35 protein-coding genes and 1 pseudogene (1 of these 36 cut by a window edge) are annotated in these 40,978 nt (G+C 70.9%); 15 read left to right on the top strand and 21 right to left on the bottom strand.

What is annotated here, in order from left to right:
• Positions 1-437: pseudogene (locus AB0L53_RS44270) on the bottom strand (hypothetical protein); the annotation flags it as partial.
• Positions 438-574: 137 nt separating this feature from the next.
• On the opposite strand from AB0L53_RS44270, the gene AB0L53_RS44265 reads away from it, so the two are divergent.
• The 5 genes from AB0L53_RS44265 to AB0L53_RS44245 are packed head-to-tail and all read left to right on the top strand — an operon-like array spanning position 575 to position 4,212.
• The gene (locus AB0L53_RS44265; RefSeq protein ID WP_364008110.1) at positions 575-2,497 is read left to right on the top strand and encodes a beta-galactosidase; all 1,923 of its coding nucleotides are present in this window, start codon (positions 575-577) and stop codon (positions 2,495-2,497) included.
• Positions 2,494-2,829: an SDR family NAD(P)-dependent oxidoreductase gene (locus tag AB0L53_RS44260; protein WP_364008108.1), complete on the top strand. Its 336-nt coding sequence runs from the start codon at positions 2,494-2,496 to the stop codon at positions 2,827-2,829. The genes AB0L53_RS44265 and AB0L53_RS44260 overlap by 4 nt, the downstream gene beginning before the upstream one ends.
• Positions 2,787-2,921 carry an SDR family oxidoreductase gene (locus tag AB0L53_RS44255; RefSeq protein WP_364008106.1) on the top strand — a complete coding sequence of 45 codons (135 nt, stop codon included), beginning with the start codon at positions 2,787-2,789 and terminating at the stop codon, positions 2,919-2,921. The genes AB0L53_RS44260 and AB0L53_RS44255 overlap by 43 nt, the downstream gene beginning before the upstream one ends.
• The gene (locus AB0L53_RS44250; RefSeq protein ID WP_364008104.1) at positions 2,921-3,610 is read left to right on the top strand and encodes a FadR/GntR family transcriptional regulator; all 690 of its coding nucleotides are present in this window, start codon (positions 2,921-2,923) and stop codon (positions 3,608-3,610) included. The genes AB0L53_RS44255 and AB0L53_RS44250 overlap by 1 nt, the downstream gene beginning before the upstream one ends.
• Positions 3,607-4,212 carry an enolase C-terminal domain-like protein gene (locus AB0L53_RS44245; RefSeq protein ID WP_364008101.1) on the top strand — a complete coding sequence of 202 codons (606 nt, stop codon included), beginning with the start codon at positions 3,607-3,609 and terminating at the stop codon, positions 4,210-4,212. Before AB0L53_RS44250 ends, AB0L53_RS44245 begins: the two co-directional genes overlap by 4 nt.
• 62 nt (positions 4,213-4,274) lie before the next feature.
• Here AB0L53_RS44245 and AB0L53_RS44240 read toward each other — a convergent pair whose 3' ends face one another.
• A complete protein-coding gene (locus tag AB0L53_RS44240) occupies positions 4,275-6,323 on the bottom strand; it encodes a SufS family cysteine desulfurase (RefSeq protein WP_364008098.1) in 2,049 nt (682 codons plus the stop codon).
• 196 nt (positions 6,324-6,519) lie between these two features.
• On the opposite strand from AB0L53_RS44240, the gene AB0L53_RS44235 reads away from it, so the two are divergent.
• On the top strand, positions 6,520-7,653 hold the full coding sequence (locus AB0L53_RS44235; protein WP_364008095.1) for a helix-turn-helix transcriptional regulator: 1,134 nt from the start codon (positions 6,520-6,522) through the stop codon (positions 7,651-7,653).
• Positions 7,654-7,758: 105 nt separating this feature from the next.
• Positions 7,759-8,430 (top strand): alpha/beta hydrolase family protein, encoded by a 672-nt coding sequence (locus AB0L53_RS44230; protein ID WP_364008092.1) that lies wholly within the window; start codon positions 7,759-7,761, stop codon positions 8,428-8,430.
• 101 nt (positions 8,431-8,531) lie between these two features.
• On the opposite strand, the gene AB0L53_RS44225 is transcribed toward AB0L53_RS44230, so the two are convergent.
• Both AB0L53_RS44225 and AB0L53_RS44220 read right to left on the bottom strand, forming a co-directional pair.
• Positions 8,532-13,502 (bottom strand): hypothetical protein, encoded by a 4,971-nt coding sequence (locus tag AB0L53_RS44225; RefSeq protein ID WP_364008089.1) that lies wholly within the window; start codon positions 13,500-13,502, stop codon positions 8,532-8,534.
• A gap of 89 nt (positions 13,503-13,591) precedes the next feature.
• Complete coding sequence (locus tag AB0L53_RS44220; protein WP_364008086.1) at positions 13,592-14,743, bottom strand: AI-2E family transporter; 1,152 nt, start codon at positions 14,741-14,743, stop codon at positions 13,592-13,594.
• 210 nt (positions 14,744-14,953) lie between these two features.
• Between AB0L53_RS44220 and AB0L53_RS44215 the strand changes: the two genes are divergently transcribed.
• Positions 14,954-15,784, top strand: coding sequence for a YihY/virulence factor BrkB family protein (locus AB0L53_RS44215; RefSeq protein WP_364008083.1), 831 nt, complete (start codon positions 14,954-14,956; stop codon positions 15,782-15,784).
• 105 nt (positions 15,785-15,889) lie between these two features.
• Positions 15,890-16,066 carry a hypothetical protein gene (locus tag AB0L53_RS44210; protein ID WP_357652507.1) on the top strand — a complete coding sequence of 59 codons (177 nt, stop codon included), beginning with the start codon at positions 15,890-15,892 and terminating at the stop codon, positions 16,064-16,066.
• An 8-nt stretch (positions 16,067-16,074) separates the two neighbouring features.
• Here the strand turns inward: AB0L53_RS44210 and AB0L53_RS44205 are convergent, their stop codons facing one another.
• Together AB0L53_RS44205 and AB0L53_RS44200 are read right to left on the bottom strand one after the other, a co-directional pair.
• The gene (locus AB0L53_RS44205) at positions 16,075-16,734 is read right to left on the bottom strand and encodes a response regulator transcription factor (protein ID WP_358439262.1); all 660 of its coding nucleotides are present in this window, start codon (positions 16,732-16,734) and stop codon (positions 16,075-16,077) included.
• A complete protein-coding gene (locus tag AB0L53_RS44200; RefSeq protein WP_364008080.1) occupies positions 16,722-17,996 on the bottom strand; it encodes a sensor domain-containing protein in 1,275 nt (424 codons plus the stop codon). The genes AB0L53_RS44205 and AB0L53_RS44200 overlap by 13 nt, the downstream gene beginning before the upstream one ends.
• A gap of 199 nt (positions 17,997-18,195) precedes the next feature.
• Here AB0L53_RS44200 and AB0L53_RS44195 point away from each other — a divergent pair, with 199 nt between their 5' ends.
• Positions 18,196-18,423, top strand: coding sequence for a hypothetical protein (locus AB0L53_RS44195; RefSeq protein WP_364008077.1), 228 nt, complete (start codon positions 18,196-18,198; stop codon positions 18,421-18,423).
• Between the two features lie 5 nt (positions 18,424-18,428).
• Here AB0L53_RS44195 and AB0L53_RS44190 read toward each other — a convergent pair whose 3' ends face one another.
• Entirely contained in the window at positions 18,429-19,472 is a 1,044-nt protein-coding gene (locus AB0L53_RS44190) for a sigma-70 family RNA polymerase sigma factor (protein WP_364008074.1), read from the bottom strand.
• A gap of 73 nt (positions 19,473-19,545) precedes the next feature.
• Between AB0L53_RS44190 and AB0L53_RS44185 the strand changes: the two genes are divergently transcribed.
• Positions 19,546-20,352, top strand: a complete 807-nt coding sequence (locus tag AB0L53_RS44185) for an alpha/beta hydrolase (protein ID WP_364008072.1) — start codon at positions 19,546-19,548, stop codon at positions 20,350-20,352.
• 8 nt (positions 20,353-20,360) lie between these two features.
• Here the strand turns inward: AB0L53_RS44185 and AB0L53_RS44180 are convergent, their stop codons facing one another.
• From AB0L53_RS44180 to AB0L53_RS44135, 10 genes are all read right to left on the bottom strand, one after another.
• Complete coding sequence (locus tag AB0L53_RS44180) at positions 20,361-20,981, bottom strand: YoaK family protein (RefSeq protein WP_364008069.1); 621 nt, start codon at positions 20,979-20,981, stop codon at positions 20,361-20,363.
• 54 nt (positions 20,982-21,035) lie between these two features.
• Positions 21,036-22,553: a ricin-type beta-trefoil lectin domain protein gene (locus AB0L53_RS44175; RefSeq protein ID WP_364008066.1), complete on the bottom strand. Its 1,518-nt coding sequence runs from the start codon at positions 22,551-22,553 to the stop codon at positions 21,036-21,038.
• Between the two features lie 106 nt (positions 22,554-22,659).
• Positions 22,660-23,454 (bottom strand): maleylpyruvate isomerase family mycothiol-dependent enzyme, encoded by a 795-nt coding sequence (locus tag AB0L53_RS44170; RefSeq protein WP_364008063.1) that lies wholly within the window; start codon positions 23,452-23,454, stop codon positions 22,660-22,662.
• 150 nt (positions 23,455-23,604) lie between these two features.
• The gene (locus tag AB0L53_RS44165) at positions 23,605-24,186 is read right to left on the bottom strand and encodes a carboxymuconolactone decarboxylase family protein (RefSeq protein WP_364008060.1); all 582 of its coding nucleotides are present in this window, start codon (positions 24,184-24,186) and stop codon (positions 23,605-23,607) included.
• A 93-nt stretch (positions 24,187-24,279) separates the two neighbouring features.
• Complete coding sequence (locus AB0L53_RS44160; protein ID WP_364008057.1) at positions 24,280-25,296, bottom strand: oligopeptide/dipeptide ABC transporter ATP-binding protein; 1,017 nt, start codon at positions 25,294-25,296, stop codon at positions 24,280-24,282.
• On the bottom strand, positions 25,289-26,293 hold the full coding sequence (locus AB0L53_RS44155; RefSeq protein WP_364008054.1) for an ABC transporter ATP-binding protein: 1,005 nt from the start codon (positions 26,291-26,293) through the stop codon (positions 25,289-25,291). The genes AB0L53_RS44160 and AB0L53_RS44155 overlap by 8 nt, the downstream gene beginning before the upstream one ends.
• Positions 26,290-27,219 (bottom strand): ABC transporter permease, encoded by a 930-nt coding sequence (locus AB0L53_RS44150; protein WP_364008051.1) that lies wholly within the window; start codon positions 27,217-27,219, stop codon positions 26,290-26,292. Before AB0L53_RS44150 ends, AB0L53_RS44155 begins: the two co-directional genes overlap by 4 nt.
• A complete protein-coding gene (locus AB0L53_RS44145) occupies positions 27,216-28,142 on the bottom strand; it encodes an ABC transporter permease (protein ID WP_364008048.1) in 927 nt (308 codons plus the stop codon). The genes AB0L53_RS44150 and AB0L53_RS44145 overlap by 4 nt, the downstream gene beginning before the upstream one ends.
• 11 nt (positions 28,143-28,153) lie before the next feature.
• Positions 28,154-29,716, bottom strand: a complete 1,563-nt coding sequence (locus AB0L53_RS44140; protein WP_364008045.1) for an ABC transporter substrate-binding protein — start codon at positions 29,714-29,716, stop codon at positions 28,154-28,156.
• A gap of 45 nt (positions 29,717-29,761) precedes the next feature.
• The gene (locus tag AB0L53_RS44135; protein ID WP_364008042.1) at positions 29,762-30,694 is read right to left on the bottom strand and encodes a 5-dehydro-4-deoxyglucarate dehydratase; all 933 of its coding nucleotides are present in this window, start codon (positions 30,692-30,694) and stop codon (positions 29,762-29,764) included.
• A 93-nt stretch (positions 30,695-30,787) separates the two neighbouring features.
• Between AB0L53_RS44135 and AB0L53_RS44130 the strand changes: the two genes are divergently transcribed.
• Positions 30,788-31,573 carry an IclR family transcriptional regulator gene (locus tag AB0L53_RS44130; protein ID WP_364008039.1) on the top strand — a complete coding sequence of 262 codons (786 nt, stop codon included), beginning with the start codon at positions 30,788-30,790 and terminating at the stop codon, positions 31,571-31,573.
• A gap of 8 nt (positions 31,574-31,581) precedes the next feature.
• Here the strand turns inward: AB0L53_RS44130 and AB0L53_RS44125 are convergent, their stop codons facing one another.
• Positions 31,582-33,669 (bottom strand): beta-galactosidase, encoded by a 2,088-nt coding sequence (locus AB0L53_RS44125; protein WP_364008036.1) that lies wholly within the window; start codon positions 33,667-33,669, stop codon positions 31,582-31,584.
• A 163-nt stretch (positions 33,670-33,832) separates the two neighbouring features.
• Entirely contained in the window at positions 33,833-34,822 is a 990-nt protein-coding gene (locus AB0L53_RS44120; RefSeq protein WP_364008033.1) for a LacI family DNA-binding transcriptional regulator, read from the bottom strand.
• 410 nt (positions 34,823-35,232) lie between these two features.
• Between AB0L53_RS44120 and AB0L53_RS44115 the strand changes: the two genes are divergently transcribed.
• Genes AB0L53_RS44115 through AB0L53_RS44105 form a run of 3 tightly spaced genes read left to right on the top strand, consistent with a single transcriptional unit; the run spans position 35,233 to position 38,513 of the window.
• The gene (locus AB0L53_RS44115; protein WP_364008030.1) at positions 35,233-36,165 is read left to right on the top strand and encodes a sugar ABC transporter permease; all 933 of its coding nucleotides are present in this window, start codon (positions 35,233-35,235) and stop codon (positions 36,163-36,165) included.
• A complete protein-coding gene (locus tag AB0L53_RS44110; RefSeq protein ID WP_364008027.1) occupies positions 36,162-37,082 on the top strand; it encodes a carbohydrate ABC transporter permease in 921 nt (306 codons plus the stop codon). Before AB0L53_RS44115 ends, AB0L53_RS44110 begins: the two co-directional genes overlap by 4 nt.
• Positions 37,083-37,136: 54 nt before the next feature.
• The gene (locus tag AB0L53_RS44105) at positions 37,137-38,513 is read left to right on the top strand and encodes a sugar ABC transporter substrate-binding protein (RefSeq protein WP_364008024.1); all 1,377 of its coding nucleotides are present in this window, start codon (positions 37,137-37,139) and stop codon (positions 38,511-38,513) included.
• A gap of 120 nt (positions 38,514-38,633) precedes the next feature.
• On the opposite strand, the gene AB0L53_RS44100 is transcribed toward AB0L53_RS44105, so the two are convergent.
• Together AB0L53_RS44100 and AB0L53_RS44095 are read right to left on the bottom strand one after the other, a co-directional pair.
• Positions 38,634-40,259, bottom strand: a complete 1,626-nt coding sequence (locus AB0L53_RS44100) for a hypothetical protein (RefSeq protein ID WP_364008021.1) — start codon at positions 40,257-40,259, stop codon at positions 38,634-38,636.
• Positions 40,256-40,978 carry the 3' portion of an ABC transporter ATP-binding protein gene (locus AB0L53_RS44095; RefSeq protein WP_364008019.1) on the bottom strand. 171 nt of this gene lie beyond the right edge of the window, so only the last 723 of its 894 coding nucleotides appear in the window; the start codon falls outside the window, past its right edge; it ends in the stop codon at positions 40,256-40,258. The genes AB0L53_RS44100 and AB0L53_RS44095 overlap by 4 nt, the downstream gene beginning before the upstream one ends.

The following is a 40,978-nucleotide window of genomic DNA, read 5'->3' as shown; positions in this document are numbered from 1 at the left end:
AGGTCATCTGGTCGGCCGGTGTAGGGGACGGTGACGCGGCCGGTGGGGGTCCACAGCGACACGGTGCGGGCGTCCCGGTTGAAGCTCATCAGCCGTGCGTCGTAGGGGATGGCTCCGTGCGGGCGGAAGATGTGGGCGCGTTTCTTGGTGGCGCGCCGGTTGGCGTAGGCGCCGGCGACCTGGGCGATCGCGCGCACGGCAGCTTGGGCGCCCAGCCCGGCCACCTGCCCGCGCACCTCGTAGTAGGCCAGCCGGTGCAGCTCCACCACAGCGAAAGTGCGGTGCTGCCAGGCAAGGCGGGAGACGACGGTGGCCGCCTGGTTGCACACCTGCACCGCTGCGGCCAGCGCGTCGGCCTGGGCCGGGGTGGGCGTGAGCCGCAGTTGCACGACGGTGGGCAGGCCGTTGCGTTTGGTGGCGGAGCGGCGGATCGCCATCGGGCACCTCCTGTCACAGTGGCCTCACCCACCGCACATATTACCGAACGTGACCGAGACTTTCCATACTGTTTTCGAAAGGAGGGGTGGCGCTTCCTCCCGGCTCTGAAGGACCGGGTCTCCGCGCCACCATTCAGATGAAGCACGACCGAGTACATTTCGGCGCCGACTACAACCCCGAGCAGTGGTCGCCGGAGGTCTGGCGCGAGGACATCCGCCTCATGCGCGAGGCCGGGGTCACCATCGTCACGCTCGGCGTCTTCTCCTGGGGCCTCGTGGAGCCCGAGCCGGGGGTCTACGACTTCGGCTGGCTGGACGAGGTCATGGACCTGCTCGGCGACGCGGGCATCGAGGTCAGCCTGGCCACGGGCACCGCGTCACCGCCGGCGTGGCTGTCGCGCCGGCACCCCGAGACGCTGCCGGTCACCCGCGACGGCGTGCGCCTGTCGCCGGGCTCGCGCCAGCACTACTGCCCCAGCTCGCCCGTCTACCGCGAGGCGGCCGTGGGGCTGGCCGTCCAGCTGGCCAAGAGGTACGGCGGGCATCCCGCGCTGGCCATCTGGCACGTCGGCAACGAGTACGGCTGCCACATCCAGGAGTGCTACTGCGACGTCTCCGCCGAAGACTTCCGCACCTGGCTGCGCGAGCGTTACGGTGACCTCGACGCGCTGAACGCCGCCTGGTCCACCACGTTCTGGAGCCAGCGGGTCGCCGACTGGGCCGACGTGCTGCCGCCCCGCGCGACCCCGACCCTGCGCAACCCGGCGCAGGATCTCGACTACCGCCGCTTCAGCTCCGACGCGCTGCTGGCCTGCTACCGGGCCGAGCGGGCGGTGCTCCAGCAGCTGACCCCGGATGTGCCGATCACCACGAACATCATGGGCATGTGGGAGCCGGTCGCCGACTACGCCTCCTGGGCGGCCGACTTCGACGTGGTGGCGCTCGACATCTACCCCGAGCCGAAGGACCCCGGCGCGCACATCGACGCGGCCTTCTTCCACGACCAGATGCGCTCGCTGGGCGGCGGCCGGCCCTACCTGATGATGGAGACCGCGACCAGCGCGATCAGCTACCGCCCGCCGAACCGGCCGAAGCACGACGGACTGAACCGGCTGTGGAGCCACCAGGCGGTGGCGCGCGGCGCCGACGCGGTCATGTACTTCCAGTGGCGGGCCTCGGCGGGTGGCGCGGAGAAGTTCCACTCCGCGATCGTCTCCCACGGCGGCGCGGACAACCGGATCTTCCGCGAGGTGGCCGGGCTGGGCGCCGAGCTGGCGGCGCTGTCCGACGTCGCGGGCGCGCGGGTGCGCGCCGACGTGGCGATCGTGCACGACTACGCCAACTGGTGGGCGCTGGAGCTGGACGCCAGGCCGGGCGAGCTGAAGGTCCCCGAGCGGGTACGTGCTCACTACGCGCCGCTCTGGCGGGAGAACGTCACGGTGGACGTGGTGCCGCCCGAGGCGGATCTGTCGGCGTACAAGCTGGTCGTGGTGCCGAACCTCTACCTGTGCACCGACACGGCGGCCACGAACCTGCGCGGTTATGTGGAGGGCGGTGGGCACCTGCTGATGTCGTTCTTCAGCGGGATCGTCGACGAGTGCGACCGCGTCCGGCTGGGCGGCTACCCCGGCGCCTTCCGGGAGCTGCTCGGGCTGCGGGTGGAGGAGTTCTGGCCGCTCAGTGAAGGTGAGAGTGTGGGCCTGACCTCCGGCGGGAGCGCGGACCTGTGGGCCGACCACGTCGTGCCGGAAGGCGCCGAGGTCCTGGCCGCCTACACCGGCGGCCCGCTGGCCGGGGCGCCGGCCGTCACCCGGCACGCCTTCGGCCTGGGCGCCGCCACCTACCTCGGCACGCGCCCCGACGAGACGGCCATGCGCGAGCTCGTCCGCGACGCCCTGCGGCTGGCGGAGGTCGAGCCTGTCCTCCAGGGGGTGCCCGACGGGGTGGAGGCCGTACGGCGTGGGGAGCACCTGTTCCTGCTCAACCACGGCGACCGGCCCGTGAGTGTGGCCGGGGTGGAGCTGGCTCCCCATGATGTCGTCGTACTGGCAGGGTCATGAGCGGGCGCTTCGCAGGCAGGACGGCCGTCGTGACCGGTGGCGCGTCGGGGATCGGCGCCGCGACGGCGGCGCGGCTGACCGCTGAGGGCGCGTCCGTCCTGGTCGTCGACGTCGTCGCGGAACCGCCGCGGACATGCGCCGGTTACCTGCGCGGCGACGTGGCCGAGGAGGAGACCTGGGACCGGGTCGCCGAGTGGGGCCCGATCGACGTGATCGTGAGCAACGCGGCCGCCGCCGAGGTGGCGCCCGCGCACCTGACCCGGGCCGGGCGGACAGTGTCAAGGCCACCGTGCTCGACCGGTTCGGCACGCCCGAGGAGGTGGCCGCGGTGATCGCCTTCCTGGCCTCGCCGGAAGCCTCGTTCGTCACAGGAGCGTGCGTGGTCGTGGACGGCGGCTGGAGCATCGTGAAGGACTCGGCGTGATGGCGGCCTACAGCGGGCGCGGGCTCCACGGGCAGACGGTCGAGGCCATCGCCTCAATGATCTTCGGCGGGGAGTTCAGGGCGGGCGACAGCCTCGACGTCAACGCCCTGCAGGAACGGCTCGGCGTCAGTTCGACGGCGCTGCGCGAGGCGATGAAGGTCCTCACCGCCAAGGGGCTCATCGCGGCCAAGCCCAAGCTCGGCACCTATGTACGCCCGCGCGCCGACTGGAATCTGCTCGACGGCGACGTGATCCGGTGGAAGTTCGCCGGGCGCCCCGACCCGGGGTTCCTGCGCGACCTGCACGAGCTGCGCTCGATCGTCGAGCCTCAGGTCGCCCGGCTGGCCGCGCTGCGCCGTACCCCCGAACAGCTCGACGCGCTGCGGAAGGCGCTGGACGCGATGGCGTCCGCCGCCGACCCCGTCGCGGCCGACCTGGACTTCCACCGGGCGCTGCTCGCGGCGGGCGACAACGAACTGCTCATCCGCATGGAGGTCGTCATGGGCGCGGGCCTGGCCGGGCGCGACCGGCTCGTCCACGGCTCCAGCGGCAGCGACGACCCCGTGCCCAGCCATTTGGCGGTGCTGACGGCCATCGAGAGACAGGACGGCGAGGCCGCGGAGGCGGCGATGCGGGACCTACTCGACAGGTCGCCAGGTCGGCCCTCGGCCCCGGCCGCGACTTCGTGATCGACCTGCACGGCCGCGCCACGACCGCCAACGCCAGACGCGTCCTCGCCGCCGTCGCCGACCTGCAGCCGTTGTTCGTGGAGGAGCCGCTGGCCCCCGACCACCTGCACCGGCTCCGCGACCTGACCGCCGCGACGGACGTGCCGATCGCGCTCGGGGAGCGCCTCTACTCCCGCACCGACTTCCTGCCGCCGCTGACCTCCGGCCTGGCCGTGGCCCAGCCCGACCTGTCCCACGCGGGCGGCATCTCGGAGGTCAGGCGGATCGCCGCGCTCGCCGAGACGTTCGACGTGCAACTCGCCCCGCACTGCCCGCTCGGCCCGATCGCGCTGGCCGCCAGCCTGCAGATCGGCTTCGCCACGCCCAACTTCCTCATCCAGGAGCAGAGCGTGGGCATCTACCACAACAGCGGCGCCGAACTCCTCGACTACGTCCTCGACCCCGCCCCGTTCACCTTCACCGACGGCCACGCCCACCGCACCACGCTGCCCGGCCTGGGGGTGACCATCGACGAGCAGGCGGTACGGCAGGCCGCCCGCCACCCGCACGCCTGGCGCAACCCGGTCTGGCGGCACGACGACGGCTCGATGGCGGAATGGTGAGGCTGCGTGTGTCGCGACCCTGCCCGGCGCCGGGGACATCCGCCGGGCTGGGTCGCTGACGATCAGGCTTGGGCGGTCACCACGTTCGCTGAAGTCTCCGCGTGCACGCCGTGCCCGTCCGTACAGTGGGCCAGGTTCGCGCGGACGGTGGCGTGGAGGTCCCGGCGATGGACGGAGATGTGCGGGCCGACCGCCGAGAAGTCGAAGAGGCAGCACAGGGCGTCCGGTCCGCCGGGGATGGTGACCGGCACCGTCCACTCGCGCAGTTCGACCCGGCCGAAGCCCGCCTCCTCCACCAGGGCGGCGACCTCCTCCCCGCCCAGCGACCACGGCTCCTCGAACAACGCGGCCGGTCCGGGACCGAGCACGGCGCCGACCGCGTCGTGCAGGGCGCGGAAGAGCGGGTTGCGCCGGAGCGGTGACCAGGTGGCGATGGCGATCCGCGCGCCGGGGCGGGCGGCCCTGCGCATCTCGGCCACCGCGGCGCGCCGGTCCGGGACGAATTGGAGCGCCTGCTGCACGGTGATCAGGTCGAACGCCTCGTCCGACACGTGCAAGGGGGCCGCGCCGCACTCGACGTACTGGATCGGGGCCCCGCTGACGGGCGGCTCCTCCCGCGCGAGCGCGAGCATGGCCGGGCTCGGGTCGGTGCCGACCACGGCCCCGCCGTCGCCCACGGCCGCCGCCATGACGCGGGCCACCGTGCCCGGCCCGGTGCCGATGTCGAGCGCCCTGGCTCCCTGAGCGGGAGCCAGCTCCTCGACCAGCCGGTACGCCCAGGGCCGGAAGATCGCCGGCACCAGGACCTCCTGGTAGGGGCGGACCTGGCGGGTGTCGGCGGCCTCGTACACCGCGTGCGGGGTCTGTTCGCCCCGCCGGGAGCCGCGCGCCTGTTCCAGAGTCGTGGCCAGGACGTCGACCTCGTCGGGCGAGTTGTACAGGTAGAAGGAGGCGCGGATGGCCGCCGGGATGCCGAAACGGCTGCACGCGAGCTGGGCGCAGTGGTGACCCGAACGTACCGCGATCCCCGCCTCGTCCAAGGCCGTGCGCACCTGCTGGAGTGGCATGCCGTCCACCACGAAGGAGAGCAGCGGCAGTCTGTCGCTGGTGTCCGCGGGGCCGATGAACCGGATGCCCGGCACCTCGCCGAGCCGGTCCAGCGCGTACTCGATCAGCGCCTGGTCGTGGGCGGCGACCGCGTCCATCCCGATCTCCGAGAGGAAGTCGCACGCGGCCCCCAGGCCGACCGCCTGCGCCACCGGCGGCGTCCCGGCCTCGAACTTGAGCGGCGGCGCGGCGTAGTGCATGGCGTCCACGCTGACCGTCTCGATCATCTCGCCGCCGCCGAGGAAGGGCGGCAGCGCCGCCAGCAGCTCGTGCCGGCCCCACAGCACGCCGATCCCGGTGGGCCCGCACATCTTGTGCCCGGAGAACGTCACGAAGTCGGCCCCAAGCGCGGCGACGTCCACCCCGAGATGCGGAACCGACTGCGCCGCGTCCACGACCAGCAGGGCGCCGACCTCGGCCGCGCGGGCCGCGATCGGCGCGATGGGGTTCACGGTGCCCAGGATGTTCGAGGCGTGCACGACGGCCACGACCTTGGTCCGCTCCGTGACCAGCTCGGCCAGGCGGGACAGGTCCAGCCGGCCGTCGTCCGTGATGCCCAGATAACTGACCTTCGCCCCCACACGTTCGGCTAGCAGCCGCCAGGGGATGAGGTTGGAGTGGTGCTCCATCTCGGTCAGGACGATCTCGTCGCCGGGACCGACCCGGAGCCGCCCGTCGCCCCACATCAGCGTGTTGGCCAGGAGATTGGTGGCCTCGGTGGCGTTCTTGGTGAAGACGATCTCCTCGGCGCGGGGCGCGTTGACGAAGGCCGCGACCTTGCGCCGGGCCCCTTCGTACAGCTCGGTCGCCTCTACGGCCAGGCGGTAGACGCCACGGTGCACGTTGGCGTTGGCGCGCGTGTAGTAGTGGCTGAGGGCGTCGAGCACCACGGCCGGCTTCTGCGTGGTGGCGGCGCTGTCGAGGTAGACGGGTGGACGGGAGCCGTCAGCGGCTGTCTCGAAGAACGGGAATGCCTTCCGCGTCGACTCGACGTCGATCGTCATCGTGGTCTCCTCCTGCCGAACGGTGTCGCGGCAGTCTCACCCCGGCCGGGCCGCCCGGATCCAACTGGAGTTGCGCGACGGCATCCCACGATTCTCCGAATTACGATAGCGGATTTTTCTTCGGCGCCCGGTGGCAGAAAGCGGCGGTCATTTATGGCCGTCGATGGCCGTCGAATTCATCGCCTAATCTGGCGGCATGGCCAGCGATTTCTTGGTCGACGGCGGCAGGATCATGGCCATGCGCCGCGCACGCGGCCTGTCCCGGCGCATTCTGGCGAATCTCGTGGGCTGCAGTGAGGAATGGCTCCGGCTGGTCGAAAAAGGCGCCAGGCCGCTGGACCGATTATCCACCATCATGCGAATCGCTGATGTACTCCGCGTCAACGACCTTTCCGAACTCATCGGCGGCCACATAACGCTGCCGGCCACCGGCGAACACGGCGAATGCGATGACGTCGGCCGGGCACTGCTGTTCCCCCGGCTGTGCGCCGACGGGGTGACCGAGAGCGTGCACCGCGTCCACCGCCACGTCTCGTCGGCGTGGGAGATCTGGCGGCGCTCGCCCAGGCGCTACACCGAGCTACGCCGTCGCCTGCCCGCCCTCCTCCTGATGGCCGACACGTCGGCGGAGCACGCGAAGGCCGAGGACCGGCAGGCCGCCGCCGCCGACCTCACTGACGTCTACCGGCTGTTCGCGACGCTGCTGCGCGGCTGCGGCCACCACCCGCTCGCCCTGCTGGCCGCCGACCGCGCCGTGGCCGCCGCGCCCGCCGACCTGCGGGCGCTTACCCGGGCCGAGCTGGCCGAGGTCCTCATCCACCTGGGCAGGTACGCCGACGCCCGCCGCTTGTGCCTGGCCGCGACCGAGCTCACGGACGACCCGTCGACCATCGGCACCTGCTACCTGACGGCGGCCCTGGCCACCGCCGAGGAGAACGACCTCCTCCGGACCGAGGAACTCCTGAACCGCGCCCGCAAGCTCGGCGGGCAACTCGGCGTGGACTTCATGACCGAGGTGGACCTGCACGCGGTGGTGGTGGCGGCACGTATGGGACGGTACCGGCAGGCCATCCGGCTGGCGGCGGACGTCGACGCCGACCGCTTGTACGCGAAGGACCGGCAGGCCCGCTATTTCCTGTCCCTGGCCACGGCCCACGCCATGGACCGCAACCCGGAAGCCGCCACCGCCATGCTCAGGAAGGTGGCGGAGACCTGCCCCGAAGAGCTCAAGTACAGCCCTCAGGCCGGCCGGGTGGTGGACCAACTCCGGCGGCTGGACTGCGAGACGACCCGCGGCGAACTACGACAGATCGCCCGGCTTACCGCGTGATCCTCCATAACTGTTCCTTCTCCTAAGGAGACGTACTATCTCTTGGACTTCTGGTTCGTTCTGCCGGAGGCTGGGAACGTACGCCACCTACCTGAGGAATCCCAGATGACGACCTTCGTACTTGTCCCCGGCGCCTGCCACGGCGCGTGGTGTTTCGAACCGCTGGCGCGCCGGCTCCGGCAGCACGGCCACGAGGCGTACCCGATCACGCTGACCGGGCTGGGAGCCAGGAAGCACCTGCTCAACGCCTCGGTCAACCTTGACACACACATCGAGGACGTAGTGAATCTCCTGGAGGACGAGCAGATCACCGACGTCGTGCTGGTGGGGCACAGCTATGGCGGAATGGTGATCACCGGTGCCGCCGACCGCGTCCCCGAGCGGGTCGACGGTCTGGTCTATGTCGACGCCTTCGTACCCGAGGACGGGGACTCCTGCTGGACCTTGGCCACGGACGACCAGCGACACTGGTACATCGGCGACGCCCATGCGAACGGCTACGCGACCGCGCCGCTGCCCTTCTTCGATCCGCGGGCCACGCCCCACCCGCTGGCCTCCCTCATCCAGTCGATCCGCCTGCGCGGCGGGCTCGACCGGTTCCGGAGCAAGGACTATGTGTACGCGGCCGATGGCGAGGGGGAGTCGGCCTTCAAGCCCGCCTACGAGCGGGCGCTGGCCGATCCGTCGTGGCGCGCGCATGCCCTCGCGTCCAGGCACAACGTGATGCGGGATGCGCCCGACGAGTTGCTGAAGATCCTCCTGGCCACGAGCGTCTAGTCCCCACCGATGCGGCCACGCGTCCAGTCCCGCCGACGCGGCTCCGCGACGACTCCCGCCAATGCGGCTCCACGTCTACTCCCGCTCACGCGGCCCTATGTCTACTCCCGCCCGACCAGCCCCCAGCGGACCAGGCGGTCCCGTTCCACGTGCAGGATCTCGGGCGCGACCCGCGCGACCGACCCCAGCAGCTGGCAGTAGTCGTCCGTCCGGGCCAGCGCCGTCGCCAGCAGCCGCCGGGCGCGTACGGGATCGGATTCGGCCGCCTCCTCCGCGACCCAGGCCGGCGCTTCGGCGTGCCAGTCGAGGTCGGGGAAAGAGCTCGCGATGGCCTCGGCCCGGTTTAGGTCGCCGAGGCCGGCCCACTCCCGGGCCAGCGTCCGCAACGCGAAGCCCCTATCCGCGTGGGAGTCGAGCATCGACATGGCCGCTGCTTCGGCCCGCTCGGCGTGCAGGAGCGCCTGCTCTGGATCACCCGCCGCCGCATGGCCCTTCATCAGCTCGATCAGCGCGTAGAGCCGCAGGAACGGCCTGGTGAGCGGCGTGACAGCGGCCTCGGCCCGGTCGAGGTCGCCGATCCTCGCCCGTAAGGCCTGCAGCGAGCTCAGAACGCTCTCGCGGTTCGCCCACCCGACGATGTCCGGCGCCACGCGCTCGATCTCGTCGGCCACGGATCGGGCCTTCGGGAGCTCGCCCGCCTCGGCCAGTGCGCTGCCAAGCCGGCGCAGCCCGTACGCCAGCGCCGTCGGCTCGGTGAACGACCGGACGATCGCCTCGGCGCCGCTTGGGTCCCCGCCCGCGAACATCGAGTCGACCAGCTGGAGCAGCACGTACGGATGGCGCTCCGGCGGTCGCGTACGGGCGAACTCCTGGGCACGCGACCAGTCGTCCGGTGTGGTCAGCCGCCCGACCAGGCTCATCGCGACTGTGTCCACGACATACTCATTGCTGGCGGTGTACACGGCGGCCCAAGCCTGATCCACGAGGCCCACCGCCGCGAGGGCCCCCGTCACCAGCTCTAGCCTCTCATCGCGATACCAGGGTGGGCTGAGCGAAGAGAGCGCCGTCTCGCTCTCGCCGACCAGGACGCGGGCCCGATCGAGGTCGCCCTGTGCCACGTACCCCAGCGTCACGGAGGTCAATGCCTCGACGCGCCAGTAGGGGTCGGAGACGGCGAGCGCCACCGTCTCGGCCCGCGTCACATCATCGGCTCGCAGCAGTGCCGCCGCCAGGCGGGTGAGTGCCTCGGCCTGCCACTCCGGATCGGCTTCCGCACGTACGTCGAGCTCCACCCGCCGGGCTAGCCCGCGGCCGCGCTCCAGGTCGCCGACGATCACCCACGCCTTCACCACCTCGCTCAGCGCCGTGACCCGATGGTGCCACAAGCTGTTGGACAGAGCGTAGGCCTCCGTCTCCTCGGCGATCCGGGCCGCGCCCTTGGTGTCACCCGCGGCCATCCGGGCCCGTACCGCTTCCACCGCCGCCTGCGCGTACCGCATCGGCTCGTCGAGCCTGGCGATCTCGCCGAGCACTGCTTCAGCGCGGTCTAGGTCTCCCGCCGCCGCCCACGCTGCGGCCAGCTCGATCAGCAGCGGGCTCCTGCGCCATTCCGTGTCGATGCGGGCGACTATGGCCTCGGCCTCGGCGGTACGTCCGCGAGCGAGCCACACCCGAGCCATCCGAGCCAACGGTTCGTGGCCGGTGACGGACGTGACGAGGGCAGCCGCCCGGTCGGGTTCGCCGGCCATGTCCCAGGCCGTCACCGCCAGCGTCAGGCCGTAGCCGTTGGGCGAGTCGTCAGCCAGGGCCAGAGCCTGCGCGCGCTCGGCGCAGTGGCGTGCCTCACACGCCTGGCCCATGCCCGCGTGCGCGCCGGCCAGCTCGGCGAGCGGCTCGATCCGCATGGTCCGCCGCTCGATGGCGGCGATGGCGCTCTCCGCCCTCGCCACGCATTCGGCTGCCCTGCCGGAGTCACCGGCCGTCGCCCAGATCACGGCCAGCTGGGTGCACGAGCCCGCCTGATGCTCCGGATCAGTCAGAGACCGCGCAAGCCCCTCCGCCTCGCCCGCCAGAGCGCAGGCTTCGTCGGGGCCCGCGGCGTCCGCTGCCAGCCAGGCCAGCGCGACCGCGCGCGAGTACCTATCAGTGATTGTTCTGGCGACCTCCTCGGCCCGCTCCGGATCGCCCGCCTCGACCAGCGTCTCCACCAGGCCGGTCAGCGCGTCGCTCCGCGCCTGCGGATCTTCGATCGACAGCGCGGTGGCCTCCGCCCAGCGATCGAGCTCGACGGCGCAATCCGTGTCGCCGAGGATCGTCCGGATCAGCGCCTGCTCGTAGGAGTCGAAGGCGCCCGCCTCATGGTCGGCCTCGACCCGCGAGGTCAGAGCACGGGCACGGTCATGATCGGGCGTGCTCCGCACCAGCCGCAGCAGCATCGAAACCCGGTTCAACGCCCCCGGCAGGGAGCGGGCGACGCTCTCCGCACCGTCCAGGTCACCGGATCGGGCCAGCGACTCGGCCAGCTCGGAAAGCAGCGTCTCCCGCCAATCCGCATCTTGTACGTCGGCGGCCAGCCGCGCCGCGCGCGCCGGCTCCCCGGCCCCGAGGGCGGACGACACCACGAGCCCCAGCGCCTCATCCCGGGCGTCCTGGTCTTTCGCGGCCCGGGCCACGGCCTCGGCTCGCTTCCATTCGGCCATTCCGACCAGGGACTCCACCAGCGCCAGGCGGTCGCTCTGGGAGTAGCGGTCCTCTTCGGTGAGCAGGGCCTGTTCCGCGCGGTACGCCAGCCGCAGGGCCAGGCCCGGCTCGTCTGCCTCGGCGAAGGCTGACGCGTGCCCGGCCAGCCGGGCCACGTTGACGAATATGGCGTCCGCGGTATAGGCGGCGACCTCAGCACGTTCCACCGCTTGGCGGGCTCGGTCCGGCTCGTCCAGGGCGAGCCAGACCCGCTTCAGTCCGATCAGCGCCGGTACGCCGGCCCACGACCGCACCGACGGCGCCGTCTCCTCCACCTCCTCGGCCAGGCGGCGAGCCCGCTCGGGATCGCTCGCCACCAGCGCTCCGGGCAGCTGGGCCAAGACATGCGTCTGGCGAGAGCGGGAAAACATGGAGCCGGCGTCGGGTAGCGAGCCGATCAGGTCCTCGGCCTGCCGGGCCAGCATGTGGGCCCGTTGCCGATCGCCCGCGGCGGACCGGGCGGTGATCAGCGCGGTCAGCGGTCGCAGCCGCGCGGCGGGGTCGGCGATCGAGTTGGTGACGTCCTCCGCGCGGTCCAGCTCGCCCGCCTGGACCAGCAGGTCGGCGAGATCGGACAGCACGTGGGGCAGCATTGTGGGCAGGGCACGCGCGAGGTCCTCGGCCCGGTCCGGTTCTCCGGCTTCGATGCGGGCGCGCAGCAGCTCGGCGAGCGCCTCTTGCGAGACGTGAGGGGCGGGCCGGGCCAGGCGCTCGGCCCGGTCCAGATCACCGGCGGCCACCAGCACCCGCACTATCCCGCCCAGTGCCTTAGCCCGGTCGGGGCGCTCCCAGCTCTGGGTCATCGAGCGGGCGAGGGCCTCGGCGCGGTCGACGTCGCCGAGCATGGCCCACGCCACAGGAAAGCTGGAGGGAATGAACTGGCCGCGCCGATCGAGCCGGGCCCGCACGGCGGCCAGGTCGAGCAGGTCGGCCAGATCGGACACCGTGACCACGTCCGGCGCAGCAGGCCGGGCGGACGCGACCGAAAGGGACGCGGATCGCGCGGGGGTGACCTGAGGCAGCACGGGGGTGACCGGCAGGGTGGACGCGGGGCCGGTCGGCGGCATGTACGTGGTTCGGGAGAGGATGGTGTCCTGGGCGAGAGCGAGTTCGGTGGCCGCGGCCGCGTTGCCGCCGGTGATGTCGAGCATCCGGTCCAGACGCGCCGGATCAGTGGCGAACTCCACCATGCGCGGCACATCCCCCGCCGCCTGCAGCAGCCGGAAGTAGCCGCGCAGCAGATACTCCGGCGTCTCCTCCGGCCAGCCACGTCGCCGGTAGTCCGCGGCCCAGGTGTGCAGCAGCTCCCGGTAACGGGCCAGCCGACCGGCGCCGAGGCTGTCCACGGCGGTCGCCTGGAGCTCCTCGTGCGCCAGGACGTACACGTTCGCGTCCGTCCCCGGCCGCCAGCGCCCGGCGCGGCTCTGGAACGTGCGCCCGGACACCCCGCGCAGCCGCCGGATCACCTCGCGCTCGGTCCGGCCCGTCAGCTCGGCCAGCGCGGCACCGCTCAGCCCGCCGCCGGCCGCGGCGACGAACCCCACCAGGTCGTGCTCGGTTTCGCCGCCGTCCAGCAGCAGGTCCAGCTCACGTTCGGCGTCGTCGCGGATGATCTGCGCATGCGGGGAGACGGGGAGCCGCCGTAGGATCGCCGGGTCGCGCAGCGGGTGCCGGGCCGGCACGTCAGCGGGCACCGGCGGGTCCGTACGGCCCGCGACCACCACCCGCACCCCCGGCGGAGGCACGGCGGGCAGCAGCGCGGCGATGCTGTTGCCGCCCTGCCCGGCATCGGCCCCCCGGTCCTCGTCCAGCCCGTCCACCACCAGCACCAGCCGCCCGCAGACCGCGGCGGCCTCGCGCAGCAGCCGACCGAACCACGCCTGCCGGTTGGAGACGGTCAGCAGGTCCGGCATCGGCTGCTCGGCGATCTCGGCGAGCTGCTCCACCACGGCTTCGAGGAACGCGTTCCTGTCGCTCTGCCCCAGGTATCTGGCGGTGACGAAGAACGACACCATCCGCACTCCGGGCGGAGGATGCAGGACGAACCACGCCATCAGCGCCGACTTGCCGGCCCACGCCGGTCCCTGCCACCACGTGTAGGAGGGCCCGTCCGTTTCGGTGGCGAACCGGGTGAGCTCCGCGAGCTCCCGCTCCCGGCCGACCAGCTCCCACGGGAAGATCTGCTGGACCTGGTCCAGGTAGGCGGATCGGGCCGGGGGAGGGGTCGTCTGGTACACGTCCCCGATGTGGACGCCGCTGTTGGCGTAGCCGCCGGGCGCGGCTTGGGCGTCACCGGTGTCGCGTGCCGAAGCTCTCCCGGACCATTTGCCCACGGGTCAGTCCCGGCGTGAGTCGGCGTCGTCCCACAGCACCACCCGCCGCGCGCTCATACCCGCATCATTCACCAACCTCGGGCCAGGCGTCACCCGGTAGGCAGCGTTGGTCCGCCGGTGGTCTGGGCGGGTTTGCCGTGGTGCGGCGGTGGTTCCGGCTCCGGCACAGGTGGGAGTGGGAGCGGTTCGTCCCGGAAGAGCTCGGGCACCGATCGGTAGAGGATCGCGGCGATCGGCACGGCCACGATCGCGCCCGCGATCCCCGCCAGGATGCCGCCGACGGAGAGCACGATGATGATCGCCAGCGGGTGGAAATGGAGCGCCCGGCCGACGATCAGCGGCTGGAGGACGTGGTTCTCCAACTGCTGCTCGACGAGCAGGATGCCGACGAAGATGAGCGCGTAGATCGGACCCTTCGCACCGAGCGTGACCAGCGTCGCGACGGCTCCGGCGAAGAAGATGCCGACGATCGGGATGAAACTGGCCAGGAAGATCAGTACGGCCAGCGCCGCCCAGAGCGGGACCCCCATGACCGCGAGCACGATGCCCATGAGGATGCCGTGCACCGCCGCCACGGCCACGGTGCCCTGTACGTAGTGCGAGAGCGTGACCCAGGCCGTGCGCCCGGCGCGATCGACCCGTGGCGCGACCGTGCCGAACCCCTTGAGGAACCAGGCCCAGATCCGGTCCCCGTCCTTGAGCAGGAAGAACGTCACGAAGAGCAGCAGGACGGTCGCGGCCAGCGCTTCGAGCAGCACGACGGTGCCCGCGAGCACGGTCGTGGTGATCTGCCGCTGCTGTTCGGTGACCAGGTTGGCGATGTCGTCGACCCAGTTGCTGAGCTGGTTCGGCTTGACGTGCAGCGGGCCGGTGTAGAGCCAGCCTTCCATCGTCTTGGCGGTCTGCTGCACCTGTCGTACCAGGCCGGGAAACTCCTCGTTGGCCCGTACGCCGATGACCCAGCCGGTTCCGGCCACCACGGTGAACGCGACGAGCATGGTGATCCACGTGGCGTAGATCGGCCGCAGACCCATCGCGCGCAGCCGCCTGGTGAGGGGGAACAGCAGCGCGGTCAGCAGCAGCGCGACCGCGACCGGCAGGGCGATGAGGTGCATCAGCACCACGATGTTGACTATGTAGTTGGCCACGAAGCCGATGAGGATCAAGCAGACGCTCCAAGCGGCCAGCTTGGCCAGCGTAGGTGGCACCAGCCCCCAGAGGGGTCCCCGATCCGGCTTCACGTCTTCCAGACTCTCACCTCCGCTCCTGATAGGCACGGATCCTGGCCGCCCAGTAAGGTGCGGCCAGGATGATTCGACGCACGCCCGGGTAGAGGCTCAGCCTGAAGATCGAGCGGTTTGGACGGTACGGTGAGCAAGCTCGGACGGTTGCCGGCGGCTTGGGCTCGGGCGAGAAGTCGCCATGGCTGGCTGGATCATCTCGTCCGGGCCGTGATCCGCTACGACAAGGTGGACGCCGGCCGGCTGTCGGCCGCGCTCACGTACTACTCCTTCTTCGCCACCTTCGCGCTCGCCCTGCTGGGGTTCGCCATTCTCGGCCGGTACCTGGACTATCCGCCGGTGCTGGAGGCGGTGCAGCACTATCTGAGCGAGAACTTCCCGCGGCTGGACGTGCAGGCGCTGATCGACGCGCGGGCGACGGCGGGAGCGGTGGCCTTCGTCGCGCTGCCGTTGACGGGCCTGTTCTGGATGGACGCCCTGCGCTCGGCCAGCAGGGCGATCTGGCGCATCGAGGAGTATCCGGGGAGGTTCATCCTGCGCCAGCTCATCGACCTGTGCGTGGTGGCCGGGCTCGGTGTGCTGCTCTTCCTGTCGATCGCCCTCGCCTTCGCCGCCGAATGGCTGCTGAGCTGGCTGGCCGTCCACACGGTGGGGACGGACGCCGACTGGGCCCAGTGGGTGCTGGCCGCGGCCGCGTTCGTCATCGGTCTCGGCATCAACACCCTGCTGGCCATGGCGTTGCTGACCGCCCCGCCCCGGCTGCACCTGCCGCTGCGCAGGGTGATCGGCCCGGCGCTCTTCATCATGATCGGCCTGGAGGTCCTCAAGACCCTCGGGCAGGTCTATCTCAACCTCACCGCGGCCAACCCCGCCTACCAGGTGGTCGCGGGAGCCGTGGGGATGCTGGTGTTTCTCAAGCTTCTCAATCAGCTCATCCTGTTCGCCGTCGCCCTGGCGGCCACCAGCACCACCGGCCAGGTCAAGGACCTGACCACGGGCGGTCCCCCTCTCAGAAAGTCGCCGAAGGTCCCTCTTCAGTGACGGACCGTGGGAGAACTGCCCGTTTCCTCGGCCTCGCCAGGGGGAGAGACTGGTGACCAAGGCCGGATGATGGAGGTAGAACCGATGCGCTTAGCGTCTGTAGTGGTGATCCTTTGGCTGATCGTCGGCGCCTTCGCGGCGGGCCAGCGCGACTACTACTCAGGACCGGTCGACAACTGCAACAAGCTGGCCACCATCGCCGTGACGATCGTGGCCGGCCCGCTCAACTATCTCGGCATGAACCCGAAGATCGCCTGCCAGACACCCCAGCCCAGCAAGTGACACCCGGGTCAGACTCGGCGGTTGGCGTCCTCCAGGTAGTGCAGGACGGCGGTGACGCGCCGGTCCGCCCGGTCGGTGGGCGCCAGGTCGAGCTTGGCGAAGATGCTGCGGATGTGCTTGTGCACGGCGCCGTCGGTGACGAAGAGCCGCTCGGCGATGGCGGCGTTGCCCAGGCCTTCGGCCATCAAGGCCAGCACGTCGCGTTCGCGCGGGCTGAGGCGCTCCAGCCGGGTGTCGGGCCGGGTGCGTACGAGCAACTGCGCGACGACGTCCGGATCGATGGCCGTGCCCCCGTCCGCCACCCGATGCAGCGCGGTCAGGAACTCGTCCACCCGCCCGACCCGCTCCTTCAGCAGGTACCCGAGGCGGGAGCTGCCATGGGAGAGCAGCTCGGTGGCGAACGCCTGCTCGACATAGGCGGACAGCACGAGCACGGCCAGGTCCGGCTGGCGCCGCCGGGCCTCGACGGCCGCGACGATCCCCTCGTCGGTGTGGGTCGGCGGCATCCGTACGTCGACGATCGCGACATCCGGCTTGTGTACGCCGACGGCGTCCAGGAAGCCGGTGGGGTCGCCGGCGGTGGCCACGACGTCGATCCCCTCAGCGCGTAACAGCAGCGCGAGCCCTTCGCGCAGGAGCGGGTCGTCCTCCGCGATCACGATCCGCATGGCAGGCTCACGGTCACGGTGGTCGGGCCACCGGGCGGGCTGGTCAGCATGAATGTCCCATCGTGTGCTTCGGTACGGCGGCGGATGCCGACGAACCCGGACCCGTTGCGTTCGTCCGCCCCGCCCTGGCCGTCGTCGGTGATCCGCAGGTGGAGCCGGTCGTCCTGGAGACGGATTAGGACGTCGGCGCGCCCGGCACGGCTGTGCTTGGCGATGTTCGTGAGCGTCTCGGCCACCACGAAGTAGGCCGTCGCCTCGACCGAGGAGGCGCACCGGACGGGCAGGTCGGCGTCGATCCGGCAGGGCACCGGGCAGGCCGTGGCCAGACCGGTGAGGGCGTCCGCGAGGCTCCGGTCGGTCAGCACCGGCGGCAGGATGCTGCGGACGACTCCGCGGAGCTCGGCGAGTGCTTGCTCGGCGGCGTCCTGCGCGCGTTCGAGAATGGCCTCGGCGCTGGCCGGGTCGCGCGTCAGAGCCCGGCGGGCCGCGCCGAGCAGGACGTTGACGGCGACGATCCGGTTCTGCGTCCCGTCGTGCAGCGACCGCTCGATGCGCCGCAGCTCGGCGGAGTGCGCGTCGAGCGCGGCGGCGCGGGTCGCGGTGAGCTGTACGACCCGCAGCGCGAGGTCGGTGCCGGAGACGGGCGCCAGGAGTCGCCGCCCGGGCCAGGCCTGCAGCCGCGCCATGCCCGGGGGGACCATTCCGGTGATGACGATCCAGCTCACGCCCAGCAGGGCGACGGCGAGGGCGCTGGGCCAGCCCTGCACAGTCCAGAGCCCACTGGCCGACGTGGCCGCCACATCCGGTGGCAGCAGCCGCCAGTACAACGGGAAGGTGATGTCACGCACCGCGTAGAGGGGCAGCGAGAGACCGATCGCGCCGATAAGCAGCCCGAAGACGGCATGGATCGCGACCCAGCCCACTTCCCGGCGTACGGCCGAGTCCGCGAGGGCGGCGCGCAGCCCGTGCGGTATCGGCTCCGGGCCGACGACCGCCGGACCCCAGCGGGAGAGCCGCCCGCGTTCCCGGTCGGCGACGACACGCACCACGCGCAGTGTGAGGGGCGCCAGCAGCAGGCCCACGCCGACGAGGCTGGTGAGCGCGGTGGCGATCACCAACGCGAAGGCGACCAACGCCAGGAACGCGGTACCGAGCCCACCGACGAGGTGCTCGAGCGCCTCCAGGATGACGCGGGCACGGGCGAGGACGAACGCGTCCCAGCGGGCCGCCCGCCGGCCGGGCGTGGGGTCATCGGTCGGCATGCGGCACCTCCTTGGCCCAGAAGATCGCCCCGCGGCGCCTCCTCAGCCCAGGACAATAGGGCATCACTTGGGCGGTCGGCAGATCATCGGCCGAGGAGTACAGCCTGCTGTACCCCACTTGTCCCATGGGTGGGATCGTCGTCAGCGGTGATCGTCCGTAGCTTCGATGTGTGACAGCCCATCGAGTGAGGAGCACCTCATGTCCGACATTCTGAACGTCTCCGAGGCAGCCCGTCCGGCACAGCCCGCCGACGCTCGGCGCGCGATGCTCCGTCCCGTGCTGTGGCTCCTGCTCGGGATCAGCGCCGTCCTCAACATAGTGACCTCGAACTTCGGCTCCAATATCTTCGTCGGCATCGGATTCGGACTCGCCACCATCGCGTGCGCCGTCGCCCTGGCCGTCCACCACCACCACCGGCGCCCCTGAGCATCTCAGGGCAGTGAGGCGGGCAGCCCGAAGGGCGTGAAGTGCTCGGCGCCGATGAACGAGGTGACCTCGCGGATATGCTCGCCACGCAGGGTCAGCACGTTGATCGACCAGGCGAGGTGCGCGCCGGCGCCGTCGTTCCGGAGGTAGCAGGCCACGGCGGGCTGGCCGTTCGCGGTGACCGGGAGGTGCCGCCAGCTGCCGCAGGCGGTCAGCGGGATCCGCCTGGCGAAGTCGGCGACGGCCTCCAGACCGTGATACCAGTGCGGCAGCGGCGGCATCGACCAGGTGACGTCCTCGGTCAGGAGCGCGACCAGGGCATCGGCGTCGCCGCGTTCGAGCGCGGTGGAGTAACCGGCGACGATCTCCCGTACCCGGGCGTCGTCGATCTGGCGCAACGTCCGCTGCTGGGTGGGAGCGGGCACCTTCTCCGCGACGATCTTGCGGGCTCGGGCAAGGGCGGAGTTCACCGACGTGGTGGAGGTGTTCATCGTGGTGGCGATCTCGGCGGCGGAGAACCCGAGAACCTCGAAGAGCAGCAGCGCCGCGCGCTGGTTGCCCGGCAGGTGTTGCAGGGCGGCGACGAAGGCGAGTTCGACGGCCTCGCGCTGCTCGTAGCGCGCGGCCGGTCCGCCCGCGCCGAGAGCCGCGTCGGGATAGGGGCCCAGCCAGGCGACGTCGGCCGGCGGGGCGTCGCCGAGCACGGCGCGATCACTGGACGGGCCGAGGTCCATCGGCAGGGCTCGCCTACCCCTGGATTCGATGGTATCCAGGCAGGTGTGGGTGGCCACGGTGTACAGCCACGAGCGCAGCGAGCCGCGGCCCTCGAAACGCGCGAGTCCCCGCCACGCCCGCAGCAGGGCGTCCTGGAGGGCGTCGTCGGCGTCGTGGGTGGAGCCGAGCATGCGGTAGCAGTGGGCGTGCAGCTCCCGGCGCAACGGCTCCACGAGCCGGTTGAACGCGGCATCGTCCCCGGCCCGCGCCCGGACCAGGTCTTCGGCATCCTCCGCTGACGTGTCCGCTGTTGTGGCGGAAAAGACTTCGCTCACAAGCGACGATTCTGCCCCATCACCGGAGTCACCTCTTGGACCGACCACCAACCTCCAGACCAGGAGAACTCCGATGCACAACACCCTTGAGGTCCCTGACGCCCGCCTGTACTACGAGGTACGGGGCGAGGGCCCCCTGGTGGTGCTCGTCGGTGCCCCGATGAACGCCGACTCCTTCGCCCCGGCGGCCGAGCTGCTGGCCACCGACCACACCGTGCTCACCACCGACCCGCGCGGCATCAACCGCAGCCCCCTCCACGACCCCGAACAGGACTCGACCCCGCAGCTGCGCGCCGACGACCTGTCCCGGCTCCTGACCCACCTCGACGCCGGCCCGGCCGCGATCTTCGGCTCCAGCGGCGGCGCCGTCACCGCGCTGGCGTTCGCCGAGGCCCACCCAGAGCAGGCCCACACCATCATCGCCCACGAAGCCCCGGTGGTCGACCCGCTGGAGGACCGCGAGCAGCTCTACGCCGGGACCGACGACCAGATCGCCACCTACCTCGCGGGCGATGTCACAGGGGCCTGGCGGAAGTTCATGGCTCAGGCCGACATCGTCATGCCGGACGGCGCGATCGAGATGATGTTCGGCGGGGAACGCGACCCGCGCCAGGTCGCGGACGAACGCCGCTGGTTCGCCCACGAGATGCGCGACACCGTCCGCTGGCGGCCCGATTTCGCCGCTCTGCGCGCGGCGAGTACCCGCGTAGTGATCGGCATCGGCGAGGACTCGGCCGGCCAGCTCTGCGACCGCACGTCGATCGCGCTGGCCGCGGGACTCGGTATCGAGCCGACGATGTTCCCCGCCGGCCACATCGGCTTCGCCGACGACCCGAAGTCCTTCGTCACCCGGCTGCGCGCGGTCCTGTCCGAGAGCTGATCGGCGCGTCAGCTCGTACCGGTGATCAGAGCGAGGGCCACGGCCAGCAGCGCGATCACCGGAGCCGCCGCGGGGAGCAGGTGCAGGCTCACCGTGGCGGCGGCCGCGCCGAGCGCCAGAGCGAGGAGCACGGCCATCAGCTCGGGAACGTGCGGCTGCCCGTCCTCGGGGGTGAGGAGACGGGAGAACGAGCTGGTCAGCGCGCCGGTGATGAACGTCGTCGAGCCGATGAAGGTCCGCAGACGACGGGTCACCGCGCTCTGGACGCCCATGGCGAGGGCGGCGGTCGCGATCAGCGGGAGGTGCGGGCCGGACAGGGCCCAGGCGATGGCCAGCGCGATCAGCAGGCCCAGCTCGGCGGCCAGGGCCAGCCTGATCCGGGCGGCCCAGCCGGTGGCCTCGCCGGTGAACCGGAACGCGGCCACCAGGCCGCAGGTGAAGGCGATCAACGCCACCAGCGAGCCCAGGGCCTCGGAGAGGCGGCCGCGGCCGGCTGACACGCCGAGCAGGACCAGGTTGCCGGTCATGTTCGAGGTGAAGACCTGGCCCAGGGCGAGGAAGGTGAAGGCGTCCATGGAGCCCGAGGCCAGCGCCAGGCTCAGGACGGGCAGGCGGTTGGTGGCGGGCACCCCCTCATGGTCGGCCGCCCGCGCGGCCCGCGGCGGGAGGCGCGCTGCGCACGGCTACGAGACGGCGGGGTGGGTGGGCGTGTTGGGTGGGTTCAGCCAGTCGGGGGTGCGCCACTGCTGGACGTTCGCGCGGGTGCACGGGCGCAGTGACAGCGACCCCCCGTCGGGTTCGAGTTGCAGGCACAGGCCGCTGGCGACGTGCTGGACCTCCCAGTAAAGCCACCGGTTGTACGCCGAGCGGTAGGTGAAGCGCCAGAGCTGGCCGGTGGAGTCCTTGCAGGGCTCGCGGGACGGGCGCAGCCCATCAGGTGGGCCGGTGGCGGTCAGGCAGCCGCCCATGCTCGTGATCGCGTACGCGCCCTGGGCGTTGCGCCGGTAGCCGAACGCCTGGTTGACGCCGCCGTGGCAGGTCCACGTGATCAGGTCCGCGGCGCCCGTGGCGTCCAGGCACACGCCGTTCTCCGAGCTGGCCAGCGAGCTGCCGAGATCAGGCGGGCGGGTGGTGACCAGCCAGCGCTGGCCGGGCCGGTCGGCCGCGCAGGCCAGCAGGATCAGCGGGGTGCCGGAGTCGGCGGAGCTCTGGTTGGGCTCGGCGCACAGGTTTTCCCTGGGGGAGGCGATGGTGATCGCATGGTCGCCGGTCAGCCGCCAGAGCTGGTCGTCGGAGCCGTCGCAGGCCGCCTCGGTGAGAAAGATCCCTTCGGTGACGCGCCGGGCCTCCGGGGTCAGGCAGCGCTCGCTCACGCGGTTGCGGATCCGGTGGAAGAACGCGCCGTCGCGCTTGGCCGGTTCGAGGTCCCAGCGCTGGGCCTCGGTGGGGACCGTGTTGATGGCCGAGCCGCCCAGCCTGGCGTGCGGGGGAGTGGTCGTGGAGGTGCTGACGACCAGGGGCTTGCCGGGCGCGTACAGGGAGAGGATCAGCACGTTCGAGCGCTTGAGCGAGTCGGGGATGTAGGTGTCGACGTACACCACATAGGCCAGGAAGGCCGCGGTCGCGAACACCACCGACACCGTAGTGCCGATGACCAGCCTCTTGCGGGGGGCGGGCTGGGGCGGCCGGGGATCGGCCAGCCTGCGGTAGGACCGCAGCCACTTGTCCGCCGCGGCGTCCGGCACGTCGTGCACCAGGAGGAAGGCCCGGATGACCGGCTCGGCGCTCTGGACGTCGTCGAGCCAGCGGGTCCGCTGCTTGGTGACCTTCTCCAGGTCTGTCCGGTCGAAGGCGAGCTCCCGCCGGGCGGCGCGCGCCTGGAGCTCGGTGAACTTGGGCGTGCGCGCCTCCCTGCGCAGGTCCTTGAGCAGCCGCTTGTACGTGGGCAGGTCATGCGCGGTGAACGGATCGGTCGCGGTCGCCGAGCGGTTGGCCCAGCGTGACTGCAGGATGCCGCCCAGCGGCGGGAGCGCGGCGGCCAGGCAGGCGAAGACGATCGCGGGCAGGATGTGCGCCGGGTTGAGCTGGGGCTGGCCGTCGGTGGCGAAGTTGACGTAGATGCCGGCCAGCACGGTGAAGACCGCGCTGAGCACGACCACCGCGCCGATCACGAGGGCGAGCTCGCGTGGGGGATTGCGCATCTGCTCCGTCCGACACTGTGTGTCGGCCCATGGTAACGGAATGTACGCGGGTCTATCGGGCGACGGCCGTGCTTCTAGGTAACCGGAAGCGGGGGCAGTAGGCGGGTCAGAAGCCGGGGAAGATCCGCCGCAGGTCGTCCAAGGTGAGGCTGTCGCTCGTGAGGGTCACGACGCTCGGCGTGTGCTCGGGGGAGTGGCGGCCGGTGGTGAGGCGCAGCCACCACTCGGCCGGCGCGCTGAGTACGGCGTCGGGCTGAACCGGCTCGTCGGTGAGGCTGACCGCGTCACCCACGGCGAGCCCGAAGGAGCGCTCGGGGGAGGTGGTCCGGATGGCCACGCCGACCTGGCGTCCGGCGAGGGCGTCGGCCTTGCCGATGAAGTGGATGAGCATGCCCACCTGGTCGAGAAGCAGTTCGGCCGCGGCGGGGGCCAGGGCCGCCGCCGGGTCGAAGGCGACCTCGACGTCCCACGAGTGATGGGCGAGCTCGCTGAGCCGCAGCCCCGCCGCGGTCGCCACGTCCACGGGGACCGGCAGGAAGCCGAGGTCGATCCGCAGCTCCTCGCGCGCCTGCGCGTCGAGGCCCTCGTAGCGGCTGACCAGCGCCTCGTCGGCGGTCAGGAAGCCCTCGGCCCGCTCGACCGGGGACATCGCGTCCCAGCGTGCCCAGACCGACTTGTTGAAGTCCCCGTCAGGACCGGCGGTGCCGCTCAGCGAGGCATCCAGGCGGGTCAGGGTGATCTCAGCGCCGCTGCCCAGGTGGCTGAGAACCTGCGACACGTCCCACTCCGACGCTCCGGACGGCCGGGTGAGGTCGTCGGCCGCGAGGCCGCGGACAAGGGCGGCCAGGTGATCGTGGCCGCTGCGCAGCGCGTCGATGATCTGGTCGGCACGATCGGTCATGTTCGTCTCCAGGGTGGGGACGCGGAGATGTCTACGGTTCGCCGCGTTGCGAATTTTGTTGACGGGTCAAGCATACGTCCGGCGAGGGACCGCGGCGGCGAGTGCCTGTCGGCGCCCCGGCCACCGGCGATCCGAAGGCGCCGACGAGGCTCATGCGGATGTGTCCCGGGGCTGGAGGGAGTCGAACACGGTCATTCCCGAGGCCGGGTCGAGATCGGTCTCCGTCACCTCGGTCAACCGTGCCATGGTCATGTAGAAGCCGATCGCCAGGATCGCCTCGACGATCTCCCGCTCCGAGAAGTGTCGTCGAACCTCCGTGAACACGCTGTCCTCGACCCGGACGGCCTCGATCACCTGCTTCCCGAACGCGAGCAGCGCACGCTCCGCGTTGTCGAAGGCCTCGTCGTCGAAGGCATTATCGGCGAGATTCGCCTGCTCGATCGCGTCGATCTGCGCTTGCGGAACGCCGACCCCCAGGGCGATCGGCACGTGTTGCCGCCATTCGTAGGTGCCGCCCTCGATCCGCGCGACGAGCAGGATCAGCAGCTCGCGCCGCCGATGCCCGAGATCAAGGCTGCTGAGGATGGCCGTGCCCAGCCGCACCTGCGGGAGCACACACGACTCCGCATGCGCCAGCATGCGGAAGATGTTGAGCTTGACCGGTAGGGCCGCGAGTACTTTGGCCGCGTCCCCGGTCGCGTCGTCAGGATGGATGAGGGTCAATCTCGCCATCGATACCTCCGGCTGTGTCGCCGTTAGCGGGGTGGACAGGAGCGGTCGTCAGGTGACCGAGCGCCTGAGAGTCTCACCCCGGCAGCGGTCTCATCAACCGGGCTCCGCGACCTCCTGGAGCGGGAGGTGACACGCGGCCAAGTGCGGCGGGTCGTCACCGTACAGTTCCAGCGGTGGCACCACCTGGGCGCAGACGTCCTCCGCCTTCCAGCAGCGCGTACGGAACCGGCATCCCGACGGCGGGTCGAGCGGAGAAGGCACCTCGCCCTGCAGCAGGATCCGCTCCCGCCGAACCCCCGGAGTGACATCGAGGACCGGCGCCGCCGACATGAGCGCGGCGGTGTAGGGATGGCGCGGCTGGTCGAACACCTGCTTCGTCGGCCCCGTCTCGACGATCTTGCCGAGGTACATGACCGAGACGCGGTCGGCGACGTGGCGGACGACGGACAGGTCATGGGAGATGAACACGTACGACACGCCCAGCCGGGCCTGCAGGTCGGTGAGCAGGTTGAGCACCTGCGCCTGGACCGACAGGTCGAGCGCCGACACCGGTTCGTCGCACACGATGACGTCCGGTTCGAGGGCGAGCGCGCGGGCGATCCCCAGGCGCTGGCGCTGGCCGCCGGAGAACTCCTGCGGATACCGGCGGGCGTCGCTCGCCCGCAGCCCCACCATCTCCAGGAGCTCGGCCACCCGCTTCCCGCGCTCCTTCACCGGCACCAGGTCACGGTGCGTCCGCCAGGGCTCGCCGACGATGTCCTCGGCGCACAGCCGGGCGTTCAGTGACGCGAACGGGTCCTGGAACACCATCTGCACCCGGCGCCGCCACTTCAGCAGCTCCTTGCCGCGCAGCGCGAACGGATCCGTACCCTCGAACCTGACATGGCCCTGGTCCGGGCGCTCCAGCATGAGCAGCACCCGGGCGAGCGTCGACTTGCCGCAGCCGGACTCCCCGACCAGGCCCAGCGTCTCCCCGCGGGCCAGCCGCAGATCGACTCCGTCCAGCGCGCGCAGCCGGTTGCTGCCGGAGGCGCCGCGAGCGACGTGGAAGGTCTTGCTCACCCCTGCCACGTCCAGCAGGGACGCCTCCATAGCGGATGTGTCAGTCATCGGTCAGCTCCTTCCAGTGATGACACGCGGACAGGCGACCGGGTCCGGCCTCGACGAGGACGGGACGCTCCGCCGCGCACACGTCGCTCGCCATCGGGCAGCGCGCGCGGAAGGCGCAGCCCGAGGGCACCGAGTGCAGGTCGGGCGGGCTGCCCGGAATGGACTTCAGGGTGACGCCGCGCGCCACCTCGGCCGGCACCGAGTCGAGCAGCCCGCGCGTGTACGGGTGGCGCGGCCGGGCGAACACGTCCGCCACCCTGCCGGTCTCGACGATGTTTCCCGCGTACATGACGGCCACGTGGTCGGCCTGCTCGGCCACGACCGCGAGGTCGTGGGTGATGAGGATCAGCGCCGTCTGCTGCTCGGTGCGCAGCTCGCGCAGCAGCTCCATGATCTGGGCCTGCACGGTGACGTCGAGGGCGGTGGTGGGTTCGTCGGCGAGCAGCACCTTGGGGTGCAGGGCCATCGCCAGCGCGATGAGCAGCCGCTGACGCATGCCGCCGGAGAACTGGTGCGGGTAGGCGCTCACCCGGGCGCCGGCCTCGGGGATGCCGACCCGTTCCATCAGCTCGACGGCCCGCTTGCGCGCATCGCGGCGTGAAAGACGCTCGTGGATCCTGAACGGCTCGGCCAGCTGGGCGCCGACCGTCTGTACGGGGTTCAGCGCGGTGAGCGCGTCCTGGAACACGATGGACAGGCCGGGCCCGGCCAGCCGCCTGCGCTGTGCCGGCGGCAGGGTGAGGATGTCCGTGCCGTCCAGGCGTACGGCGCCGCCCGCCACGTGCGCCACCGGGTCGAGCAGGCCGACGATGGCCTGCGCCGTCATGCTCTTGCCGCAGCCAGATTCGCCCAGGAGCGCCAAGGTCTCACCGGAGCGGACGGAGAAGCTGACCTCGCGTACGGCGCGTACCGTCCCGGAAGGGGTGCGGATGTCGACCGCCAGCCGATCCACCTCCAGCACCGGGCGCCCGGCCTCCGTGCTGTTCGACTCGCTCACGCGCGCACCTCCTTGTTGTTGCGGCGGGAGCGGGGCAGGGTGAGCCGCCACCGCTGGCCGGGGTCCATGGCCAGGCGCGCCCAGGACGCGAGGACGGTCGCCGAGACGGTCGTCACCACGATGGCGACTCCGGGGAAGACGGCGATCCACCAGGCGCTCTGCAGTACCTGCCGCCCTTGGGCGACCATCAGGCCCCAGCTCATGTCCGGCGGCTGGATGCCGATGCCCAGGAAGCTCAGCGACGATTCGGTCAGCATCACGAAACAGAAGTCCAGGGTCGCGACGGTGAACAGGGTGGGCAGCACGGTCGGTGCCACGTGCCTGCCGATGATCGCCCAGCTCTTGGTGCCGAACGTCCGCGCCGCGTCCACGAACAGCCGGCTCTGCAGCTCGGCCGACTCCGCCCGCGCGGCCCGCAAATAGACCGGGATGCGGGCGATGGCCAGGACCAGGACGATGTTCCCCGCGCTGGGGGAGAAGACGTACAGCACGACCACGGCCAGCAGCAATGAGGGGAAGCTGAGGATGACGTCGGCCACGCGCATGGAGACGTTCTCCCGCCAGCCTCGGTGGTAGCCCGCCCACATACCCCAGACCGACCCGACGACCAGAGAGATCACCACGGCCGGGATGGCGACGGAGAGCGTCGTACGGCTGGCCACGATGAGCCGGGCGAGCAGGCTGCGGCCGAGCGAGTCGCTGCCGAGCACGAACGCGAAGCCGTCGTCGAGGCTGAACGGCGGCCGGTTGACCGCCCGCAGGTTCTGCTTCACGGCCAGGTCGCCGAGCAGGATCGGTCCCACGATGGCGCCGACGGCCACGATCACCAGGATCACCACCGCCAGGCAGGCGAACCGATCCCGCGCCAGCAGCCGCCACCAGGTGATCCGCCGAGCGGCGGGAGGAGCCTCCACGAGGCTGGTCATGCCGTCACCCCCTGACGGACTCGGGAGTCCAGGAGCGCGTAACAGGCGTCGATGACGATGTTCAGCGCGAAGATGGTGATCGCGGTCACCAGGACCGCGGCCTGCAGCACCGCGAAGTCGCGCTGCAGGATCGAGGTGATCATCAGTTTGCCGATGCCCGGCCAGCCGAAGATGGTCTCGACGACCACGGCCCCGTTGACCAGCCCGACCGCCAGGTCACCGGCCACGGTGAGCGCGGGGGGCGCGGCGTTGCGCAGCGCGTGGCCGAAGACCACCCGCAGCTCGCTCGCGCCCTTGCTCCGGGCCACCTTGATGTACGGCGCCGACAGCGCCGTGACCATCGCCCCGCGCACCACCTGCACCAGCACGCCGAACGGCCGGATCAGCAGGGTGAGCACCGGCAGCACCCAGGCCGCCATGCTCTCGGTGCCCGAGGTGGGCAGCCAGCCGAGCGCCACGGAGAAGACCAGGACGCCCATGATGGCGAACCAGAAGTCCGGCATGCTGGCCGCGGTCGTCGAGGTGAAGCTGGCGACCCGGTCGGCCAGGGAGTTCGGGCGGTAGGCCGCCCAGCTCCCGACGACGACCGCGCCGAGGATCGCCAGGATCATCGTGGCGCCCGCCAGCTGCAGCGTCGCGGGGAAGGCCCGCAGCACCGCGTTGGCGGCGGGTTCGGCGGTCCGCAGCGACTCGCCGAAGTCCAGCCGGACGACCTGGGCCAGGTAGTCACCGAACTGGACGAGCAGCGGCTGGTCGAACCCGTGCCGGGCGGCGAACTCCGCCCGCATCTCAGCGGTGGCGCTGAGCGGCAGGTAGAGGTTCGCCGGGTCCCCGGTGAGGCGGGCCAGGTAGAACACGCCGAGGACCACCACGACCAGCGGGATCGCACTGGAGGTGACGCGACGCCGCAGGAAGGTCAGCACACCTGCTCCTTTCAGCCGGCCGGGTGCAGCTCGGCGAGGCGCATCTCGTCGTTCGTGGCGGCGTTGGGCTTGTAGGTGACCTTCTTCGACAGGGCGAGGATGCCGGTCATGTGCGCCAGGACGGCGTCGCGTACGACGTCCTTGTTCTGGTAGTCCAGCGCCTTGGCGAACGCCGTCTGGCGCTCCTCGCCCGAGGCCTGCTCACCGGCGCTGATGAGGTCGTCCAGTTCGGGGGTGCCGAAGCTGCTCTGCGCGCCCTTGCTGCCGTAGATCTGGCCCATGGTGAAGGCCGCGTCACCGGCCTGGTTGCCGTGCTGGGCCTGCAGCAGGGTGGGGCCGGCGTCCTTGGGGAACGGGCGCAGCAGGTACTCCAGCCAGGCGTTCACGTCGAGCATCTGGATCTTCACCGAGAGCCCGGCCTCGGTGAGCGAGTTCTGCACGACCTCCATCGCCTCGGCGGCCTTGGGGTAGATCCCGTTCCGGCCGATGATCGTGATGGGGGTGTCCGTGGCGACGCCGGCCGCCTTGGCCTCCGCGATCAGCTTCTTGGCCTGCGCCATGTCGTACGGCCAGGGCTGGATGGCCGGGCTGTGACCGGTCACGCCTTCGGGAACGAGCTGGCCCGCCGGCTTGCCGAGCCCGGCGAAGACCGAGGCGACGAGCCCGTCCTTGTCGATGGCGTAGTTGATCGCCTGGCGCACGCGAACGTCGTTGAGCGGCGGCTTGGCGGCGTCGATGCGCAGGTAGGAGGTCTCGTTGTTGGGGAACTGCACGGCCGAGTCGCCGGCGCCGTCCTCAGGGGCGAGGCCGACGGCGATGTCCGCCTCGTCGCTCTTGATCATGGCCGCGCGGATGCTGCCCTCACCACGCCAGACGTACTCGGCCGCGGCGAAGTCCGGTGCCTTGCCCCAGTATCCGGGGAAGCGCTCCAGACGCAGGCTGCGGCCGGCGTCCCACTTGGCGATCTTGTACGGGCCGGTGCCGACGGGCTCCCGGACCTTGCCGGTGGCGTTCGTGGTGGTCGGCACGATCTCGACGAAGGACAACCGCAGCGGGAGGATCGGGTCCGGCTTGGCCGTCTTCACCTTGAGGGTCACGTCGTCCGCGGCCGTCACCGTGAGCTTGATGCCGCCGAAGACGTACCCGTTGACGTTGCAGTCGACCTTGGAGCCGAGCGTGCGCTCGATGGAGAAGGCGGCCGCCTTGGCGTCGAACGCGGTGCCGTCGTGGAACTTCACGCCCTTGCGCAGGGTGAAGGTCCACTCGGTGGGCGAGTCCTGCTTCCACTCCGTTGACAGCGCCGGCTGGAGCTGACCGGAGCTCGGGTCACGCTCCGTCAGAGCCTCGGTGATGTTGGCTCGGGTGACGCGTCCGGTCGCGGTGAGGGAGGCGTCGCACGGCTCCAGCGTGGGTGGCTCCTCGGGCAGCACGATGCGGACGGTGCTCGCCGCCGCGCCGCCGCCGGATGACGGCTCCGGGCCGCTGTTCGCGACCGAGCAGGCGCCGGCTGACAGCAGGGTGCCCAGCGCCAAGAGGGCAGAGGCCGCCTGACGGCGGCTGGGGGGGTTGATCATGATTCCTCCGAAATCGCCTGCTCCTGGTGCCGGGCAGGCCACGTGCTATGCGACAGGTGCCGCGCTGAGGGCGGAGAGGCCGCGGTCGATGATGCGGGCGAGTTGCTCGCGGTGCTCCGGGGTGACCTGCGCCAGTGGCGAGCGGACGGGCCCGGCGGAGCGGCCGCGGATGTCCAGCCCGGCCTTGACGAGAGAGACGGCGTAGCCGGGCGTCGTGTTGCGCAGTGCGGCGAGCGGGGCGTAGAACTCGCGCAGCAGGAGGTCCTGGGTCGCGTCGTCGCCCTTCTCGAACGCCTGGAAGAACGCGACGGCGACCTCCGGAAGGAAGGCCAGCACCGCCGAGGAGTAGGCGCGGGCGCCGAGTCCGACGTAGGAGCGGGCGAAGATCTCGGCCGTCGGCATGCCGTTCAGCAGGGGCAGCCGTCCGCCGGTGGCGGTCTGGATGAGCTGGAGCAGCTCCATGTCGCCGTGCCCGTCCTTCAGCGCGACGATGTTGTCCACCTCGGCGAGCTCGGCCACCGCCTCCGGGGAGAACAGCGCCGTACCGCGCTGGTAGAGGATCACGTCCAGATCCGTGGCGGCGGCCACCTCCCGGTAGTGCGCCACGAGCCCGGCCGGCGGCCCGACCTGAAGGTACGGCGGGAGCGCCAGCAGGGCGTCGGCCCCGGCGGCCTGCGCAGCGCGGGCGAACTCAGCGGCCGTCCGCGTGCCGCCGCCGACCCCGGCGAGCACCGGGACCGTTCCCGCGACGTGCTCCACGGCGGCCTTGACCACCGCCTGGTGCTCCGTGGCCGTCAACGACGCCATCTCCCCGGTCCCGCAGGCGACGAAGATCGCGCTGGGCCGCGCGGCGAGCACGTCGGTGAGATGAGCCTTGAGCCCGGACAGATCCACATCCCCCGACTCCGTGAACGGTGTGACGGGGAAGGCGAGCAAGCCTGAGAGGGAAGCGGCGACTCGCGTGACTGCGGGGGACATCAACAGCAACCTCTTGTCTACATATGGAGACAGCATCTATATTTGTAGCCGAGACATTAAGTGGGTGTTTCACCAAACGTCAAGAGGTGGTCGATGACGCAATACGCCCCGGACTCGTTACCTCAATCCGCCGAGACCGGGGGAGGTGTCCGCAGCGTCAAATCGGCCGAGCGGACCATCGCGGTGCTCGAACACCTCAGCTCCGCCACGAAGACGTGCTCACTGCGCGAGCTGACCACCGCGCTGGGTCTGCCGCGGGCCAGCGGCTACGCGCTGCTCACCACGCTGGTGAGCACGGGCTGGGTGGAGACCGACGGTGGCGGCCGCTACCGGCTCGGCATCCGCGCGCTGCGGGCCGGGATGTCGTACATCGAGCGGGACGACCTCGTCCAGCGGGCCCGTCCGGTGATGAACGAGCTGAACGACGAGCTCGGCGAGACCGTCCACCTGGCCCGTCTCGACGGCGTGGAGATCGTCTACCTGGCTACCAACATCTCCAAGCACTCCCTGGCCGTCGTCACCCGCCCCGGCCGGCGCCTGCCGTGCTGGGCCACCGGTCTCGGCAAGGCGATCCTCGCCGGGCGCCCCTGGGACGAGGTCGACGAACTCCTGCCGGAGACCCTGGAGCCCCGTACCGTCCACACCTTCACCGACCGGGTGGCACTGCGCGCCGAACTCGAGGAGATCCGGCGCCGTGGCCACGCCGTCGACGAGCAGGAATCGACCCTCGGGCTGCGCTGCTTCGCCGTCTCCCTGGACCTGGGACGCGTCCCGAACGAGGCGCTCAGCTGCTCCATCCCCCTCGTCCGCCTCGATCCCGAACGCGAGGAGGCGGTCGTGGCCGCACTGCTCCGGGCACGGGCCCGCATCATCCGCTGAAGGGACGTCTAATCCACCGCACGGAGTACGGCGACGCCCGAAGGCGGCAGGGTGACCGTGCCGACGCCCTCGTCCGACGGAGCCAGGGCGTCGGTCCACTCGCCGCCGAGGGCGATGTCGTGCTTGTCGCCGGTGTGGTTCAGCAGGATCAGGAAGCGGCGGCCGGCTCCGGCGCGGACGCTCGCCTGAACCCCTGCGGGCAGCCCCTCGACGACCGGGGTCACGCCCGCTTCGGCGAGTGCCCGGCCGAGGACCGCCCGCATGGTGACCGCGTCGAGCCGGGTCGAGAGATAGCGGGCGATCCCCGCGCCGAACTCGTTCCTCGTCACGGCCGGGCGACCGGCCCAGTCGGCGGAGTCGAAGACGAGCTCGGGCTCGGCGCCGGCCAGGTGCAGGTCCTCCCGCCACAGGTCGGCGACCCCTTCGAGGTGCGAAAGCACCCCGTGGCCGCGTACGGGGAACCGCTCGTGCTCGGCCGCCGGGCAGAACTCCTCGACCCGGACCCCGAGGACCTCGCGCAGCGGCGCGGGGTAGCCGCCCAGGTGGACCCGGTCATGCTCGTCCACGATCCCGCTGAAGAAGGAGACGGCCAGCGCGCCGCCGCCGGACACGTACGACGAGACGCGTTGTGCGTCCGCGCTCGACAGGAGGTACAGGTTCGGCACCACGACGAGCGCGTAGCCGGTCAGCTCGGCCGAGGGCGGCACCACGTCCACGCCGACCCCGAGGTCGAACAGGGGGCCGTAATGGTCCAGCAGGCGCTCCTCCTGCCGTAGGCCGTCCGAGGGGTGGGAGTCGAGTTCGAGCGCCCACCAGCTGTTCCAGTCGAGCAGGATCGCCACCTGGTTGCGGACCCGCGTGCCGGGCAGGTCGGGCACCGAGGCCAGCTCCCGGCCGAGCGCCGCGATCTCACGGAAGACCCTGCTGTCGGCCCCCGCGTGCGGCACCATGCCCGAGTGGAACTTCTCGGCGCCGCCACGTGACTGCCGCCACTGGAAGTACAGGATCGCGTCGGCGCCCTGCGCGACGGCCTGCCAGCTCCACAGCCGCATCTGGCCGGGCTGCTTGATCGCGTTCCTGCCCCGCCAGTTGACCGCGCTCGGCGCCTGCTCCATCAGGATCCACGGCTGCCCGCCCCCGGCGCCGCGCATCGTGTCGTACACCAGGCCAGGGGCCAGATGCGGTCGCTCGTCGTGGGGGTCGGGGTAGGAGTCGACCGCCACGACGTCCAGCCGCGGCGCCCAGTCGAAGACGTCCACGGCCTTCAGGCCGCCCAGGAAGTTCGTGGTGATCGGCACCTCGGGAGTGACCCGCCGCAGGATGCCCGCCTCCAGGTCGAAGCAGTCGCGCAGCGCCTCGTTGGCGAAGCGCGTGTAGTCGAGCTGCTGGCCCGGATTGGGGTACGTCGGAGCCGCGCGAGGTGGCTGGACGTGGTCGAAGGAGGCGTACCGCTGCGACCAGAAGTCCGTCGACCAGGCGTCGTTCAGCGCCTCCAGGTCGTCGCCGTAGCGCTCGCGCAGCCAGCGGCGGAAATCGGCCGCCGACACCTCGCAGTAGCAGGCGGCGATGTGGCAGCCGTACTCGTTGCCGACGTGCCACAGCCCGAGTGCCGGATGGTCGCGGTAGTGCGTGGCCAGCCGCTCCACCAGGAGCGCCGCCCGTTCCCGGTAGACCGGGCTGGAGGGACAGAAGTGCTGCCGCCCGCCGGGGCCCAGCACGGTCCCGTCCGCGGTGACCGGCAGGATCTCCGGGTGCTCGTGTACGAGCCAGGGCGGCGGGGACGCCGTCATCGTGGCGAGGTCGACGGTGATCCCGTGCTTGTGCAGGTCATCCAGGACCTGGTCGAACAGGGAGAAGTCGTACGCTCCGCGCGCGGGCTCCACACGCGCCCAGCCGAACACCCCGACGGTGACGAGGTTGACCCGGGCCTCGGCCATGAGGCGCAGGTCCTCCGCCCTGGTCTCGGCCGGCCACTGCTCGGGGTTGTAGTCGCCGCCGAAGGCCACGCCGCCGAGCCGGCGCCAGAACCGGTCGCCCGGGGACGGGGCGCCGGTGGTCCCGGAGCCCGGCCTGACATCGTGAGGTACGGCGTTCATCGTCGGCGCGGCGGCCTCGGCGGGCGAGGACCGCCGCTCCTCCCTTCTTCGGCGGGGCGTGCTGCGGCGGGTGGGATGTTCTTCGGCGGGGACGTTTCTTCGCTGTGGGCGTGCTGCGGTGGTGGGACTTTCGTCGGTGTGGGGCGTGCTGGGGTTGGTCGGATCAGGCGGTCGGTGGCGGTGCGCCGGTGCTCTCCCTGACGATCAGCTGAGGGGCGACGAAGGCGGTGGCGGCGGGAGCCGTACCGGTCTCGATCTGGTCGATCATGAGCGACACGATCCGCTCGGCCACCACGTCGAAGTCCTGCCGGACGGTGGTGAGCGAGGGGGAGAGGTAGGCCGACTCCTCGATGTCGTCGAAACCGACGATGCTCACGTCCTCAGGGATGCGACGTCCCGCCTGGATCATCGCGCGCATCACGCCGAGGGCCATCTGGTCGTTGCCGGCGAAGACGGCCGTCACGCCGGGCCGCCGGGCCAGGACGCGGCCGGCCTCGTAGCCGCTGGCCGCGCTCCAGTCGCCGAACAGCATCTGGGGCACCGTCGCGTCCGCTTCCTTGAGCGTCGCGTGCCAGGACTCCGCCCGGCGCCGCGCGGCATAGGAGTCCTCGGGCCCGGCGACGTGCCAGACCGTCTCGTGACCGAGGCCGAGCAGGTGACGGGTGACGAGCCGGGCGCCGAGGGCCTGGTCGGTGTCGACCATCGGGTGGCGGAGGCTGACGTCGCCGTCGGCCATCACGACCGGCACGTCCGGCGGCAGGCGCAGCGCCGGGGTGTCGAGGATCTGCGCCTCGATGACCACGATGCCGTCGACCGCCTGCACCGTCAGCTGGTCGAACGCCTCGTGCACGGCCCGCTCGGTCTGCGACTCGACGGCGATCATGTTCACGGTGTAGCCGGCGCGCTGCGCCGCCTTGGTGACGGCGTCGACCGTACGGGCGTTGCCGAAGCTGCCGAGCCCGAAGCTGATCAGGCCCAGGGTGCGGAACTGGCCGGTGACCAGGGCGCGGGCGGCGGTGTTGGGCCGGTAGCCAAGGACGCGCATGGCCGACAGGACGCGCTGGCGGGTCTCTTCCTCCACGTTGCTGCGGTTGTTGACCACCCGGGAGACCGTCTGGCTGGAGACCCCGGCCATCGCGGCGACGTCGGCCATGGACGGCCGCCTGGGCGAGCGCCGTCCCGCCGCGGTTTTCTGGGTCGCCCCGTCCACTGGCACCTCTGGTCATCCGATGGGCTTGCTGTCGTGCAAACTCTCGCACGATGTTTACGTGAACATGACCCATCCGTCAATGGGGGACTGCTCTAGCCGACAAGTAGTCACAAACAGTGATAAATCCGGCATCTGTGTTAACTTTGGGTTACCTATTGACATGTTCTGGCGGCGAATGGAGACTACGGGACATCTTCGCCATGTTCACGTAAACACGGAGTCGCTGCGCCGCTGTGCCGAGCGCTCCACGGTGGCGCAGGTAATGGGGCGGTCCATGGATCGCCATGCCCCGACAAGGAGAGTTCAGTGCCAGTCTTCGTGGCAGCGCGAACATCCCACGGCAGGAGCACGGGATGACCGCGCCCGCCGGCCTCGCCGGGCCGGTGACCGCGCCCGGCGGTCTTGCCCGGCCGGTCCTGCGCCTGCGCGTCGCCGGCTACGCCTTCTTCCTGCCGTTCTTCGTGGTCTTCCTGGTCGCGGTGGTCGCGCCGCTGGCGTACGCGATCTATCTCAGCTTCTTCCAGGAACGCATGATCGGCGGCACGGTCTTCGCCGGCGTGGCCAACTACACCCGCGCCATCGGCGACGCGCTGTTCGGCGCCGGCCTGCTCCGCGTCGCGCTCTTCCTGGTCGTGCAGGTGCCCGTCATGCTGCTCATCGCCCTGGGCTGCGCGCTGGCCATTGACAGCGGCAGGCTGCGCTGGCCGTCGCTGTTCCGCATCACGATCTTCATGCCGTACGCGGTGCCGGCCGTGGTGTCGGCCCTCATGTGGGGCTACATGTACGGAGATCAGTTCGGCCTGGTCGGCCAGATCGGCAAGGCCGTCGGCGTCGCGGTCCCCGACCTGCTCTCGCGCTCCTGGATGCTCTCCTCCATCGGCAACATGGTGACCTGGGAGTTCGTCGGCTACAACATGATCATCCTGTACGCCGCGCTGCGGTCCGTACCGACCGAGCTCTATGAGGCGGCCGAGATGGACGGAGCGGGCGCCATCCGCATCGCCTGGAGCATCAAGCTGCCCGCCCTGCGCCCCGCGCTGCTCGTGGCGACGATCTTCTCGATCATCGGCAGCTTCCAGCTCTTCAACGAACCGAACATCCTCCAGAAGCTCTCGCCCGCGGTGATCGGGACGAGCTACACGCCCAACATGTACGCCTACAACCTCGCCTTCAACGGCCAGCAGATCAACTACTCGGCCACCGTCGCCGTGCTGCTCGGCGTCGTCACCATCGTCGTGGCGTACGCGGTGCAGATCATCACGGCGAGAAGGGAGAAGACGCTGTGACGGCCGTCGCCGAGGCGAACCGCACCACGGGCGGGCAGGCCGCGCACCGATCCACCAAGGCGCGGCGCCGGGGGAAGAGCCCCAGCCTCACGGTGATCATGCTGGTGATGTTCGCGTACGCGGTGCTGCCGCTGTTCTGGCTGCTGGCCAACGCCAGCAAGAACGGCGGGGACCTGTTCTCGACCTTCGGGCTCTGGTTCGGCGGGGACTTCCACCTGTTCGCCAACATCGGCGAGACCCTGAGCTACAACAACGGCATCTTCGTGCGCTGGTTCGGCAACACCGTGCTCTACTCCGTGGTGGGCGCGGGCGGTGCCGCCCTGCTGGCCACCCTCGGCGGTTACGCGCTGGCGAAGTACGAGTTCCCGGGCCGCAAGCTGCTGTTCGCGGTGGTGCTGGGCGGCATCTCCATTCCGGGAACGGCCCTCGCGGTGCCGACGTACCTGCTGTTCAGCCGGGTCGGGATCGTCGACACCCCGTGGGCGGTGCTCATCCCGGCGCTGTGCAGCCCGTTCGGCCTCTACTTGATGCGGGTCTACGCGGCCGACGCGGTGCCCGACTCGATCCTGGAGTCGGCCCGCATCGACGGGGCGGGCGAGTTCAGGATCTTCCGCACCATCGCGCTGCGGCTGCTCGCTCCGGGCTTCGTCACGGTCCTGCTCTTCGCGCTGGTCGCGACGTGGAACAACTATTTCCTGCCGCTGATCGTGCTGAACACGCCGGACTGGTTCCCGCTCACGGTCGGCCTCAACCAGTGGAACGCCCAGGCCAACAGCGGCACCTCCGGTGCCGGTGACGCCACCTACACGCTCATCCTGACCGGCAGCCTGCTGTCGATCGTGCCGTTGATCATCGCTTTCCTGGGGCTCCAGCGGTTCTGGCAGTCGGGCCTCGCTACCGGAAGCGTCAAGCAGTGATTCCCGACAAGACCCCCCGTGGATGAAAAAACCACCCGTGGATAAGGAAACGCCATGAAAACCCTTCCATCGCGGCGCGGTGTCATCCCCGCCGGGATCGCCGCGGCCCTGTCTCTGGCACTTGCCGCGTGCGGCGGCGGCTCCGGTGGGAGTGCCGCCGCCCCGTCCGCCGCCGCCCCCAGCGCAACGGCGGCCGTGCAGGACGCGCTGTCCAAGCCCGCCGAGCTGACGTTCTGGACGTGGGTCACGGGGATCGAGAAGACCGTCGCCCGCTTCACCACGAAATATCCGAACATCAAGGTCAACGTGGTGAACGCGGGGCAGTCCGCCGACCAGTACACCAAGCTGCAGACCGCGATCAAGGCTGGCTCCGGCGCGCCAGACGTGGCGCAGATCGAGTACTTCGCGCTGCCGCAGTTCGCCCTCGCCAAGCAGGTCGTCAACCTGGCCGACTATGGCGCCGCCTCGCTGAAGGACAAGTTCGCCGACTCGGCGTGGGGCCAGGTAGCGATCAACGGCGGCGTCTACGGCGTCCCGCAGGACACCGGCCCCATGGCGATGTTCTATCGCAAGGACATCTTCGACAAGCTGAAGATCAAGCCGCCGGCCACCTGGGCGGAGTTCGTCGACGCGGCCAAGAAGATCAAGGCCGCCGACTCCGGCTCGTTCATCACCTCCATCGACCCCGGTGACGCCGGCGGGGTGGACAGCCTGATCTGGCAGGCGGGCGGCGCGCCGTTCAAGACCTCGGGCGAGAGCTCGGTCAGCGTCAAGCTCGACTCCGACCCAGGCGTCAAGCAGTGGGTCGGCACGATGAGCACGCTGCTCGGCGAGAAGCTGGTCGACCCGCAGCCCGGCTGGACCGACGAGTGGTGGAAGGGCATGGGCTCCGGCAAGTACGCCGTCTGGCTGACCGGCGCCTGGGCCCCGAACGGCATCATCAACTCCATCCCCAAGACGAAGGGCAAGTGGGCGGTCGCGCCGATGCCGCAGTACGACGTGGCCAAGCCGATGAACGCCGAGAACGGCGGCTCCTCGGTGGCGGTCATCCCGCAGAGCAAGAACATCCCGGCCGCCGTCGCCTTCGCGCAGTGGCTCAACTCCGACCCGGAGGCCGTCAAGTCGCTCAACACCGAGGCCGGACTGTTCCCCGCCACGAAGGTGCTGCTCGACGACCCGGCCTTCCGTGACGCGCCGCAGGAGTTCTTCGGCGGCCAGAAGATCAACCAGGTCCTGAGCGACGCCTCGGCCGCCGTCCGACCCGGCTGGCAGTATCTCCCGTTCCAGGTGTACGCCAACAGCATCTTCAAGGACACCGTGGGCCAGGCCATCGACAGCGGCGGTGACCTGTCCGCCGCGCTGAAGACCTGGCAGGACCGCATCTCCGCCTTTGGCACCGAGCAGGGCTTCACTCTCACCAGCGGCGGCTGACCTCGGCACGGCTACGACCACGACCACGACCGGCGGCCCGGTGGAACGCACTCCACCGGGCCGTCACTGACGGGACAAAGGTGCCGTCGGCACCCTGCGGCATCGGTGCCGCCGGCACCCCTAGCCCGAGGCGAGATCGCGGCGGCGCAGGCCGTACAGGCCGAGGATCGCGAGCACCGCGGCGAGCGCGGTCAGCACCACCGTGGCCACCGGGGCGAAGGACCCCAGCGGGTGCCAGGGCAGGTGGGACAGCACCGACGTGTTCACCAGCCACTCCGGCAGGTTCATGTAGGACCCCAATACCTGCATGAACCCGCTGTAGACGAGCACCGCCCAGGCCGCGTTCACGGCCCGTGGGGCGAGCCCGAGCAGCGCGGCGGGGATGGCGAGCAGCACCAGCACCTCGGGGGCGCGGATGAGGCTCGCCCAGGTGACCTCTCCCACGAGGCCGGCCTCGCCGGTCGACAGGGCGGCGCCGATGCCGAGCGCGGCGCCGTACACCACCGGCAGGACGACCGCGGCGAGCGCGGTGACCAGCAGGGACGACCAGTACCACGTCGATCTGCCGGTCGGCCCGGCCAGCACGGGGGCGATACGCCCGCGCACCTCCTCCGACCGGAGCCGGAGGACCGACAGGACCGCGAAGACGCCGGTGTAGAGGGACCCGGTGAACACCATGAGGCTGATCCAGGCTCGCCCGAAGTCCGCGTCGGCGGAGAAGATGGGGAGATTGGTCTGCTCCATTCCCCCGGTCATGGCGCCCAGGACGAGACCGATGGCGAGGAACGCGGCTCCCCACCCCACGATGGCCCCCTGCTGGAGCCGCAGAGCGAGCGTGAACGGCGTGCGCAGCCAGGAAGGCGCCGAGGCGCGGCCGGGACGCGGGGCCATCAAGGAGGCGCCGAGGTCCCTGCGGCTCGACAGGGAGTAGGCGCCCGCGACCAGGAGCCCGGCGAGGAGAACCGAGAGGCCGAGCGGCCACCAGCGCTCGTCGGCCAGCACCCGGGTCTGCTGTGACCAGCCGATCGGGGACAGCCAGAACAGCGGACCGCCCTCCTGGCTCTGCAGCGCCCCAGCGCCGCGCAGCAGCCACGCCGTGAAGAGGACGATGCCCGCCAGCCCGTTGGCGCCTCGGGGATACTCGGTGACCTGGGCGGTGACCGCGGTGACCCCGGCGAACAGCAGCCCGGTCGCGGCGAGGGAGGCGCCGAACAGCAGGGCGCTGCCGACGGGGAACCCGATGCCGATCGTCGCGGCGGTGGTGAGGGCCGCGAGCACGGCATTGCTGATCACGGCGACGACCAGCGCGGCGGTGAGCTGGGCGTGCCGGCCCACGACGGCCGCCCGGATGAGCTCGGCCCGGCCCGTCTGCTCCTCCGCCCGGGTGTGCCGGGTCATGAGCATCATGTTCATGATCGCGGCGGCCAGCAGGAACTCGACCCAGTAGGCGGCGAGGAAGTAGCTCTGCGTGGTGACCTCGCCGAACAGGGGCCCGCCGAGCACCCTCATGAAGGAGGCGCGGATCATCTGCGACGCTTCGGCCAAGGCTTCGGGCGTCGGGACGACCGCGTCGACGGCGGCGTAGTAGAAGCGTGGGACGAGGGCCGTGATGGCGACCAGCCAGATGGTGAGCTTGATCCGGTCGCGGCGCAGCGCCAGCCTTACCATGGCGCCGGTGCCGGTCAGGTGGCTGCTCGCCGGTCTCGATCCGGTACGGCTGTGCGCAGGGGAAACCGTGGTGGTCATGCCGCCTCCTTGTGCGCGTAGTGCCGGAGCATGAGCTCCTCGAGCGTCGGCGGGTGGCTGACCAGCGAGTCGATGCCGAATGTGGTGAGGTGCCGGATGGCGGCGTCGAGATGTTCGGCGTCCACGCCGAACCGCACGCTCCTGCCCTCGGTCTTCACGTTGTGCACCCCGGGCAGCCGGTCGAGGCCGGTCACCCTGGTGGCGGTCTCGACCACGACCGTCGTCCGGGTCAGGTGCCGCATCTGCGCCAGCGTCCCCGACTCCACCGCCCTTCCGTCGCGGATGATGGTGATCCGGTCGGCGAGGGTTTCGACCTGGGCCAGGATGTGACTGGACAGCAGGATGGTCCGGCCGGCGGTCTTGGCCTCGGCGACGACCTGCTGGAAGACCGCCTCCATCAGCGGGTCCAGCCCGCTCGTGGGCTCGTCGAGGATCAGCAGCTCCACGTCGGCGGCGAGGGCGGCGACGAGGGCGACCTTCTGGCGGTTGCCCTTGGAGTAGGTCCGGGTCTTCTTCTTCGGATCGAGCTCGAACCGCTCGATCAACCCGTTCCGGCGCTCGTTGTCGAGCCCGCCACGCAGCCGGCCGAGCACGTCGATGGCCTCGCCTCCGGTGAGGTTGGGCCACAGCTCCACATCGCCCGGTACGTACGCCAGCCGCCGGTGTAGCGCGACGGCGTCGGCCCAGGGGTCGCCGCCCAGCAGCCTGGCGCTACCGGA

This window comes from Nonomuraea sp. NPDC052129, assembly GCF_040680095.1.
Taxonomy (GTDB): Bacteria; Actinomycetota; Actinomycetes; order Streptosporangiales; family Streptosporangiaceae; genus Nonomuraea.
This window is presented reverse-complemented; position numbering and strand designations above follow the sequence as displayed.

Excerpts from the sequence above, each read along its gene's own strand:
- AB0L53_RS44250 (WP_364008104.1), top strand. The coding sequence starts at position 2,921 with ATGGCGGCCTACAGCGGGCGCGGGCTCCACGGGCAGACGGTCGAGGCC.
- AB0L53_RS44235 (WP_364008095.1), top strand. The coding sequence starts at position 6,520 with ATGGCCAGCGATTTCTTGGTCGACGGCGGCAGGATCATGGCCATGCGC.
- AB0L53_RS44125 (WP_364008036.1), bottom strand. The coding sequence starts at position 33,669 with ATGAACGCCGTACCTCACGATGTCAGGCCGGGCTCCGGGACCACCGGC.
- AB0L53_RS44120 (WP_364008033.1), bottom strand. The coding sequence starts at position 34,822 with ATGGCCGACGTCGCCGCGATGGCCGGGGTCTCCAGCCAGACGGTCTCC.
- AB0L53_RS44240 (WP_364008098.1), bottom strand. The coding sequence starts at position 6,323 with ATGACGATCGACGTCGAGTCGACGCGGAAGGCATTCCCGTTCTTCGAG.
- AB0L53_RS44140 (WP_364008045.1), bottom strand. The coding sequence starts at position 29,716 with ATGATCAACCCCCCCAGCCGCCGTCAGGCGGCCTCTGCCCTCTTGGCG.
- AB0L53_RS44160 (WP_364008057.1), bottom strand. The coding sequence starts at position 25,296 with ATGACTGACACATCCGCTATGGAGGCGTCCCTGCTGGACGTGGCAGGG.
- AB0L53_RS44135 (WP_364008042.1), bottom strand. The coding sequence starts at position 30,694 with ATGTCCCCCGCAGTCACGCGAGTCGCCGCTTCCCTCTCAGGCTTGCTC.
- AB0L53_RS44205 (WP_358439262.1), bottom strand. The coding sequence starts at position 16,734 with ATGCGGATCGTGATCGCGGAGGACGACCCGCTCCTGCGCGAAGGGCTC.
- AB0L53_RS44115 (WP_364008030.1), top strand. The coding sequence starts at position 35,233 with ATGACCGCGCCCGCCGGCCTCGCCGGGCCGGTGACCGCGCCCGGCGGT.
- AB0L53_RS44265 (WP_364008110.1), top strand. The coding sequence starts at position 575 with ATGAAGCACGACCGAGTACATTTCGGCGCCGACTACAACCCCGAGCAG.
- AB0L53_RS44230 (WP_364008092.1), top strand. The coding sequence starts at position 7,759 with ATGACGACCTTCGTACTTGTCCCCGGCGCCTGCCACGGCGCGTGGTGT.
- AB0L53_RS44170 (WP_364008063.1), bottom strand. The coding sequence starts at position 23,454 with ATGACCGATCGTGCCGACCAGATCATCGACGCGCTGCGCAGCGGCCAC.
- AB0L53_RS44105 (WP_364008024.1), top strand. The coding sequence starts at position 37,137 with ATGAAAACCCTTCCATCGCGGCGCGGTGTCATCCCCGCCGGGATCGCC.
- AB0L53_RS44260 (WP_364008108.1), top strand. The coding sequence starts at position 2,494 with ATGAGCGGGCGCTTCGCAGGCAGGACGGCCGTCGTGACCGGTGGCGCG.
- AB0L53_RS44175 (WP_364008066.1), bottom strand. The coding sequence starts at position 22,553 with ATGCGCAATCCCCCACGCGAGCTCGCCCTCGTGATCGGCGCGGTGGTC.
- AB0L53_RS44130 (WP_364008039.1), top strand. The coding sequence starts at position 30,788 with ATGACGCAATACGCCCCGGACTCGTTACCTCAATCCGCCGAGACCGGG.
- AB0L53_RS44165 (WP_364008060.1), bottom strand. The coding sequence starts at position 24,186 with ATGGCGAGATTGACCCTCATCCATCCTGACGACGCGACCGGGGACGCG.
- AB0L53_RS44195 (WP_364008077.1), top strand. The coding sequence starts at position 18,196 with ATGTCCGACATTCTGAACGTCTCCGAGGCAGCCCGTCCGGCACAGCCC.
- AB0L53_RS44185 (WP_364008072.1), top strand. The coding sequence starts at position 19,546 with ATGCACAACACCCTTGAGGTCCCTGACGCCCGCCTGTACTACGAGGTA.
- AB0L53_RS44200 (WP_364008080.1), bottom strand. The coding sequence starts at position 17,996 with ATGCCGACCGATGACCCCACGCCCGGCCGGCGGGCGGCCCGCTGGGAC.
- AB0L53_RS44100 (WP_364008021.1), bottom strand. The coding sequence starts at position 40,259 with ATGACCACCACGGTTTCCCCTGCGCACAGCCGTACCGGATCGAGACCG.
- AB0L53_RS44150 (WP_364008051.1), bottom strand. The coding sequence starts at position 27,219 with ATGACCAGCCTCGTGGAGGCTCCTCCCGCCGCTCGGCGGATCACCTGG.